General features: G+C 52.7%; 49 protein-coding genes and 1 tRNA gene (1 of these 50 running past the window's edge). 40 read left to right on the forward strand and 10 right to left on the reverse strand.

Annotation, left to right across the window (positions count from 1 at the left end; translation table 11 throughout):
• Positions 1-367 precede the first annotated feature (367 nt).
• Positions 368-922 (reverse strand): 30S ribosomal protein S20, encoded by a 555-nt coding sequence (gene rpsT, locus NFR57_RS00005; RefSeq protein ID WP_251181780.1) that lies wholly within the window; start codon positions 920-922, stop codon positions 368-370.
• Between the two features lie 202 nt (positions 923-1,124).
• Here rpsT and gpr point away from each other — a divergent pair, with 202 nt between their 5' ends.
• Both gpr and murI read left to right on the forward strand, forming a co-directional pair.
• Positions 1,125-1,898 carry a GPR endopeptidase gene (gene gpr / locus NFR57_RS00010; protein ID WP_251181781.1) on the forward strand — a complete coding sequence of 258 codons (774 nt, stop codon included), beginning with the start codon at positions 1,125-1,127 and terminating at the stop codon, positions 1,896-1,898.
• Between the two features lie 64 nt (positions 1,899-1,962).
• On the forward strand, positions 1,963-2,688 hold the full coding sequence (gene murI, locus NFR57_RS00015) for a glutamate racemase (protein WP_251181782.1): 726 nt from the start codon (positions 1,963-1,965) through the stop codon (positions 2,686-2,688).
• Between the two features lie 105 nt (positions 2,689-2,793).
• Here the strand turns inward: murI and NFR57_RS00020 are convergent, their stop codons facing one another.
• From NFR57_RS00020 to NFR57_RS00030, 3 genes are all read right to left on the reverse strand, one after another.
• Positions 2,794-4,014 (reverse strand): cofactor-independent phosphoglycerate mutase, encoded by a 1,221-nt coding sequence (locus NFR57_RS00020; RefSeq protein ID WP_251181783.1) that lies wholly within the window; start codon positions 4,012-4,014, stop codon positions 2,794-2,796.
• A 116-nt stretch (positions 4,015-4,130) separates the two neighbouring features.
• Positions 4,131-5,957, reverse strand: coding sequence for a glutamine--fructose-6-phosphate transaminase (isomerizing) (gene glmS / locus NFR57_RS00025; RefSeq protein ID WP_251181784.1), 1,827 nt, complete (start codon positions 5,955-5,957; stop codon positions 4,131-4,133).
• A 10-nt stretch (positions 5,958-5,967) separates the two neighbouring features.
• Positions 5,968-6,681: a COG2426 family protein gene (locus NFR57_RS00030; RefSeq protein WP_251181785.1), complete on the reverse strand. Its 714-nt coding sequence runs from the start codon at positions 6,679-6,681 to the stop codon at positions 5,968-5,970.
• A gap of 183 nt (positions 6,682-6,864) precedes the next feature.
• Between NFR57_RS00030 and NFR57_RS00035 the strand changes: the two genes are divergently transcribed.
• From NFR57_RS00035 to NFR57_RS00075, 9 genes are all read left to right on the forward strand, one after another.
• Positions 6,865-8,148 (forward strand): phosphohexomutase domain-containing protein, encoded by a 1,284-nt coding sequence (locus tag NFR57_RS00035; protein WP_251181786.1) that lies wholly within the window; start codon positions 6,865-6,867, stop codon positions 8,146-8,148.
• A gap of 98 nt (positions 8,149-8,246) precedes the next feature.
• Positions 8,247-10,328: a nucleoside-diphosphate sugar epimerase/dehydratase gene (locus NFR57_RS00040; protein ID WP_251181787.1), complete on the forward strand. Its 2,082-nt coding sequence runs from the start codon at positions 8,247-8,249 to the stop codon at positions 10,326-10,328.
• 86 nt (positions 10,329-10,414) lie between these two features.
• Complete coding sequence (locus NFR57_RS00045) at positions 10,415-11,200, forward strand: undecaprenyl-diphosphate phosphatase (RefSeq protein WP_251181788.1); 786 nt, start codon at positions 10,415-10,417, stop codon at positions 11,198-11,200.
• A 106-nt stretch (positions 11,201-11,306) separates the two neighbouring features.
• A complete protein-coding gene (locus tag NFR57_RS00050; RefSeq protein ID WP_251181789.1) occupies positions 11,307-12,395 on the forward strand; it encodes a D-alanine--D-alanine ligase family protein in 1,089 nt (362 codons plus the stop codon).
• A gap of 264 nt (positions 12,396-12,659) precedes the next feature.
• Positions 12,660-14,072 (forward strand): spore germination protein, encoded by a 1,413-nt coding sequence (locus NFR57_RS00055; protein ID WP_251181790.1) that lies wholly within the window; start codon positions 12,660-12,662, stop codon positions 14,070-14,072.
• A 63-nt stretch (positions 14,073-14,135) separates the two neighbouring features.
• Complete coding sequence (locus NFR57_RS00060) at positions 14,136-15,326, forward strand: GerAB/ArcD/ProY family transporter (protein WP_251181791.1); 1,191 nt, start codon at positions 14,136-14,138, stop codon at positions 15,324-15,326.
• Positions 15,323-16,516: a Ger(x)C family spore germination C-terminal domain-containing protein gene (locus NFR57_RS00065; RefSeq protein WP_251181792.1), complete on the forward strand. Its 1,194-nt coding sequence runs from the start codon at positions 15,323-15,325 to the stop codon at positions 16,514-16,516. The genes NFR57_RS00060 and NFR57_RS00065 overlap by 4 nt, the downstream gene beginning before the upstream one ends.
• Before the next feature lie 114 nt (positions 16,517-16,630).
• Complete coding sequence (gene rpsU, locus NFR57_RS00070) at positions 16,631-16,804, forward strand: 30S ribosomal protein S21 (RefSeq protein ID WP_251181793.1); 174 nt, start codon at positions 16,631-16,633, stop codon at positions 16,802-16,804.
• A 614-nt stretch (positions 16,805-17,418) separates the two neighbouring features.
• Entirely contained in the window at positions 17,419-17,745 is a 327-nt protein-coding gene (locus NFR57_RS00075; RefSeq protein ID WP_251181794.1) for a sporulation initiation factor Spo0A C-terminal domain-containing protein, read from the forward strand.
• A gap of 74 nt (positions 17,746-17,819) precedes the next feature.
• Here the strand turns inward: NFR57_RS00075 and argH are convergent, their stop codons facing one another.
• Both argH and NFR57_RS00085 read right to left on the reverse strand, forming a co-directional pair.
• On the reverse strand, positions 17,820-19,193 hold the full coding sequence (argH, locus tag NFR57_RS00080) for an argininosuccinate lyase (protein WP_251181795.1): 1,374 nt from the start codon (positions 19,191-19,193) through the stop codon (positions 17,820-17,822).
• A gap of 481 nt (positions 19,194-19,674) precedes the next feature.
• Positions 19,675-20,883: an argininosuccinate synthase gene (locus tag NFR57_RS00085; RefSeq protein WP_251181796.1), complete on the reverse strand. Its 1,209-nt coding sequence runs from the start codon at positions 20,881-20,883 to the stop codon at positions 19,675-19,677.
• Positions 20,884-21,261: 378 nt separating this feature from the next.
• Between NFR57_RS00085 and NFR57_RS00090 the strand changes: the two genes are divergently transcribed.
• Together NFR57_RS00090 and NFR57_RS00095 are read left to right on the forward strand one after the other, a co-directional pair.
• Positions 21,262-24,651, forward strand: a complete 3,390-nt coding sequence (locus NFR57_RS00090) for a leucine-rich repeat protein (protein ID WP_251181797.1) — start codon at positions 21,262-21,264, stop codon at positions 24,649-24,651.
• A gap of 35 nt (positions 24,652-24,686) precedes the next feature.
• Positions 24,687-26,795, forward strand: a complete 2,109-nt coding sequence (locus NFR57_RS00095) for an InlB B-repeat-containing protein (protein WP_251181798.1) — start codon at positions 24,687-24,689, stop codon at positions 26,793-26,795.
• Between the two features lie 68 nt (positions 26,796-26,863).
• Here NFR57_RS00095 and NFR57_RS00100 read toward each other — a convergent pair whose 3' ends face one another.
• A complete protein-coding gene (locus NFR57_RS00100; RefSeq protein WP_251181799.1) occupies positions 26,864-28,231 on the reverse strand; it encodes a PTS sugar transporter subunit IIC in 1,368 nt (455 codons plus the stop codon).
• A 289-nt stretch (positions 28,232-28,520) separates the two neighbouring features.
• Between NFR57_RS00100 and rpsO the strand changes: the two genes are divergently transcribed.
• From rpsO to thrS, 27 genes are all read left to right on the forward strand, one after another.
• Positions 28,521-28,784: a 30S ribosomal protein S15 gene (gene rpsO, locus NFR57_RS00105; RefSeq protein ID WP_251181800.1), complete on the forward strand. Its 264-nt coding sequence runs from the start codon at positions 28,521-28,523 to the stop codon at positions 28,782-28,784.
• 210 nt (positions 28,785-28,994) lie between these two features.
• Positions 28,995-31,226 carry a polyribonucleotide nucleotidyltransferase gene (locus NFR57_RS00110; protein WP_251181801.1) on the forward strand — a complete coding sequence of 744 codons (2,232 nt, stop codon included), beginning with the start codon at positions 28,995-28,997 and terminating at the stop codon, positions 31,224-31,226.
• 53 nt (positions 31,227-31,279) lie between these two features.
• On the forward strand, positions 31,280-32,005 hold the full coding sequence (locus NFR57_RS00115; protein ID WP_251181802.1) for a polysaccharide deacetylase family protein: 726 nt from the start codon (positions 31,280-31,282) through the stop codon (positions 32,003-32,005).
• A 104-nt stretch (positions 32,006-32,109) separates the two neighbouring features.
• Positions 32,110-33,366, forward strand: a complete 1,257-nt coding sequence (locus tag NFR57_RS00120; RefSeq protein ID WP_251181803.1) for a M16 family metallopeptidase — start codon at positions 32,110-32,112, stop codon at positions 33,364-33,366.
• A gap of 17 nt (positions 33,367-33,383) precedes the next feature.
• Complete coding sequence (locus NFR57_RS00125) at positions 33,384-33,785, forward strand: dUTPase (RefSeq protein WP_251181804.1); 402 nt, start codon at positions 33,384-33,386, stop codon at positions 33,783-33,785.
• Between the two features lie 297 nt (positions 33,786-34,082).
• Positions 34,083-37,382, forward strand: a complete 3,300-nt coding sequence (locus tag NFR57_RS00130) for a DNA translocase FtsK (RefSeq protein WP_251181805.1) — start codon at positions 34,083-34,085, stop codon at positions 37,380-37,382.
• Positions 37,383-37,453: 71 nt separating this feature from the next.
• On the forward strand, positions 37,454-38,806 hold the full coding sequence (gene rimO / locus NFR57_RS00135) for a 30S ribosomal protein S12 methylthiotransferase RimO (RefSeq protein ID WP_251181806.1): 1,353 nt from the start codon (positions 37,454-37,456) through the stop codon (positions 38,804-38,806).
• Positions 38,784-39,374 (forward strand): CDP-diacylglycerol--glycerol-3-phosphate 3-phosphatidyltransferase, encoded by a 591-nt coding sequence (gene pgsA / locus NFR57_RS00140; protein WP_251181807.1) that lies wholly within the window; start codon positions 38,784-38,786, stop codon positions 39,372-39,374. The genes rimO and pgsA overlap by 23 nt, the downstream gene beginning before the upstream one ends.
• On the forward strand, positions 39,375-40,490 hold the full coding sequence (locus NFR57_RS00145; protein WP_251181808.1) for a CinA family protein: 1,116 nt from the start codon (positions 39,375-39,377) through the stop codon (positions 40,488-40,490).
• A gap of 12 nt (positions 40,491-40,502) precedes the next feature.
• Positions 40,503-41,588, forward strand: coding sequence for a recombinase RecA (gene recA, locus NFR57_RS00150; protein WP_275557158.1), 1,086 nt, complete (start codon positions 40,503-40,505; stop codon positions 41,586-41,588).
• Positions 41,589-41,611: 23 nt separating this feature from the next.
• The gene (gene ruvA / locus NFR57_RS00155; RefSeq protein ID WP_251181809.1) at positions 41,612-42,190 is read left to right on the forward strand and encodes a Holliday junction branch migration protein RuvA; all 579 of its coding nucleotides are present in this window, start codon (positions 41,612-41,614) and stop codon (positions 42,188-42,190) included.
• Between the two features lie 9 nt (positions 42,191-42,199).
• Complete coding sequence (gene ruvB, locus NFR57_RS00160) at positions 42,200-43,246, forward strand: Holliday junction branch migration DNA helicase RuvB (RefSeq protein ID WP_251181810.1); 1,047 nt, start codon at positions 42,200-42,202, stop codon at positions 43,244-43,246.
• Positions 43,239-44,261 (forward strand): tRNA preQ1(34) S-adenosylmethionine ribosyltransferase-isomerase QueA, encoded by a 1,023-nt coding sequence (queA, locus tag NFR57_RS00165; protein WP_251181811.1) that lies wholly within the window; start codon positions 43,239-43,241, stop codon positions 44,259-44,261. The genes ruvB and queA overlap by 8 nt, the downstream gene beginning before the upstream one ends.
• 275 nt (positions 44,262-44,536) lie before the next feature.
• Positions 44,537-44,803 carry a type II toxin-antitoxin system RelB/DinJ family antitoxin gene (locus tag NFR57_RS00170; RefSeq protein ID WP_251181812.1) on the forward strand — a complete coding sequence of 89 codons (267 nt, stop codon included), beginning with the start codon at positions 44,537-44,539 and terminating at the stop codon, positions 44,801-44,803.
• On the forward strand, positions 44,796-45,074 hold the full coding sequence (locus NFR57_RS00175; RefSeq protein WP_251181813.1) for a type II toxin-antitoxin system RelE/ParE family toxin: 279 nt from the start codon (positions 44,796-44,798) through the stop codon (positions 45,072-45,074). The genes NFR57_RS00170 and NFR57_RS00175 overlap by 8 nt, the downstream gene beginning before the upstream one ends.
• A 131-nt stretch (positions 45,075-45,205) precedes the next feature.
• Entirely contained in the window at positions 45,206-46,363 is a 1,158-nt protein-coding gene (tgt, locus tag NFR57_RS00180; RefSeq protein WP_251181814.1) for a tRNA guanosine(34) transglycosylase Tgt, read from the forward strand.
• Positions 46,353-47,021 (forward strand): M48 family metallopeptidase, encoded by a 669-nt coding sequence (locus NFR57_RS00185; RefSeq protein ID WP_251181815.1) that lies wholly within the window; start codon positions 46,353-46,355, stop codon positions 47,019-47,021. The genes tgt and NFR57_RS00185 overlap by 11 nt, the downstream gene beginning before the upstream one ends.
• Positions 47,022-47,034: 13 nt before the next feature.
• The gene (gene ruvC / locus NFR57_RS00190; protein ID WP_251181816.1) at positions 47,035-47,526 is read left to right on the forward strand and encodes a crossover junction endodeoxyribonuclease RuvC; all 492 of its coding nucleotides are present in this window, start codon (positions 47,035-47,037) and stop codon (positions 47,524-47,526) included.
• 15 nt (positions 47,527-47,541) lie between these two features.
• Complete coding sequence (gene asnA, locus NFR57_RS00195) at positions 47,542-48,552, forward strand: aspartate--ammonia ligase (RefSeq protein WP_251181817.1); 1,011 nt, start codon at positions 47,542-47,544, stop codon at positions 48,550-48,552.
• A 64-nt stretch (positions 48,553-48,616) separates the two neighbouring features.
• Positions 48,617-49,753 (forward strand): aldo/keto reductase, encoded by a 1,137-nt coding sequence (locus NFR57_RS00200; RefSeq protein ID WP_251181818.1) that lies wholly within the window; start codon positions 48,617-48,619, stop codon positions 49,751-49,753.
• 12 nt (positions 49,754-49,765) lie between these two features.
• Positions 49,766-50,347 carry an ECF transporter S component gene (locus NFR57_RS00205; protein ID WP_251181819.1) on the forward strand — a complete coding sequence of 194 codons (582 nt, stop codon included), beginning with the start codon at positions 49,766-49,768 and terminating at the stop codon, positions 50,345-50,347.
• Positions 50,344-50,790: a DUF1893 domain-containing protein gene (locus NFR57_RS00210; protein ID WP_251181820.1), complete on the forward strand. Its 447-nt coding sequence runs from the start codon at positions 50,344-50,346 to the stop codon at positions 50,788-50,790. Before NFR57_RS00205 ends, NFR57_RS00210 begins: the two co-directional genes overlap by 4 nt.
• 155 nt (positions 50,791-50,945) lie before the next feature.
• Positions 50,946-51,021 (forward strand) — tRNA-Trp (locus tag NFR57_RS00215).
• Between the two features lie 92 nt (positions 51,022-51,113).
• Entirely contained in the window at positions 51,114-51,548 is a 435-nt protein-coding gene (rnhA, locus tag NFR57_RS00220; RefSeq protein ID WP_251181821.1) for a ribonuclease HI, read from the forward strand.
• A 22-nt stretch (positions 51,549-51,570) separates the two neighbouring features.
• Entirely contained in the window at positions 51,571-52,176 is a 606-nt protein-coding gene (locus NFR57_RS00225; protein WP_251181822.1) for an HD domain-containing protein, read from the forward strand.
• Positions 52,177-52,239: 63 nt separating this feature from the next.
• The gene (locus NFR57_RS00230) at positions 52,240-53,097 is read left to right on the forward strand and encodes a TVP38/TMEM64 family protein (protein WP_251181823.1); all 858 of its coding nucleotides are present in this window, start codon (positions 52,240-52,242) and stop codon (positions 53,095-53,097) included.
• A gap of 340 nt (positions 53,098-53,437) precedes the next feature.
• Positions 53,438-55,372, forward strand: a complete 1,935-nt coding sequence (thrS, locus tag NFR57_RS00235; RefSeq protein ID WP_251181824.1) for a threonine--tRNA ligase — start codon at positions 53,438-53,440, stop codon at positions 55,370-55,372.
• A 77-nt stretch (positions 55,373-55,449) separates the two neighbouring features.
• Here thrS and NFR57_RS00240 read toward each other — a convergent pair whose 3' ends face one another.
• The 3 genes in view from NFR57_RS00240 to NFR57_RS00250 are tightly spaced (at most 25 nt apart) and all read right to left on the reverse strand, a layout consistent with a single transcriptional unit that may run on beyond the window.
• Positions 55,450-55,872 carry a hypothetical protein gene (locus NFR57_RS00240; protein ID WP_251181825.1) on the reverse strand — a complete coding sequence of 141 codons (423 nt, stop codon included), beginning with the start codon at positions 55,870-55,872 and terminating at the stop codon, positions 55,450-55,452.
• Between the two features lie 25 nt (positions 55,873-55,897).
• On the reverse strand, positions 55,898-56,983 hold the full coding sequence (locus tag NFR57_RS00245; protein ID WP_251181826.1) for a tyrosine-type recombinase/integrase: 1,086 nt from the start codon (positions 56,981-56,983) through the stop codon (positions 55,898-55,900).
• Positions 56,984-56,986: 3 nt separating this feature from the next.
• Positions 56,987-57,671, reverse strand: partial view of a PadR family transcriptional regulator gene (locus NFR57_RS00250; RefSeq protein WP_251181827.1) — the end only. The gene runs 1,010 nt beyond the window's last position; only the last 685 of its 1,695 coding nucleotides appear in the window; the start codon falls outside the window, past its right edge — the gene reads right to left on this strand; it ends in the stop codon at positions 56,987-56,989.

A 57,671-nucleotide genomic window follows, 5' to 3' on the forward strand; every position in this document is an offset into this window, starting at 1 on the left:
ACAATAACAAGTGCGGCTACGCCTTGATTTCTCCGCTACGTTCGCTTACGCTCACTTCGGTCGAAATGATGGGGAAACGGCGCGGTCAATTCGGTCGAAATGATGGGGGAACGGCACGTGCGCTTTGTATAACATATAAACATCTTTTATCATAAGAGTAAAAGCCCCAACCACCCATCATTCCGAGCCTGTCGAGGAATTAAGGCGAACCGCCGCAGAGTTCGGCGGAACAATAACAAGTGCGGCTACGCCTTGATTTCTCCGCTACGTTCGCTTACGCTCACTTCGGTCGAAATGATGGGGAAAATAGCAAGAGAAAACCGCCTCGAAAAAATCGGGGCGGTAATTGTTTGAAATAATTTCCAAATTATTCGGCTTTGGGCGCTTCTTCGACGGGCGCTTCGGCGGGTTTTTCTTCCGCTTTCTTGGTCGTCTTTTTGGGCGCTTTTTCCTTAACGGGCTTTTCGGCTTTGGCGGGCTTTTCTTCCGCTTTTTCCTTTACCGCTTTTTTCTTTTTCTGCTCGACTTTTTCCGCTTCCTTTTCGAGCTGTTTGGCGCGGAATTCGGCGCGAGCCGCTTCGCGCGCTTCTTTGGCGGCGCGAGCTTTTTCGGCGGCGATGGTCTTGTTGTCCTTTTTGACGACAACGGTAACTTTGCCGCTCTTAATGTCGCTCAAACGCTTGGAAATAGCCGACTTTTTGTTGGCGGCGGCGTTTTTGTGCATGATGCCCGCAGTAACACCCTTGTCGATAATGGACACGGTGATGGGAAGCAGGCGTTCCGCTTCTTCGATGTTGGCGGTGTCGATAGCTTTATTGAACGCTTTGATTGCGTTGTTGACTCTGGAACGGTCGGCGCGGTTGCGCGCGTTCTTCTTTTTGGTAATCAGTACGCGTTTTTTCGCGGATTTGATGTTGGGCACGATATTACTCCTTTTATCGCTTTTTTTTGTTTTGCCTGATTATCACTGCCGCAGACATAAAATAGAGGGTTTTTGCCGACGGATATGCGCGTGATTAACCTATAGCGTTTAATTGCAATTCGTATTATAGCATACAAAATAAACTTTTGCAACTGTTTGTCGCAATGCGTTTAAATTTTTTTCTTTTACAAACAATAATTTTATGAGGCAAAACGCGGGATATACGGATATGGCGGTGGAGTTTTACAGGCACAAGCACGTGCGCGACGACGGTCTTATCCGCTATTACGAAGTGGACGTGGACGGCAAGCTGTCCAAAAAACTGGGCAAGCCGTGCGGCAAATACGCAACGCTCGAAACGCCCGCCGTACTGTCGGGCAGGACGGAGGAATACGGCAGGGTGTCGGACGCGCTCGGCGCGTGCTTAAAAGGCTATCTTAAAGACTGCGACAAAATTCTCGCGGTGGGGTTGGGCAATCCCGATCTTACGGCGGACGCGCTGGGCGACAGGGTGTTTAAACGCTTGACCGTTACGCGTCATCTCAACGACAAAAAATATTTATGCGCGCTCACGCCAAATGTGCTTGGCATGACGGGCATAGAGAGCTACGATATTATTTCCGCCGTAGCCGACCGCATAAAGCCCGACGCGGTGCTCGTTATAGACGCGCTCACCGCCGCCGCGCCGAGCCGCATAGCCTCGGCTTTTCAGGTGACTGACAGCGGTATAACCCCGGGGAGCGGAGTGGAAAATCACAGGCGCAGGCTGGACGAAAAATCGCTCGGGTTCAGGGTAGTGTCCGTGGGTGTGCCGCTCGTTGTGTATTCGTCCACGATCGCGCGCGAGTTCTGTTCCGCCGCGGAGGGCGGCGCGGGCGATATGATAGTAACGCCCAAGGACGTGGATATACTCGTCGAGGACTGCGCGAAAATTATATCGGGCGCGATAAACGGCGCGTTCGCCGTCGGGGCATGAGAACAGTATGAAATTTCGGCGGAAGCGGTAACGCTTTTGCCGCGCGCGGCATAAATACAATGTTATGCGTGCAAATCCGATAGGCGTGTTTGACAGCGGCGTGGGCGGACTGAACGTACTGCGCAAGTGCGCGGAGCTTATGCCCGACGAAAAGTTTATTTATCTTGCGGACGAAGCCCGTATGCCTTACGGCGTGAAGCCCGCCGCCGAAATTCGGCTCGCCGCGTTGCAGAGCGCGGAGCGGCTGTTTTCCATGAATTGCAAAGCGCTCGTCGTGGCGTGCAACACCGCGACCGTCACCGCGATAGACGATATTCGCGCGCTGTTTTCCGCGCGCCCCGTCATAGGACTGGAACCCGCGGTAAAACCGTGTTATCGGGAATTGGGCAAATCGGGCAAAGCCGTTGCGCTCGTCACCGCCGCTACATACAATTCCGCAAAGTTCGCGCGGCTCGTCGATAATTGCGACGGCAAGATTATCCCGCTTGCCGTGCCCGAGCTTGCAAAGCTGATAGAAGATCACACCGACGATATTCGCGCAATCGCGCCGTTTGTGCGCGACGTACTCGCGCCGTACAAAAACGCCGAGGCGGTTATCCTCGGCTGTTCGCATTATACATACATCGCGGATTTGATACGCGAGGCTTACGACGGCGATGTCAAAATTTACGACGGCGCGACGGGCGCGGCGGAGCGCTTGCGTTATTGCCTCGCTATTTCGGATTTGACCGCGCCTATCGGCGTGGGCGGCGGCATACGGTTCTATTCCACTTATGTCCGCGATGTGTAACAATGATGTGCGATATATAGACTATAAGATGTGCGATATATAGACTATAAAAGGATATAAAAGTCGCGCACCGTAAACAAGCCGATGCGCGACGCGTTATATAAGTTATATTTGTTTGTTTCCGAATAAAACCTGTATTACTTCGTAACCGTTTTCCAAGTACACGCCCGATTGCGCGGCGGATTTTTCGGTAAAGCGTTGCGCACCGCCGTTAATTGCGCGCTCGCTGTCGTAGATCAAAAACGGCACGGGTTCTTTGGTGTGCGTGCGCACGGACAGCGGCGTTGCGTGGTCGGGCATGACCGATATTGCAAAATGCGCGCCGCTATCTTTTAGATAGGCTAACAGCGGTTTTAAAACGCGTTCGTCGATGCGCTCTATTGCGGTAATCTTGCCGCCGCGGTCGCCCTGATGCCCGCACTCGTCGGGTCCTTCGAGGTGGACGAAACAGTAATCGCACTCGGCGAGCGCGCGTTTTGCCTCTTCGGTTTTGGCTTGATAATCTGTGTCAACCGTGCCTGTCGCAGTGGGAATATCGATTACGTTCATGCCGCCCGCTTTGCCTATGCCTTTTACCAAATCCACAGCCGAAATTACGGTTGCGGTTTTTCCGAATTTTGTCGCAAAGTCGGTAAGCTCGGGCTTTGATCCTTCGCCCCAAAACCACACCGAGTCGGCGGGATTTTTGCCGCTGTTTACGCGCGCAACATTGACGGGGTGTGTTTTAAGTATTTGTGCGGAACGCTCGATTATGCGCGTAAAAATTTCGCTCTTGCCGTTCTTGGGCAAGCTGTTTTTTACGGGCTTGCCCGTAATGTCGTGCGGCGGAGTAAATTCCGTTCCGCTCAACCCCGCGCCGCGTATGACGGCGGCGTGGCGGTAGCTTACGCCCGAATACAGTTCCGCGCCGTATTCGCCGAACAGCGGTTGCAACGCGCAAATAAGTTGCGCCGCTTCCTCTGTCGAAATTTCGCCAGCCGAATAGTCTATCATGGTTCGGTCGGACAGTTCGCGCTCGTCCGACAGCGTTACAAGGTTTACTCGCAACGTAGCGTCGGCAGGATCGAGCCGTATGCCCATAGACAACGCTTCGAGCGGGGATCTGCCGGTATAGCAGTCGCGCGGGTCGTAACCGAGCGCGGCAAGGTTGCAAACGTCCGAACCCGCTTTCATGCCGTCGGGCACGGTTTTGACAAGTCCGATAACGCCCGAATTGCACAGCATGTCCATAGTAGGCTTGCGCGCTTCGTCCATGGGCGTAAGCCCGCGCTCGTCGGGGTAATCCGCCATGCCGTCGCACAAAATCGTAAGGTATTTCTTTTTCATGGTTAGTTCCTATGCCCGCAAGCCGCGGGTCGAAAGCAGGGTAGCCGAATATGCAGACCGAAACCCGCGCGCGAAATAGGTTGACCGCAGTACGCTTTTTTCGCGGGCGCGGTTTGTTATTCCACGGTGACCGACTTTGCGAGGTTGCGCGGTTTGTCTATGTCGCACCCGCGCGCGGCGGCTACGTAATAGGCGAACACCTGCAAAACGACCGCAGTCAGTATGGGCGTGAGATCATCGTCGCAGTCGGGAATAAGGAGCAAGCCGTCCGAGTTTTCGCGTATTTGTTCGTTCTTGGGCGAGGCGACGGAAAGCACCGTGCCGCCGCGCGACTGCACCGCTTTTATATTGGACAGCATTTTGGAATACAACGCCGACTGCGTGACGAGCGCGAGCGTGATTGTGCCGTTTTCTATTAGCGAAATCGTGCCGTGTTTAAGCTCGCCCGCGGCGTAAGCCTCGGCGTGGATATACGAAATTTCTTTTAGTTTGAGCGCGCCTTCGAGCGAGGCGGCGTAGTCCGTGCCGCGCCCGATAAAAAACACGCACTTATGCGCGGCGTATTCGTCGGCGTAATTTTTAATCTGCTCGATGTCGGCGAGCGCGCGGGTGATTTTGTCGGGAAGCTCGGTGAGTTCTTTAAGCATTTCCGAATAGCGCGCATCCGAAACGGTGTGTTTTATCTTGGCGATTTTAAGCCCCACGAGGTAGAGCGCGGCGACCTGCGTCGTGTAACCTTTGGTCGTCGCCACGGCAATTTCGGGTCCTGCGTAGGTATACAGTACGTCGTCCGCCTCGCGCGCAATCGCGCTTTCGACGACGTTGACTATCGCTATCGTGTGCGACCCGCGTTTTTTGGCGAGTCGAAGCGCGGCGAGGGTGTCCGCCGTTTCGCCGCTCTGACTGATAATAACGGTGAGAGTGCGGTTGTCGGTAATGGGGTCGGAGTAAACGTATTCGCTCGCAAGCTCGCAATTAACGCGTATGCGGCAATATTTTTCGATAAACGCTTTGCCGACTATACCCGCGTGGTACGCAGAGCCGCAACCGACGATGTCTATTTTTTCTATCCTGTTGACATTCTTTGCGTCGAACGCTATTTTGTCGAGAACAATTTGATTGCCCTTAACGCGCGGACGCACCGTCGCGGTGATCGCGCGGGGCTGTTCGTAAATTTCTTTCAGCATGAAATGCGGATAGCCGCCCTTTTCGGCTTGGGAAATATCCCAGTCCACGCGGTAGGGCGTTTTTTTCAACGGCTTGCCGTCACCGTCGTAAAATGTGACCGCGTGCGCGGTGAGCTTGGCTATTTCGCCGTCGCCGAGCTGAACAAAGTCGTGCGTATGTTCGAGCGCGGCGGCAAAATCGGACGCGATAAAGTTTTCGTTTGCGCCCAGACCCACTACGAGCGGATTGTCCTTGCGGATAGCGTAAATGACGTCGGGGTAGTCCGCGCACAGTATGCCCACGGCGTAAGACCCGCTTATGCGGCGCATTACGGTGAGTATGGCGTCCAGTTCGTCGCCTTCGTAATAATATTGCAAAAGCTGGGCGATAACCTCGCTGTCGGTATCGCTCGCAAACTTGACGCCCTGCGCGATAAGCTCCGCTTTAAGCTCGGCAAAGTTTTCGATTATGCCGTTGTGCACGACGGCGAACATGCCGTTTTGCGACACGTGCGGGTGCGAGTTTACGTCGCTCGGCACGCCGTGCGTCGCCCAGCGCGTGTGTCCTATGCCCACCGTTCCGTGCGGGGTTTTGCCGCCGTTTGTTTTTTCGTCGAGAGCTTTAATCTTGCCCACGGCTTTCACGACGCTAATCGCACCGCCGTCGGTAACGGCTATGCCGCTCGAATCGTATCCGCGATATTCGAGGCGTTCCAGCCCTTTAAGCAGTATGGGCGCGGCTTGCTTGCCGCCCGAGTAACCTATAATTCCGCACATAGATAGCTCCTTATTGCAAAGACGAATCGGAATTGTCGTTGTCGGCGTTCGCGCCGTTTTGCGCGTCGCTCGGCTTGTAGATTATAAGTTTAATTATTAAAAACAGTACGACGAGCACCGCTATAATAAAAAACGCCAAAGTGATCCACGTCACGTAATCTTTAAACAGATAGGTTATAAGCGTAATTATGCCGCACGCGACCGCGTTGCCCGCAATCACGCCGATGAGCGATTTGACAAAGCCTATTTTCAGTATGGACGCGACAGCGCTGCCCGTCCATACGCCCGTAAGCGGCAGGGGAACGGCGACGAACAACGCCACGCCGCCCATCTTTTTTACGTCGCTTTTGGTGACGGCAAACTTTTTGTTTTTGCCGCCGACTTCGCCGGGGGTTTGCTCGACTTGCGGGCTGTCTTTAAGCGAGCGCGATTTCTTTTCGAACTTGTCGTACAAAAACTTGCCGAGCTTGGAAAACAGCTTGGTGCGCGACAGCGCGTTGATTATAGGTATAAACACTATAAGCAGTATCGGCGCGATAAGCGACGATCCCAAAAAGGCATAGCCGAACGCTTCGAGCGGCGACAGCCCCATGCCCGCGCTCATGCCGAACGGTATGGCAAACCGCGCTTCGGCGATAGGTATAATTGACAGCAGTATTACGGCAAGCGGCGCGCCCAGCGCGTTGTTCATGGCGTTGCCTATACTTTCGATAAATGCGTCCATACCGATATATTATAAGCAATAATCGGCGTTTATGTCAACAAAATCGCCGCACTGCGGCTTTATAAGCGGTTAAATCCAAAAAAATTTAACTATAATATTGACAATATCCGCAAAATATAATATACTTTTAATGTCAAAAATTCATATAATAATATCCGTAGCGTTGGGAGGCGTACAATACTCATGGGTAAATATTTCGGAACGGACGGTATCAGGGGCAAATACGGCGACAATTTGGACGCAGATCTTGCGTACAAAGTGGGGCTTGCGATAGTCGCTTACTTCGGAAAAGGTCAAGTGGTCGTCGGCAGAGATACGCGCGTATCCGGACCTGAAATTCAAGAGTCGCTGGTCAGCGGACTGAAACGCGGCGGCGCGGAAGTTCTTACCGTAGGAATATTGCCCACGCCCGCAATCGCGCGCATGGCAATCAAGTACAACGCGCTGTGCGGCATAGTAATTTCCGCATCGCACAACCCGCCCGAATACAACGGGATTAAAATATTCGACGGCAACGGCGTAAAGTTGAGCGAGGAGCAAGAGGGCAGTATCGAATATTATATCGACAACCCCACCGAAATGCGCGCCGTCGGGTCGGTGTGCGAAATTGCCGACGCGCAAAAACAGTATATAGACTATCTTGTGGAAACGGTCGATTACGACATGACGGGCGCAAAGGTGTGGCTCGACTGCGGTTACGGCGCGGCTTCGACCGTGGCGAAACAGGCGTTCGAGCGGCTGGGCGCGTCGGTGGAAATAGAAAACTTTAAACTTCGCGGCGAAAAGATTAACTGCGGGTGCGGCGCGCTTCACCCCGATTACGTGCTTCACTCCATGGTCGGAACGGACTACAAACTCGGTTTTGCTTATGACGGCGACGCGGATCGGCTCTCGTTCGTATTCGACGGCAAGGTCATGGACGGCGATTCGGTGCTGTACAATATCGGCAGGGAAATGCAGTTAAAAGACGACGTGGTCGTGGGAACAATCCTTTCCAACACCGCGCTCGAACGCAGACTGGAAAAGGACGGACGCAGACTTGTTCGCACGCCCGTCGGCGACAAGTACATTTGCGATCTTATGTTCAAAAAAGGTTACAACCTCGGCGGCGAGCAGAGCGGGCATTATATAGTATACCCGCAGGCGACTACGGGCGACGGCATTATGTCGAGCATGATTCTCACGAAAACGCTGTACAAAAACGGCAAGCTCGGCGAATTTATGGAGTTAAACCTTTTCCCGCAAAAAGCTATCGCCGAATACGCCGATCAGTCCATAATGTACGAAAAGGAAATGATAGGGCTAATCGAGGACTACACGGCTCGGCTTGCGGGCATAGGCAGACTTATAGTGCGCATGTCGGGCACGGAACCCAAAGTGCGCGTAATGTGCGAGTGCGAGGACGCGCGCAAGATAGACGAAGTGCTTGCAGTATTCAAAAAATATATAAATACTCGAAAATCGTAATTTCCGCCGCATAACTGAACAAACTAATGACGTTGCGGGTTTGACAAAATAACGCAAACGTGTTATCATAACAGCGCAAACGGCTGAAACGAGGAATAATGGCAAAGCAAACGAAAAAAAACGCCGACGGGCGGACGGAGCGCAAGCCCCGAGGAATAAAAAACAAAGCCAACAATATGCGGGCTTTATCGTTGCGTTACCGCGGCGTTATTTTGACTTTTATACTCGATATAGGTTTCTGCCTCGCGTCGTTCTGGGCGGCTCGCGCGGCTATGTTCAAAGAGGTGGCGTTTCCCGTAAACTACACCAACTTTGAAATTCCCATAATGATAATAATGACGGCTATACCCGTCTGTCTTTTGGCGTTGTTTAACTGTTACAACGTAATGTGGAAGTTTGCGGGACGCATAGAATTTATTAAGTTTGTCGGATCGTATATCGTTTCCGTCGTCATTTTATTTATAATAAAAGCCATACTCGACGCGTCGTTCAACGTTCAGCTTTGGGGTACGCAGATAGTAATATATATCGTGTTTGCGCTTGTGCTAACCTCTATTCCGCGTTTTTCCAGTCTTATCGTCGGGTATGTCAAGCACGTCAGGCGCGGCAACCTGTCGTCGGGCGCAAGCGAACCGCCCAAGCGCACTATCATTTACGGCGCGGGCAACGTCGGGTCGGTACTAAACAACAGATTTATAATCAATCCCGACGAAGGGTATTTGCCCGTCGCGTTTATCGACGACGATAACGACAAGCACGGGCGTTCGATAGGCGGCAACCCCGTCGCGGGCGGACTGGACGACGTCGAAGCCATCTTCGAGCATTTTGAGCCGGACGTGTTTGTCATAGCGATAACCGACCTCACGAAATCCCAGCTTCGTACCATATACGAACGCTTGTCCAAATTCAATATCCCCATAAAAATGCTTCCGCCTATAAGCGACGCGCAGGGTATAGCCACAACGTCGCTCACTCTGCACGACATAAAAATTGAATCGTTGCTCGGCAGGGACGAATTTAAAGTGCGGCAGGAACTTGTGGACATGTCTGTAAAGGACAAGGTCGTCATGGTTACGGGCGGCGCGGGCAGCATAGGTTCGGAGCTTTGCCGTCAGGCGCTCAATTTCGGCTGTAAACATCTTGTCATTTTCGATCAGCACGAAAACGGCATGTTCAATATCGACCAAGAGTTTGTCAAAAAATACGACCCGTCGCGGTACTCGCTTATAATGGGTACGGTGCGCGAAGCGGACAAGCTGGCGGCGGTGCTCGAAAAGTTCAAGCCCGAAACGCTGTTCCACGCCGCGGCGTACAAGCATGTTCCCATGATGGAAATCGCGCCGACGGAAGCGGTAAAGAACAATGTGTTCGGCACGAAAAACGTAATAGAACAGTGCCAAAAAGCGGGAGTCAAGCGGTTCGTACTCGTATCTACCGACAAAGCGGTCAACCCCGCCAACGTCATGGGTGCGAGCAAACGCCTTGCGGAAATGCTTGTGCAAACCCGCGCGTCGCAGGGTAAAATGCAAATGGCGGCGGTGCGGTTCGGCAACGTGTTGGGATCGTCGGGATCGGTTATTCCCACGTTTTTAAAGCAGATTCGCGACGGCGGACCCGTGACCGTTACCGACCGAAACATCAAGCGTTATTTTATGACCATACCGGAAGCGGTGCGGCTTGTCCTGCAAACAGGCGCGCTCGCGTCGAGCGGCGAGGTGTTTGTTTTGGACATGGGCGATCCTGTGTACATCTACGACCTTGCGTGCAATCTAATTCGGTTAAACGGCTATGTTCCCAATAAGGACATACAGATAAAAATTTCGGGCTTGCGCCCCGGCGAAAAGCTGTTCGAAGAATTGCGTTACGATAAAGAAAAAGTGGATAAAACCATGCACGAAGGAATTTTCGTAACCAAGCTCGAAAAGATAGACAAAAAGAAATTCGACGCCGATCTCGCCGAGCTTAAAGCGATAGCGGAACGCGAGGACGAGGCGGGCATAGAGAAAAAGGTGTTCGACATAGTGCCGCGCGCCGCGCGTGAGCAGGCTATTAAGGAACGCGAATCGAGCATGCGCGCCGCGGCGGCGGAAGCCAAAATGACGGAAACGGAACAAGCCGAAACGGTTGAGCAAGGCGAGCGCACCGCGCCGACATCGGGCGAAACGCAAGCGGTTGCGTAAAACCGAATATAAAAAACGTTACGGCGCGCATAATCGCGCCCGCGCCGTAATATAGATTAGACGGCACGAGGAGGCGTATATTGAATATGGTTTGGTGGCAAGCCATGATTTTGGGGCTTGTTCAAGGATTTACCGAATTTTTACCTGTGTCGTCGAGCGGACACTTGATACTTGTTCGCGAGTTGATGGGGCTAAATAACGGCGTAAACGCACAGTTCAACCTTATGTTCGACATAATGGCGCATATGGGCACGCTTATCGCCGTCGTAATCGTATTGTTCAAACCTATTCTCGACCTGTTTAAAAAGCCGTTTAAGCGGCTCGCTATGCTTGTTGTTGCGAGTATTCCCGCGGTCATTGTCGGGTTTACTTGCAAGGATTATATAGAACAGTATTTTTCCACGGCAAAATATCTTTGCTTCTTTTTCCTGTTCACCGCGGTGATAATGCTTGTTAGCGAGTTTTTGGCAAAACGCAACAAATCGCCGCAAGAGCTCGGCTGGGGCGGCGCGGTAGCCATGGGCGTAATGCAGGGCGTCGGCGTGTTTCCGGGCGTGTCGCGGTCCGGTTCGACCATATTCGGCGGCACGGTTGCCGGCACGGACTCCAAACAGGTCGCAACGTTTTCGTTCTTAATGAGTATTCCCATAATACTCGGGTCGCTGTTTTTGAGCGTACTGGACGCGGCGCAAGCGGGCGCAATGGCGCAAATAGACTGGTTCAGCATATTTATCGGCGCGGCGTCGGCGTTTGCGTCGGGGTATTTTGCGGTGCGGGTTATGCTCAAACTCATAGCAAAAGCCAACTTTAAATGGTTTTCGCTGTACTTGGTCGCCGTCGCCGTCGGCTGTTTCTTCGGATATTTTCTGTAATAAAAATTCGGCGGGCTGTTCTAAACCCGCAATCGACGACGTACAATAAAAATAACGTACAATCAAATAATTCACATTATGCGCGCGGCAATCATATAAAACAAATATGATTGCTGTATTTTTCGGTGGTAGGTCGTGCGAGCACGACATTAGCGTGATAACGGGCTTGCAGGCTATGTCGGCATGCTCCAAAAAATGCGTCGGCGTGTATATCGACGGCGACGGAACGTGGTGGGCGGCGGACGCAAAGCGATTTTCGAGCGTGAACGCCGTAAAGAGCATGAAGTTCGACGGCAAGCGCGTACATATAAGACCGAGCGAACCGTATCTGTATCAAAAGAACAAACGCGAGTACAAGATAGACGTTGCATTGCTTTGTATGCACGGTATGCTCGGCGAGGACGGCACGTTGCAGGGCATGATGGAAATGTGCGGCATACCGTACACGGGCAGCGGCGTTGCCGCTTCGGCTATCGGTATGAACAAACTCCGATCGAAAGTCGTGTTCGAGCGCGCGGGACTTAACGTCTTGCCGTATATATCGGTAAACAAGACCGAATATTCCGCCGACCCGTCGGTCGCGGTCAAAGGCGTAAACGAAATTACGGGCTATCCCGTAATCGTCAAGCCGTGTAACCTCGGCAGTTCCATAGGCATAAGCATGGCGCACAATCAGACCGAACTGTTTGCGGCGCTCCGCGTTGCGTTCGAGTGGGACGACGTCGCGGTCGTGGAAAAGGCGCTCGAAAATTTTACAGAAGTCAACTGCGCCGTGCTGGGCGACGGGGAGTTCGACGGCGAACTGACCGTGTCGGACACCGAACAGCCCGTCGGCTGGAAAAACTTTTTGACGTTTACGGATAAATACGCGGGCGACGTAAAAGCCACGCGACACAAAATCCCCGCCGAAGTCGGCGAGGAAGTAAACGCGGTTGTGCGCGAGCATGCGGAACGCGCGTTCCGCGCCGTCGGGTGCGGCGGCGTTGCGCGCGTGGATTTTCTCGTCAAGGACGGGCAAGTGTACGTCAACGAAATAAACACAATCCCCGGGTCGTTGTCGTGCGCGCTGTTCAAAAGCGACATGACTTTTTCCAAACTGATTGACAGGCTTATAGACTGCGCCGTGCGCCGCAAGCGGCGGTTTGACGAACTTAAACGCACGTATACGCCGTTAAGCCCGATAATAGGCAAGTGAGTGTGAAAAGGCTTTAACCGTATGCGGCGGGTCGCCTTGATTTCTCGACAAGCTCGAAATGATGGGTGATTTGGCTTTACACGCCTATTATTTCGATCGAAGTGCGCGTGCCTTTTTCCCATCATTTCGACCGTATCGCGCCTCGCGCGCGTAGCGGAGAAATCAAGCCGACAGCCGCATAAAGAAAAGTCAATACACCGCCGCAATTTCGTGTTTATACACCGTTCCCGTATAATAGCGCGTTGCGTTCCGCAAAATATCGGTATGGAAAACGTCGAGCGAATTTTGGGCGAGTTTGCCACGCCGAATAACGTAGTTACGCACGAATTTAAGTGCGGAAAGCTGTTGGGCGCGGTTATAGTTAATCCCGACCTATCCGACGCGAGCGTGCCTCGCGCGGTTATTTACGCGTTGGAAAACTGCGCACAAAAGCTGGACTCGCTCGACGATTTCGACAGGTACGCTCTGCTCGAATACGACATAAAAATTTCCTCGAACGTGCAGGACTGTATAAACAAACTTCTAAACGGCGATATGCTGTTGTGCGTGGAGGGCGACGCGCGGTATGCGGTAATCAACGCGCGTTCATACACGACGCGCGCCATTATGGAGCCTCCGACCGAAACGGTCATGCGCGGTCCGCGCGAGGGGTTTATCGAAGATTTAAAAACCAATCTCTCGCTGTTGGAGCGTCGGCTCAAAACGCCCGACCTCGCAATAGACCGCATGGAAATAGGCAGGCGCACAAAGACCAACGTCGCGGTGTGCTATCTTAATTCTGTCGCGGCGCCGCAGGTCGTGCAAAAAATAAAAAGTCGACTCAAAAAGATAGACATCGACGGCATTGTTGACAGTCACTATCTTGTGCCGTACCTCGAAGAAAAGCCGTACTCGGTTTTTACGCAGACGGGTATCAGCGAAAAGCCGGACGTGGTCGCCGCCAAACTGCTCGAAGGGCGCGTTGCGCTCGTAGTGGACGGGTCGCCCATGGTGTTGACCGTGCCGTTTGTGCTGATAGAGGAATTTCAATCGGGCGAGGACTACTATCAGCGCGCGCCTTACAGCACGTTCGTGCGCATACTGCGGTACTTGGGTCTGATTTTGGCGACGCTGTTGCCCGCGCTGTACGTAGCAATGCAAAACTTCCACTACACGCTTATCCCCGTTCGGTTTATGATAACATTGATGACGGCAATAAAGGGGTTGCCGTTGTCGCCGCTTGCCGAAACGCTGTTTGTTCTGTTGCTGTTTGAAATCATACGCGAAGCGAGCGTGCGCATGCCGCGCGCCGTGGGCATGGCGATGAGCATTGTGGGCGCGCTCGTGCTGGGCGAAACGGCTGTGAACGCGGGAATAATCAGCTCGCCCGCGGTAATGATAACGGCGTTGAGTTCCATTGCGCTGTTCACCGTGCCCAATCTTATAGGACCTATGAGCATACTGCGCTTGGCGTTTACGCTAATCGGCGGACTGTGCGGGCTGTTCGGGCTTATACTCGCCGTGCTGTTCGCACTGCATTACGTCTGTTCGCTCAACGCTTACGATTCGCCGTATCTCGCGCCGTTCGCGCCGCTCGTGTATTCCGACTTTAAGGACGCGATAGAACGCGGTCCGCTCACGACAATGAAAAAGCGACCCAAAAGCATACCCAATCAAAACCCGACCCGACAAATATAATACCGTAAACGCGCGCGCTGTTTTGTGCCGCTACGGCAACCGACGCGCGGTCGGCTACATATTATGAACGCACAAAGCACGGGAAAAGTTAATAACAAGATAGGCGCGGGCGAATCGGCGCAGGACGCGGGCAGCACCAACACCGCCGAGAGCAAACAGGCGACAAGCCGACAGCTGATTGCGATTATATTTATACTCGCAATAGCTACGAAGATGTTTCTACTGCCAATCTTTCTAATACGCACGACGGGACGCGACGCGTATATAGCAATGGCGATAGGCGGAGGCATAGACCTTGTTGCGCTTGGCGTTATGATAGCGGCAATGTACCTTTCGCGCGAGGTCGATTTTTTCACGCTGTTGAGTTCGACTATCGGCAAGGTCGGAGCCAAAATCGCGGTCGCGCTTATAGGGTTGTTTTTGTTCTTCAAACTCAACACCGCGGTCGCGGAAATTTTGGCGTTTTACGGCAACAACGTACTCAACGGGTTTAACGTATCGCTCATGACAATCGTGCTGTTGGTGTTCTTTGCGGCTGTGGGCGTGCATACGCTTCGCGCGCTATGTCGGCTTAACGAATTGCTTGTGCCGCTTATCGTCGCGTGCCTGACAGTGCTTGCGGTAATAGTGATACTGACGGGATTCGACCTTGCCAATATTTTTCCGTCGTTACAAAACCCCGAGAGCTTTACCGACGGGCTTATGCGCCATGCGGCGTGGATAGGCGATTTTACGCCGCTCGTGCTGTTTATGGGACGAACCAAACTTAAAAAGAGCACGGGCGCGTTCGCCGCGGGCGCGGGCGCGATAGGCACAGCCGTCGCGGTGTTTTTTACCATGATAATGAGCGCGGCGTTCGGCAATGTGCCTATGCTCGCCGACAGCACGACCAACCTGTCCAACATTTTGCAGTTTTCCATAGGCAATGTTTACGGCAGAATAGACATGTTTTCATCGATACTGTGGAGCATATCCGTATTTATCGAAGCCGCGCTGTTCTTTTATGCGACATGCCGGTGCGTCGCGTTCGTGATAGGCAAAAACGCGCACTTTTGGATTTCTCTCGCTGTGACGGTGCTTGTATATATCGCGCAGGTGTTTGCGCTTGCGGACAGGACCTTGTTCTCGCTTGCGGTAACGTCGTTGCCGACGTCCGCCGTAATCTTTGCGTTCACGATTGCCGTGCCGACGCTTGCCGTAACGTGCGCGCTCGTACAACGCAACAAACGCAATCGGGCGGAGCGTGATTCATGACGACCAAGAAAAAACTTATCGTGTATAAAATATTGCTGTTTGCTTTTGCTTTTCTCGTCGCGTTCATGCCGTCTACGGTGTCGCGCAGTCGGGAGGTAAACAGCAGGGTTATCGTCGAGATTATCGGCGTGGACGGCGGCGAGAGCGTAAGCATTACGGCGCAGTACGTCATGCCGACGGAGGCGCAAGGATCGACAAGCAAAGACACCGTCACCGTCGAAGCGGACACGCTCGCCGAGGCAGTGGAAGCGCTTAATACCGCGCTCGGCAGGCGCGCGGAGCTGGGGCACTGCTCCATGGTAATTGTAGGCAAGGACGCGAGCGCGGATCTTTTGGGCGAGCTGATGTCGTCTACCGACGTCACGGCGGACGTGTACTTGTCGGCTGCGGAGGACAAGGCGAGCGATCTTGTGGGCGACCTGACTGCGTTCATGAAAAAGACGGGCGCGACCGACGCGGACTTTATCGCTTACGGCGCGCAAAAAGCGCACGTTGCGACTAACACGTTGTTGGGTTTTCTGTCCGACCTCGGAAGCGCGTCCGAAAGCGCGTATATTCCGCTCGTGGAAATGATACAAAGCGAGGACGCGGGTCAAGGCGGCGGCGCGTCGTCGGGCGGCGAACAGGGCGGTTCCGGCGGTTCGGGCAGTTCGGGCGGCGGCGAGAGTAAAGGCGGCGGCGCGGGCGAAGCGCAACCGACGGGCATGAAAGTGGAGCGGCTCGCGCTGTACAACAAGGACGGACGCGCGGGGATTTTGGACAATACTGCGGCGCGCGGCGTGGCGTGGGTGAGCGCGCCTGTCGAAAAAGGCATAGTCGCCGCCGACGTGGAGTTTGACGGCGAGGATATAAAAAACGTGACGGGGCGATTGCTCAAAAAGTACGTCAATATCAAAGTCAAGCCGTATTCGGCGACGGTCAAACTCAAAGCGTATATCGAGCCGAACGGCGACAAGTTCAACGCGCTCGACGCGGACAAGTCGGGCGCGGCTAAAAAGGCGGTGCGCGACGGGTTTGCCAAGGCGATAAAAGAGGAAATGGAATCGGCGTACCGAACCGCGAGTGACATGGAGTGCGACCCGCTGTTTATAGGCAGACAGTTTTACCGCTTTATGCCGAAGTTTTTCAGTCAATCGTATCTGCCCGCCAACGTGAACGTCGAGTTCGTAGTCGAAGTGATTTTAAGATAAATCGAAGTAATAATATTGTCGTAAAGGCGTGTAAAAAACGCTTGACAAACGGCGGAAAATGTTATAAACTGAACAGGTTAAATCGGAGTTCTCGGAACGAAGGAGGTGTGAACAATGGCAGTAATCCGCGTAGGCGAAAACGAATCGCTCGACAGCGCGCTCAAACGTTTTAAGCGCAAATGTCAAAAGGATAACATTTTGGGCGATATGCGCAAAAAGGAGTACTATGAAAAACCCTCCGTTAAGCGCAAGAAAAAGAAGGAAGCCGCCCGTAAACGTTTTCGTTAAGCTCGTATGCATCGGCATATACGGCGTCAGCCATCGCGTCGCCCTCGGTCATTTACGTCTGTGTAAACTCCCGTCGTGCGCCGCTCGGACTTCCTTGTCTATGCCGCGCCTCCGCGCTTAACGCGCTTGATTGTTTGTTAAAGCAAAAGCGCAGCTATCGCTTATCGATGCTTAATCGCATCTTTCAAGCAATAGCGCAACGCTTGCTTTATACGTTTTATCGAACGGCTGACAGTGCTCCGACTCAAAGTAAAAGGAATTTACCGCGACAAGATTCGCGGCATAAATTTATTTTCGCGGCGTCTACCGAAAATCGGGCGCCGCTTTTCTATTGCGCCGACCACAACATATATTACCTTAATCGCGCCGCAGACAACAGCATGTTGCGGTGCATAAAAGGTCTTAAATGTTTACAAAAATATCATACTGAAACGGGTTGACAACGGTCGAAAAATGCGGTTTAATTGTATTACTTCACTTTTACGGCCGTTTGCGAGCATTTTCGCAAGGGCGCACAAGACGGGAATAAACGTTGCGTTAAGCCGCATTTATTTGCCGTCTGCGCGCGGCGGGCGGCGCGCTTTGCGGTCGAGATCATTTTAGGAGGTCATATTATGAAACGGCATGATTTTATTGTCGGCACTATGGTCAAGACGGGGTTTCGCACCTCGCTAAAAGGGTTCAATCAGTTTTGCATGTGCGTGGAGCTGTATTCCGACGATCGCAACGCCACGATCGAAAGCATATACAGACGCGTCGCGCTCGACTGCAACTGCACCAAAAGTTCGGTAGAAAAAAACTTGCGCAGGCTTATAGAAAGTTCGAGCGCAAGCTCCGCCATAGGCAGGCTTTTCGGTATGGATTTTAAAGACACGGGCAATAAGGAAATTCTGTCCATGTTCTCCAACTATATAGCTTTGCAAAGCGAACAATACGCATAGCTGGGCGCAAAAAAGCGCCCGACGCGTCGGACGCTTTTGTACGTGACTGTAAATAACCGAGTTGTTGCGCGGCGTTACAGCCTGTCGCACTCGGCGCGCAACGTTGCTATTTGTCTGTCGAGTTCGCTCGGCGCGCACCCGCCTATAACGTTGCGGCGCGCGATCGCGCTTTGCGGTTGGACGGCAGTCAATATTCCGCCGTCGAACAGCGGACTGAATTGCTTATATTCTTCGACGGTCATGTTTTGCAAAGTTTTGCCGTTTTCGACGCAGTACAGTACAATCCTGCCCGTAACTTCGTGCGCCGAACGGAAGGGCAAGCCGCGGCTTGCAAGATAGTCCGCGCACTCGGTCGCGCACGAATATCCGCCTGCGGCGGCGGCGTTGAGCGCGGCGCGGTTGAACCCGACTTTATTTATAAACGCCGTAAATACGCGTAACGACAGTTCCAAAGTCGCGTCCGCGTCGAACAGCGGTTCTTTGTCCTCTTGCATATCTTTGTTGTAGGCGAGCGGCAGACCTTTCATTACGGTAAGCATGGTAACAAGGTCGCCGACGACCCGCCCGCTTTTCCCGCGTAACAGTTCGTTTACGTCGGGATTTTTCTTTTGCGGCATGATGGACGAACCCGTGCTGTATTCGTCGGGCAGGGCAATGAACCCGAACTCCTCGCCCGACCAATACACAAACTCCTCGTTGATGCGCGACAGGTGCAACATTGTTTGCGCCGCGCACGACAGATATTCAATCGCAAAGTCGCGGTCGCTCACGCCGTCGAGCGAGTTTTGAGTAACGCCGTCAAAGCCCAACAGCTTCGCCGTGTATTCGCGGTCGATAGGGAACGTGGTCGAGGCGCACGCGCCGCTCCCGAGCGGCAAAACGTTTACGCGCTTGCGGCAGTCCTTAAACCTGTCGGCGTCGCGCACAAACATGTTGGCATACGCGCACAGATAATGTCCGAGCGTCGTGGGTTGAGCTTTTTGCATGTGCGTGTATGCGGGCATGGCGGTTAGTTTTTCCGCGTCCGCCTTGTCCGTGAGCGCGCGCGCAAGCGATTTCAGCAGGGCGACGGTTTTGTCGATACAGTCGCGCAAATACAGCCTGATGTCGGTCGCGACTTGATCGTTGCGACTGCGCGCCGTGTGCAGTTTTTTGCCGACGTCGCCCGCGCGCCGCACCAACTCGTTTTCTACGAACGAATGAATATCCTCCGCGCCGACTATTTCCAGCTTGCCGCCGTCTATATCCGCAAGAATTCCGTCGAGCGCGGCGCAAATCGCGTCGCGTTCTTTCGCGTCGATTATGCCGCATTTGCCGAGCATTTTGCAGTGCGCAACCGAACCCGCAATGTCCTGACGGTACATCGTTCGGTCAAACGCCAACGAGTCGTTAAACAACTCCGCTATTTCGTTGAGTTCGGCAGTAAACCTGCCCGACCATAGTTTCATAAATAGATCCTTTAAAGTGCGGCTGACGCCTTGATTTCTCCGCTTCGCTCGCTATGCTCGCTACGGTCGAAATGATGAGAGAAAGGGTTTGGCGCGTCTTTGTGTGCTATGTCGTATAATAGGAGTGTAAAGCCCAAACCCCCATCATTCCGAGCTTGTCGAGGAATCCAGGCGAACCGCCGCAGAGTGGACAAGCCGTTACGCTTGTCATGTTAACGTAACGCAATTATTCGGGAGCAAACACAATAAACGGTCAAAGCCCACACACGGCAGAAATCCAAGCTGTGCTTGGTGCGGCTTACGCCTTGATTTCTCCTCCAATCAAAGATTGGATTTCTTTCGTGTGTTTACTGAAATTGCCGATTGAGTTTTCACCCGATTAAGTGCATGCGTAAAGTCATGGCACTTCAGTCGAAATGATGGGGAAAAAGACATTGCAATTAACGCTTAAAATTCACATGCGTAAAGTTTTCTTGCCGACTTATTTTTTATTCTTTTCGAGCATTTTGGCGCGCACTTTAAGCGGCAAGCCGAAAAGATTGATAAAGCCCGCCGAGTCCTTTTGGTCATAGACCTCGTCCGCGCCGAACGTGGCAATATCCTCGTCGTACAGCGAGTAGGGCGAAGTCATGCCCGCGGGCGTAATCTTGCCCTTAAACAGTTTGAGTTTTACATTGCCCGTGACATACTCCTGCGTGCTGTCCACGAATGCGGACAACGCTTCGCGGAGCGGGGTGTACCACTTGCCGTCGTAAACAAGGTCGGCGAATTTGAGCGCGACGTGTTCTTTAAAATGCGCGGTGTCGCGGTCGAGCGTAATTTCTTCGAGGTTTTTGTGCGCGGCGTAAAGTATGGAGCCTGCGGGGTTTTCGTAAACGCCGCGCGACTTCATGCCGACAAGCCTGTTTTCTACCATGTCGTCCACGCCCACGCCGTGGCGCGCGCCTATTTCGTTAAGCGTTTCTATGAGCGCGACGGGCGCGAGCTTTTTGCCGTTTACGGCGACAGGCACGCCCTTGACCCAATCGATAGAAACGTATTCGGGCGCGTCGGGCGTATCCTTAACGGGCTTGCTGATAAGCAGCATTTCGTCTTTGGGCGCGTTGGCGGGGTCTTCGAGGTCGCTGCCCTCGTGCGAGAGGTGCCAAAGATTGCGGTCCATGGAATAGTTATGCGCCTTTGTAACGGGCACGTCCAGCCCGTGCGCAACGGCGTAATCGATTTCCTCGTCGCGCGACTTGATGTCCCAAATCCGCCACGGCGCAATTATTTTCATATCGGGCGCGAGCGCCTTGATAGACAGCTCGAACCGCACTTGGTCGTTGCCTTTGCCCGTGCAACCGTGACAAATAGCGTCCGCCTTTTCCTTCTTGGCAATTTCGACCAAGCGTTTGGCGATAACGGGACGCGCGAATGACGTGCCCAAAAGATACTTGCCCTCGTACACCGCGCCCGCCTTAATGGTGGGGAAAATGCAATCGGTGACAAACTCCTCGGTTAAATCCTCGATGTAAAGTTTTTCCGCGCCGCTCTTTGCCGCTTTTTCTTTGAGCGGCGCAAGCTCCTCGCCTTGACCGACGTCGGCGGCGACGGCGATAACTTCGCAGTCGTAATTCTCTTTGAGCCACGGGATAATTATGGTCGTGTCCAGACCGCCCGAATAAGCCAAAACAACTTTCATTTTTGCCATGATATGTACTTCTCCTTAAAAAGTAAGTTTACGCGAATATTATACATCATTATAAGTCAAATAGCAATCAAAACCGCGCGCATTGCCGATATATCGCGCGGAAAATACCGAGCAAAATTGCGCGCGTCCGCTCGCCCGTGCTGTGCATAACTAAAAGCCCGCGCCGCCGCCGTTATACGGCTAAACCCTTGCCGAACCGCCTTTTGGGATAAAAAATACAGGCTTAAAAGCGCGCGCAAAGGCGCGTTCGCTTGACAAGGGGGGGGGGGGGTATGGTACAATAACACAATTATAGATAACGTGTCTGTAATTTTTTAAACTGTTTTTGTTCGGGAAAAACCGCCCGAACGCATTGCGTTACACGGTTTGCGAGGTATTATGAAAAACAAGCGAACGCATGGAATTTACATAACAATTTCCGCGGCGGCGGCAATAGCCGTTGCGGGCGCGCTGTTGACTGCGTGCGGCGACGACAAGCCGCCCGCCCAAACTCCCGATAAATATTCGGTAGCGTACAGTCTTGACGGCGGCGTCGGCACGTTGCCGACCGAAACGGACAAAGCTGCGGGCGAAAAGTTTAGCCTTGCGGCGGCGACGGGCTTGACCAAAGAGGACTACACGTTCGACGGCTGGCACGACGGAGCGGTAAAGTACGACGCGGGCGCGGAATACACAATGCCCGCGCACAGCGTGACTTTCACGGCGCAGTGGAAACCCGACGAGGGTAGCGACCCGTCCGACGTCGAGTTTAAAATTGTTTACGAATATAACCTCGGCGAAGTGCCGCACGGCGGAACGGTCAAACCGTCAACGGGCGCGTCGGGCAGTTCCGTAACGGTCAAGGACGGCAGGGCGTTCAACCCGCGCGGCTATAAGTTTGTCGGCTGGTCAACAAAGCCCGACGGCATTGTGTCGCTTACGGGTACAAAAGAGGACGGACAGTATCTCGCGGGCGAAACAATCGTAATGGGCGAAAGCGATATTACGCTGTACGCGCAGTGGGCTGTTGAATATACTGACGCGCGCGAAGCGTCGGCGGATAAAATTTGCGTATACAAACCGTTAATCGGCAAGGGCTTGGGCGCGGCTATATTGGTGCGCAGCGGCAAAGCGGACAAACTCGGCTTTGTCGAAAGCTCGGAAAGCACGCAATCGGGCTATGACGAGTTCGAGTTCTTTTTCGACGAAAGCGAGGGCGGCAACCTTGTAGGCAGACTGTACGCCGATAATACTTATGCCGCTATCGACGGCACCCAAGGCGTGTACTTGCAGTACGACTATGTTTATAAGGACAACGGACGGTACGTGCTTGCAACCGACGGTTACGGCTTTGCCACAATTTCGGAAATTGTCGGCAGTCAAACCGCAGTTCGGTTCAGCGGTTATTACGAATACGACAGGCAGTACGGCGATTATACATACGTTTTTAAAAACGAGGAAACCAACGCGACGGGTCAAGGCTATTTCACGATAGAAAAGACCGAGGTAAGCGGCACGTCGTTCGACGGTCGGTTCCGCTTGCAGGGCGAGGAAAGCGGGTCGTACCTGCTGTACGACAACGGCGAGCTGTTAAACTACCGCTTGGATGCCAACGGTTACGGTTTTGCTAAAATCTATGCCTACGACTCCGTTTCGCAAACTACCGAGCTTGTCGCCTCGGGCACATACTGCGGCACGGAAAATTACGACGGCTTTTTGGGCGAGTGGGAGTTTACCCCGACAACGGGCGACGGCTTTAAGTTTATACTCAACGTGTTGTATGTCGGTACCGACGTCGTGCCCGTGTATGTGGAATACAACCCCGACTATGCGCGCACGTTCACCGCGGAAAGCGGCGATGGCACGCTTGTGCTCGACGGGTATATCGGCGCTACGTACACGACGGGCGGCGCGAAGTATGACGGCAATGTCACGGTCGGCGAAAACCTTATAACGTTTGTTCCGTATGAGGACGACGGCGAGGGCGGCGCGACCGCGGGCGCGGCTATGTACTTTAACGTCAACTGGGAAAACAACACGTTTAAAGTCAATACGACGGGCTTCGTTATTGACAGCACGACGCTCATAGACTACAAGGGAACTTCCAAAATAATAGAAATTCCCGACGAAGTAACCGAAATCGCCGACGGCGCGTGCAACTACGTAAATACCGACGTGTCGCTCGTGTCGGTAACTATTCCCGCGAGCGTGACGGCAATAGGCAAGCTCGCGTTCCAAAACCAATATACATTGCGCCGCGCGGTGTTCCTGTCGCCGACGCCTATAAATATCGACTTTTCCAACGAAGCCAACCCGTTCCGCTGGGGCGCGGGCGACATGACAATCGTTGTGCCGGAAGGCAGTCAGAACGCTTACAAAGCGGCGTGGACTAACTGCCCGTTCGCCATAAAAGGCAGTGTGGAAGTTACAAAGCTACCCGAGTTCGAAATTGTGGACGGCGTGCTTGTTCGCTACAATAAACAGCCCGACACGGCGGAACTTTTGGACATTGTTATTCCCGCAGAAGTGACGGAAATTTCCGCAAAAGCGTTCCGCGGCTTTGAATTTGTGCGAAGCGTAAATTTGACCAACGTCGAAAAAGTAGGCGACGGCGCGTTCGAGAGCTGCGTAAACCTCGAAACAGTCGTTATGAACAAAGTGAAAGTGTTGGCGGACGGCGCGTTCTCCAACTGCTACAAACTCGGTTCGACCGCGAACGGAGTTATAGAATTGCCCGCAATCGTCACGGTGGGCGCAAACGCGTTCCAAAGCTGTATCGCGTTAAAACTCGTCAAGTTCGGCGCGAGCCTTGCGGAAATAGGCGACATGGCGTTCCGTGAGTGCCATATTTTTGAAAACGAACCCGCGCTGTTTATAGAACTGGACGGCGTAACTCCGCCGAGCATGGGCGAAAAAGTTTCTACCGGCAATATTTCGTTCAGAATAAAAGTCAAAAATATCGACGTCGCAATTGCTTGTTTCGAGGCGGCGGGCTGGAATTCGTATTGCAGACACCTGTATATCGAATCGGGCGCGGAAAGAGGCAAGTACATGTGCGGCGCGGAGCTTTTGGACATCGACGGCAGAGCGACGTTCCAATCGACGTACTTGATGATGTACAAGATTGACGGCGCAAAAATAACGTTCTACGAATACGACGCGTCAATAGGCGACTACTCGACGTATGAGGGCACGATAGAAAACGACGTTATTTCGGTCAACTTCTACAATGCGGATTACGAGTTCCGCAAGGTCAACGGCGTTGTTACGTATACAACCGCGGACGGCAAATATACGCTCAAATGCGACCCGCTCGCGCTGTTGCCCGAAAGTTACGAAAACAATCAGGGCGAAGCGACGGTAGAGTTTAACGGCGTAAACGTCAAAATGACTGTAAACGGTTTCGGCACGAAAAAGATACTCGACTTTACGGACAGCGACGGAAAACGTTACGACATAACGATAACGTTCGACGGCAATACGCTTGTCGTCAAAAAATCGCCCGCGGAAATATTTATTCGGAATATAACCGCCGCCGACGGAAGCGTTATCAACCTGCATTACAGAGGAACGCTTGTGTACGTGTTCGGCGAACTCAAAATAAACGTCGGCACGGAAACCGAGCCCAAATATATCGTTTGGAGCGATCTCGGCGCAATAGCCTTGTTCTCGGCGGACGACGAAAACGTGTTCACTTTCAGCGTGCGCTATCTCAATGTCAAGTACACCGTGACCGTAACGCTCAACGCCGAGCGGACGACGTTCGAGTATACGTATACGGCGCAATAATTTATCAAAAAACAACCCATTAAAAGGAGAATTTTATGAACAAAAAACTGTTTAAGACGGTAGCGGCGATTACGTCCGTGCTCGCGCTCGGTTCGGCGGTTGTCGCTTGCAACGACGGCAATACTCCCGCAGGCCCCTCGGAGCCCGTAAAGTACGCCGTATCTTACGCGCTTAACGGCGGCGCAGGAACATTGCCGACCGAAACGGACAAAAAAGAGGGCGAAAAGTTTACGCTTGCGTCGGCGACGGGCTTGTCCAAAGAGAATTACACGTTTGACGGCTGGCACGACGGAACGACCAAGTATGCGGCGGGCGCGGAATACACAATGCCCGCGCATGCCGTAACCTTTACCGCGCAGTGGAAAGAGAACGAGGGTAAAGTCGAATTTAAAGTTACTTACAGCCTTAACGGCGGCGTGGGAACGTTGCCGACCGAAACCAACAAAAAAGAGGGCGAAAAGTTTACGCTTGCGTCGGCGACGGGCTTGTCCAAAGAGGACTACACGTTCGACGGCTGGCACGACGGAGCGGTTAAGTACGACGCGGGCGCGCAATACACAATGCCCGCGCACGACGTGACCTTGACCGCGGTGTGGAAAGCGGGCAAGCCGTCTATCGGCAATACCGTCGAGTTCGAGGGTGAGTGTGAAGTGCCGCCCGTACACCAAGGATTGACGCAGTTCGACGGCGGAGTGGTGGTCGGTCTTAAATTAGACGGTAGTACGGGAAAGGCGTATTACAAACTACAAGGCGCAGACTGGGTTGACGGTAAGTGGTTTAATAATAATACTAATTCCATGCATAAACCCGACGTTTACGGATCCGATGCGTATTATTACGAAATTAAGATAGGCACTGTTGCGCATTATGTTCTTGTTAAGTCTGATCTGTCAAAGTTATACCTATGCGACCGCGACGACGAGCTTATGGCAAACGGCGAGTTTACAATGGTCAACATAAACAATCCCGATAAGCCGGTCGATCCCGATAATCCCGAACAGCCCGTAACAAAATACACCGTTACTTATGTAAAGCCGTCGGGCGTAGAGGGGACTGTGCCCGCAGTCGTCGAGGTAGAGGAGAACGGCAAGCATACGCTTTTGGCAAGCCCGTTTACCAAAACAGGTTGGACGTTCTACAAGTGGCAAGTGAACGACGAAATAAACCTGCGCAAAGCTAATACGCAATATACTATAACTAAAAATACAACCGTCACGCCTGTGTTCCAAAAAACATATAGCGGCGAAATAATGGAATACGATGAAGATAAGGATGATTATGTCCCTAAACAATACACGATTATATTAGCCGATAACGACAACGCTTATCTTAAAGGCGGCATGTCCGATTCACTTTGGGGCGGATATACGCGCAACGGCAACAGAGTTGTTATAGACAGCAACAGCATGGGCGAGCTTTACCTCGATATTAACGACACTAACGGAACGTTCAAGGTGGTAACGCTCGACGTCTTGCAGGGTTTTGAATTTACGGCAAAAGACGGAACTACAAAACTTACTTTCGACGGAGAGGGACATGCAAAACTCGGCAATACGGACTGCACTTATACGTGGGACGAAAACGCGGGGCTGACCATTAACTTGTCTGTCGGCGGAAATACCGTTCCCGTTAAGTTGGAGGGAACATATCCTAATTTTGTTATCAACGTCACGATAACCGTTGGCGGAACAGATTATATTTTCGGCGACGGCGGCAACATTGAACCCGAAGAACCGCTCGAAGGCAAACTCTATGATTTTGCGGGCGAGGGATCTGCAAATGCCGTTAAGTACGGTTATGCAAGCGCAGCCGATGCGGAAGCCGCAAACCAAGTATTGACAGTGCAGAATACTTTTGGCGCCGAACATAAATTTTATAACGCTTCTGTGTATTTCGTTCCGAAAAATAATAACAAGCTAATGATATACATTTACAGAACAGCGACATTAAATGTTGCCAATCCCCAAATAAACGGATCGCCAATCAACGACCCCGATATTGATAATCAGGTTGTTGTTATAACGAGTGGCAGTTACGGCGAGTCTTTTAAAATCAGTTTCAGAGTTGTTGACGGAAAGCGCACAATGACTATTAAATACGGTGATCAGTCCGTTACATGGGTAGAAATGACTGTGGCAGAGTAAAGCAAAGCAAACAAAAAGGTTGTCGGTTGACAACCTTTTTTCGTGCAAGATGTTTGTTATTATTCTTTTTAAATTTTCATATCGCCGAATTTAATCCATTTCTTTTTGCGCATTATTTCGGACACTCCTAACGCTACGGCGGCGGGCACTATTATATAACACACAAGCACGGCTATAAGCACATACCACCACGATATGCCGTTCGTTACGGAAGTCGTAAACGTGTTTATTACTCCGACCAGCCCCGCCGTGCCCATGCCCGAACCCGTCGCGTCGCACATTATTTTAAACGCCGCGGAAGCGAGCGGACCCGCCACTGCGGACGCGGCTACCGCGGGTATCAGTATTCTCGGGTTTTTGCCGAGGTTCGGTATTTGCAACATGCTTGTGCCTATGCCTTGCGACACAAGCCCGCCCCAACGGTTTTCGCGGAAGCTCGCCACCGCAAACCCCACCATATGCGCGCAACATCCCGCGCATGCCGCCGCCGCGCCTATTTGCGCGTTGTATGTAAGTTGCGGCGTGTTTATAAGCGACGAGTTGAATATCATTACGCCGAACGCCGCGCTCGAAGTGGGCAGGGTGAGCAGTAAGCCCATAATCACGGCGACGAGTATGCCGAACGAAACGGGCTCCCAGCCTATCGCCAAAGACACGCCTTTGCCGAGCAGTGCGAACAGTATGCCGAACGGTATGCCGAGCGCGATCGCGCCGATCGTGCCCGTAAATATCGCCGTAAGCGGCACGACTATTATATCGACGGGAGTTTTGCCCTCTACGCGTCGCGTTATTTCTATCGCCGTCACCGCCGCGACAAACGCGCCCACGGGGTCGCCTATGCCTATCGACGGGGTTTTGCTCGCGCCGTATACGTGTATTCCCGACAGCGCGAAAATGTTTGTTATGTTTGCGCCGACCATGCCCGCGACCGCCGCGGAAAACGCGGTCAGTTTGTTGGCTTTAAGGCTGTGCGCAATGCCCACGCCTATGCCCGCGCCCATTATCGACTTCGCCACCGAACCTATGTAAAACAGCAGATCGCCGAACGCGTTTTTGCCCGCTTTGTTGATTAAAAATCCGACTTCGCCGATTATCGTTCCTATTATCAGCGTGCAAAACAGTCCGAGCGCCATACCGGAAAACGCTTCTATAAAATACCTGTGCGCAAAGTATTTAAGCCATTGTTTTGCCGTGCGCTTTTCCTTTACCGCTTGCGCTTGTTCCGTTCGATCGGCTTGCGCGGTTTCGTTCTGCTCGGGTTCGCTCGCGTTAAGCTCCGCCGCGGCGTTCAGCTGTTGTTCGACGTTTTGCGGCGTTTCGTCGGCGGGGTTAACTTGCGCGCCTGTCGCAAGTTCGTCCGTATCGCGCTGTTGAGCTTGCGCGGTGGCGTCCGCGCTTATCTCCGCGGCGCTTTGTGCTTCTTTTTTGTTTTTCATGTGTTTGCTCCCGTGCAAAACAACTTATTTGCTACAAGTATAGCACCGCGCGGCGGCGGGTGTCAATCATATCCCCGTCGATTGAAAAATGTTTTGCCGTTTATCGCGGGCGCGGCGGCGGTCGGGAGGGGAAACGGAAGTAATAATGTTAGTTGTCGTCTTTTGTGCGGAAATCGTTTGACAAAGCGGAAAACTATATGATATAATTTTTTACGTACCTTATTCTCGGTATTACGCTCTCCACGTACTACGGAAGTTTAAGGCGAATAAATTTTGTCGGAGGATAAAAATGGACAAACAGGTAAAGGCGGAAATCATCGCCAAGTACGCAACTCACGAAGGCGACACGGGAAGCCCCGAAGTGCAAATCGCGCTTTTGACGTGGCGAATCAATCACTTGACCGAACATCTTAAAGTTCACGCCAAGGATCATCATTCGCGCCGCGGACTTCTGCAAATGGTAGGTAGCCGCCGCAGTCAGCTCAACTATCTTAAAGATATAGACATCGAGCGTTACCGCAGTCTTGTAGCAAAACTCGAACTGCGCAAATAATCACAAACCGCCGTGATAATGCCTCACGCGGTCTTGCTATCGTTTGCGGCGCTAAACGCGTTGCTTGCCCTGCCGTCGGACAAGGGTATCCGCGGCGACAAGTTCTGTTTATCGCTTAAAGATGTTACGGCAATACCGCATACAGCGTTATAGGCGGTTTTTCATAATTACGCATTCAATCGGTTATCAATTTAGGAGAAATATATATTTATGGATTGCAATGTTTTTAAGACCGAGATCGGCGGCAGAGAAGTAACCGTCGAAACGGGCAAGTATGCGGGTCAGGCTAACGGCTCGTGTATCATTAGGTGCGGCGACACCGTCGTTATGACCAACGTAACAATGGCGGACGCGCCGCGCCCCGGCATGGACTATTTCCCGCTCGGCGTGGACTTCGAGGAAAAGCTGTACGCTATCGGCAAAATTCCCGGCAGTTTCAAGCGTCGCGAGGGCAGAGGCAGCGACAAGGCGATTTTGACGTCGCGGCTTATCGACCGCCCCATACGCCCGCTGTTCCCCAAAGGCTTGTTTAACGACGTGTCGGTCGTCGCGACCGCGCTGTCGGTGGACACCAATATCCCGCCCGAAGTTTTCGGTATGCTCGGCAGTTCTATCGCGCTTTCCATTTCGGATATTCCGTTTATGGGACCTACCGGCTCGGTAGTCGTCGGTTGCGTTGACGGCAAGTATATAATCAACCCCGACAACGAACAGCGCGCCAAGAGCAACATGCACGTATACGTTTCGGGCACGAAAGACGCTATTATGATGGTCGAAGCGGGCGCGAGCGAGGTTTCCGAGGAAGAAATGCTCGGCGGTATTATGTTCGCGCACGAGGAGATCAAAAAACAGGTTAAGTTCATTAACGACATTGTCGCAAAGGTCGGCAAGCCCAAGCTCGAAATGGAACTGTACCATATCGGCGAGGACGTTGATAAAGCCGTCCGCAAGTACGCCGACAAAAAACTCGACAAAGCGCTCGACACGTTCGACCGCGCGGAACGTCAAGCCAATCAGGACGAAGTTCAAGCGGACGTCATGGAACACTTTAAAGAGGAGTTTGAGGGACGCGAGCGCGAAATAGGCGATTCGCTGTACTACTTGACCAAAGAGAAAGTGCGCGAAAAGATTTTGTCCAAGGGCATTCGTCCCGACGGGCGCAAGACCACGGACATCCGCGATATTTGGTGCGAAGTGGGAGTGCTCCCGCGCACGCACGGCTCGGCGGTGTTTACCCGCGGTCAGTCGCAGGCTCTTTCCATCTGTACGCTCGGCACCGCGCGCGACGCGCAAAAGCTGGACAACCTCGACGACGAGGAAACCAAGCGTTATATGCACCAGTACAACATGCCGCCTTACTCGACGGGCGAGGCAAAACCGCTTCGCGCCCCCGGTCGGCGCGAAATAGGTCACGGCGCGCTCGCGGAACGCGCGCTCGAACCCGTTATTCCGTCCGAGGACGTGTTCCCGTACACCATACGCGTCGTGTCGGAAATCCTGTCGTCCAACGGCTCCACGTCGCAAGCGAGCGTTTGCGGCTCGACGCTGTCGCTCATGGACGCGGGCGTGCCCATTAAAGCGCCCGTCGCGGGTATCGCCATGGGGCTTATCAAGGACGAGGCGAAAAATCGCCTTGCAATCCTGTCGGATATTCAGGGCTTGGAGGACTTCCTCGGCGACATGGACTTTAAGGTAGCGGGCACGGAAAAGGGCATTACCGCTATCCAAATGGACATCAAGATTAAAGGTATCGACGAAAATATCCTGCGCACCGCGCTCGAACAAGCGCGCGTCGGCAGACTGCATATCCTCGGCAAAATGCTTGCTGTTTTGGACAAGCCCCGTCCCGAGCTTTCGCAGTACGCGCCCAAGATTATCATGTTTAACATCGATCCCGAAAAGATCGGCGACGTTATCGGCAAGTCGGGCAAGACAATCAACAAGATTGTTGACGACACGGGCGTCAAGATCGACATCGAAGAGGACGGCAGAGTGTTTATTGCGGGCGTAGATCCCGTTATGACCGAAAAGGCAAAGGAGATTATCCTTTCCATCGTCAAAGACCCAGAAATCGGCGACGTGTACGAAGGTCCCGTCGTTACCGTCCGCGACGATCTGGGCGCGTTTGTAGAGCTTGCGCCCGGGCGCGACGGCATGATTCATATCGCCAAGCTCGGCAAGTTCGTCGGCAAACGGCTCGATTCGGTATCGGCTGTGCTCAAAGAGGGCGATACCGTCAAGGTTGAGGTCGTCAGTTTTACGAAGCAGGGCAAAATAGATCTTAAACTGCTCGAAAAACTTACGGGCGACCCCATCGAAAAAGCGCCCGAGGGCGAATGGCAGGAAGACCGCCCCGCGCGCGGCGAACGCCGTCCGCGTCCCGACCGCCCGTCGCGCCCTCGCCGCGACAGAGGCGAAAAAAGCGACAAAGGCGATAAATAAAAAACGATAATAAAAGCACCTCGACCGCAATATAAATAGTCGAGGTGCTTTTTATGGTAGACGCACGCAGAGCAAAATTTTTTCGCATAGTTTTGGGCAATATAATTATGTGCGCGACGGTCGCGGCGTTGCTTTCGGTAACGGTCGCCGTCGGCGGCGCAAAGTCGAGCGCGCAGAGCGGCGAGCCGTACTATGCGGGCAAGTCGGACACCAAAGTTTCGCTCATGGTCAACGTGTATTGGGGTACGGAATATATTCAACCCATGCTCGACATAATGTCGAGGTACAACGTAAAAACGACGTTCTTCGTCGGCGGATCGTGGGCGGCGGGCAATTCCGAAACGCTTAAAAAAATTCACGCCGCAGGTCACGAAATAGGCAACCACGGTTACTATCACAAGGACCACTCCAAAATAGACGGCGCGTATAATCGCAAGGAAATAGAGTCGGCGCACGACGCTGTCAAGCACGCGTTAGGCATTGATATGACGCTGTTTGCGCCGCCGTCGGGCGCGTTCTGCGCGCAAACTCTATCCGTCGCGGCGGAACTTGGATACCGCACCGTTATGTGGACGCGCGACACTATCGACTGGCGCGACCACGACGCAAATCTCATCTACAAACGCGCCGTAAAAAACATCAAGGGCGGCGACCTGATACTAATGCACCCGACCGAATGTACGCTCAACGCGCTCGAACGCATTATAACCGAGGTGTTTTCGGCGGGGTTGCATATCGCGCCCGTCAGCGAAGTTTTGGAAAGCGACGTAATACTCTGACCGAAACAACGCAGGGATCGTGCGGCGCGGGCGCGGCGCAATCGGACGAATATTGTTTTACGCGCGGCGAGCGGGCATGCTCGGCGCAAATTACAAGGAACGACATGACAGTAAAAAAATACAAAAGCGGTCTAACCGTAATAGTGGAGCGCAACGCGGCGTTGCGGTCGGTCACGGCGGGCATTATGGTGGGCGCGGGGAGCGCATACGAAACACCCGAAAACAACGGCATTTCGCACTTTATAGAACACATGCAGTTTAAAGGCACGGACAAACGCACGGCGGAAAACATCGTGTCTGAGTTCGACCGCGCAGGCTCCGTGTACAACGCATTTACGGGCAAGGAATACACTTGCTACTATTTTAAGTCTATCGACGAAAAGGTGCGCGACTGCTTTGACGTGCTTGCCGATTTATATCTTAATTCCACGTTCAACGCGGCGGAACTCGACCGCGAACGCAAGGTTATTATCGAAGAAATAAACATGAGCAAGGACGAGCCGGACGGGGTGTGTTACGACGTGCTCTATAAATCGGCGTTCGGTGCGAACTCGCTCGGCATGGAAATTTTAGGCACCAAAGACAATGTGTCGCGCTTTTGCAAAGCTGATATTCTCGATTACAAAAAGCGAAACTACATTGCGAGCAACACCGTCGTCGCGTTTGTCGGCAATATTACGGAATCCGCCGCAACGGATTTGGTGGAGGAGTATATGGGCGAGCTTACTGCCGCGCCGTATGCCGCGCCGCCCGCGCTTTTGCCGCAACCGTTTTTGTCGGGTTACGGCGAGTTTATACGCGATTACGAACAGTCGGAAATTTCAATCGCGTATCCGTCGTTTGCGCTGGGCGACGACCGTTCGGCAACGCAATCCGCGCTCGACTGCATACTCGGCAACGGCATGAGTTCGCGGTTGTTTCAGCGGTTGCGCGAAAAAATGGGGCTTGTGTACAGCGTGTACACTTCGCCGTGGCTGGGAAAGACCAACGGCATGTTCTCGGTGTGCGCCAACGTCAACGCTTGCAATATAGAGAGTTCGCTCGGCGCGATTAAAAACGAAATCGACGCGCTGTGTGCGGACGGCGTTACCGACGACGAAACCGAAAAAGCAAAAATGCAACTGAAAGTAACCGCGCTGTTCGGCAAGGAAAACCCCATGAATTACATGCTTGCGCTCATGCGGCGGCGCGTAATTCTCGGCACGGACTACAATCTTGACGAACTGCTGAAAAAGATAGAACGCATTACGTCAAACGATATAAACGCGCTTGCGCGGGAATTGTTTGCCGCGCCCGCGACCATAGCTTACGCGGGCAAAAAGCCGCCCGTCGCGGTAGATAAAGCCTATTACAACGGTTGAGGAGGTCGATTGTAACCATGGAAAAACAGATAGAAAAAGCCGCCATAAAGACGGATAAAACCGAGGACAAACTGGACGTTTTGTTCCGCATGCAAGCGGGACTGGACAGCTACATACGCGAAAAGCGCGGGCTGGATTACTCGCGCGGCGAGTGGGTTTGCAAAAAGGCTCTCGCGCTAATGGTCGAGCTGGGCGAGGTCGTGGAGGAAGCCAAGTATAAGTGGTGGAAAAACGCGACGGAAATAGACGACGCCAAACTCAAAGAGGAAATTGTGGACGTTTTGCACTTCTTTTTGGGCATGTGCATAGACAGCGGCATGACCGCCGACGAACTGTTTAATATTTATCTTGCCAAAAACAAGGAAAATTACGACCGACAAAACGGGCTGTCGCAAAAGCACGGTTACGAACTTAATTAAAAAACATGCGATTGCGGTTATTCGCGATCGCTTTTGTTTTTAAAGACGACTCGCCGCGCCGCAGAAATCGAAATTCGCGCGCGACAGGACTGTTTTGCGCGCGTTTTGCCGTGCGACTGTTCCTCCGAGCGCAATAAACGGACGGTTTCGGCATTTTCGGGAAAATTGCCGAAAAGTTTTTTCCCGTACTCGATTTTTTACCTTAAAAACCTTGAAAAGCGTGGAATTGTATGGTATAATTGATATTGCGTAGAAATATGTGCTGATTTTCTATGACTTTTTACCGAGAGGCGTATAGTGGCACAGAAGCGAAATCGGAAGAGAAAGAACGGTAATATAGGAAACCACGACGTACTGGGTATGACGCTTGTCGTTATCTCGGTGTTTTTGTTGTTGTGCATTGTTATTAAACCTGTACTCGGTGTGTTCAGCGAGGCTATTTTCGGCGTTGTGCTCGGCGTGTTCGGCATAGCGGCGTATCCCATGTTGATCGCAACAACGCTCATGGGCGTGTTTTTGCTGTTGAAGCGCGGCGTAAACGCTTCGCGCAAGACCGTTATTTGCACTGTGCTTTTGATATTTTTCGCGCTCATTATTTTACAGCTTGCCACTACGCATAAATTTTTAAAGGGCGGATTTTCCGATTATATAGACAACGTGTATTCCGCCAAGTATTCGGCGGGCGGCGTTGTTATGGGCGCAATCGCTTACGGCTTGCAAGCGCTTATTACGGAAATAGCGTGCTATGTTGTGTTCTCTGTCGCGGTGATCGCGGTCGTGCTTGTCATGACTTCCGCGTTGTCGCGTATTAAAGCGTCCGTGCGTAAACGCCGCGCCGCAAAAGCGGGCGAGGAGCAGGAAGAAATAGAAACGCCGGTGCCGTCGTTCTATCCCGACGAGGCACAACGCGTTATTACCGCCGCGCCGCGCGCGGGGTTGTTTGTCGGAACAATCGAGCGCGCCGCGCCCGAGTTCGCCGTCGAAAAAGGCAACGTCACCGACCTGCCCGTTACGACGCGTCGCGCAGTCAGCGATTATGCGCAGTCTCCCGTTATCGAACGGGAGAAAGCGCCCGACGAGGACGCGTCGCGTTCCGCAGCGCATTTCAAGCTGTACAGCGATTCGGAAGAAATCAAAAAGAAGTCCGCCGCGGAGTTCCGCAAGGCGAATAATATCGCGCCGCCCGACGAGGAGCGCGACGGCGATTTGCGCAACGAACGTCGATACGGCGAGGACATTGTCGAGCCGTTTATACGCGTCGGCAACGATGCGGCTAATATCGAAAAGCCGCGCAGAGTGGATTACGACGGCACGCCCAACAATTTGCACGCGCTGTATTTTCCGCCCGAAAAGAATATAGAGTTCAACGACGACGGTATAGAAAACGCGGACGAGCTTAACCCGCGCAAACAGACCAAGCAGTACGACGACTACGACGTCGAGCAACCGCGCGCGCCGCGCATGGGCTTTACTCCGTCGTTCGGCGTGCCCAAACGCGACGTCGTTTTGGAGCCTGTGGAAAAGATTATCGACGCGTCCGCGCCGCTTTACGAACAGCGCGCGGAAGAGCCCGTTAAGTCGGTTGACGAACGGTTTATGCAAGCGGTAGAGGAGGAGCGCAAGACCCCGCCGCTCGAAACGGAACGCTTTAAGCCCGAGGATATAATCGACGCTTACGAAGTGCGCGGCAGGTTTACTCCCGCGCAGGACGACGAGTTTGCGTTCTCGGACGACGACAGGGACGACATACTCGACGGAAGCAATCCGTCGCAGGCAGAACCCGCGCCGCGCCCCGTTTTCGGCAGACCCGATCCCGCGGAAAAAACGGTTATATCGGAGGATATACTCGACGGCTCGCTGTCGCTTTCCATTTCGGACGCGCCCGCCATCGATTTGTCCGAAACGCACGACAACGTAAGCGATATTATTAACGGCGACGATTTGTCGGGCATGTATATTTCGGCGGACGACGACGCGCCCGTTGCGCCATCACCCAAGGCGGTCAAACGTCAAAAGAGCAACGCGCCGCTCGAAAACCAAATCACTATAGACGCCGTTCTCAAAGAAAAGGCGGAAGAATCCGTTGTCGCGACGCAGGTCAGACAGTACAAAAAGTACAACTATGCGCCGCCGCCGATCGACCTTTTAAAGATTTACGAAAAAGTGGATTCGTCTGAGGACGAACTGCAAATGAACGCGCAGATCTTGGAAGACGTCGTCTCGCGCTTTTTAAAGACGCAAGTAAAGGTTATAAATATCGTACCCGGTCCGCAGATTACGCAGTACGAGCTGGACGTTCCGTCAGGTACGTCGGTCAAGAGCATCGAATCGCGTTCGGCGGACATTGCTTACGAGCTTGCGGCGGTCAGCGGCATACGCGTCGAAGCACCTATCCCCGGCAAGCGCGCCGTCGGCATAGAAGTGCCCAACAAGTACAAGTCCATTGTCGGTCTGCGCGAAATCGTCGATTCGACAACGTTTACAAAACCCAAATCGCCGCTTGTGTTTTCGGTGGGTAAGGATATAGGCGGATCGCTTATAGTATGCGACCTCGAAAAGGTGCCGCACTTATTGATAGCGGGACAAACCGGCAGCGGTAAGAGCGCGGGGCTTAACAGTCTTATAGTAAGTCTTTTGTACAAGTCCAGTCCCGAGGATTTGCGGTTTATACTCATAGACCCCAAACGCGTGGAGTTCAGCAAATTCCGCGGCATGCCGCACTTGCTATTTGAAAAGACCATTACCGAGCCGAACGAGGCGCTTAACGCGCTTAAATGGGCGGCGAACGAAATGGACAGACGCTTTATCGTCATGCAGAAATGCGCATGCAGTAAGCTGTCCGAATACAACAACCAGCCCGACGTTCTCAACGGCAAAATAAACAAGCTCCCGCATATCGTCATAATAATCGACGAGCTTGCCAACCTTATGCAGTCGGCGGTTTCGGGCGAAATTGAAAGCAAAATCAGCTCGATAGCCGCGCTTGCTCGCGCCGCGGGCATACACTTGATAGTGGCGACGCAGCGTCCGTCGGCGGACGTTATTACGGGCACGATAAAAGCCAACCTCACGAGCCGTATTGCGTTTAAGGTTCCCGACGCGACAAACTCGCGCATTATAATCGACGAGGTGGGCGCGGAAGCGCTTGCGGGTGACGGCGATATGCTGTTCTATCCGCAGGATTACTACGCGGCAAAACGCGTACAGGGTTCGTTTGTCAGCGGCGAGGAAGTGTTGGCGGTCGTCAGCTATCTCAAAGAGCATTACGAGTGCGACTTCGACGAGGAAGCTCAAAAGTTCGTCTGCGGCGCAGAGGACGGATCGGGCAGAGGCGGCGCGGACGGCGAGGGCGGCGGCAACAATATCGACCCGCTTGCCCCGCGCATTATGGCGCACGCAATCAAGAGCAAGCAGATTTCCACGTCGGTTATTCAGCGCAGGTTTTCAATCGGGTACGCCCGTGCCGCGCGCATAATCGACAGTATGGAGGACTGCGGGTATATAGGACCGAGCACGGGCAACAGCAAGCCGCGCGACGTTATTATGACGGCGGAACAGTACCGCGAAACGTTCGGTCACGACGTGGACGACAATTAACGCGCTTGCGCGCGGACAGCGCGCGTCGCGAATGAACTATCAATTTATACGATTGGAGCAAAACTATTTAGATGAAAAACGTTGCCGTAATATCACTTGGGTGTGATAAAAACAGAATAGACACCGAGCACATGCTGTACAAACTGGCGTGCGCGGGTTACGCTGTGAGCGACGTTGAAAACGCCGAGGTTATTATCGTCAATACTTGCGCGTTTATAGAGAGCGCGCGCGAGGAGAGTATCGATAATATTTTGCAATGCGCTCGGCTCAAAACGACGGGCAAGTGCGAAAAACTTATCGTTACGGGCTGTCTGCCGCAAAAGCACCGCGAGGAACTGAAAGACGCTCTGCCCGAAGTCGACGGTTTTTTGGGCGCGTTCGAGTACGATAAAATAGCAGAACTGATTGCGGACGGGAACGGCGCGGAAGCCGCGGCGACCGCCAATAGTTCGGCGGCGGACGGCTGTTCGGAATTTTGCGCCGCAGAAAACTGCGGGCGTATTCTTACTACTTTTCCGCACGTTGCATATTTGAAAATAGCGGAGGGGTGCAACAACAAATGCACGTTTTGCACCATACCGTCCATACGCGGCGCATACCGTTCGCGCCCCGTTGCGGACATAGTGCGCGAGGCGCGCGGGCTTGTTGCCGACGGAGTGAAGGAACTTATTTTGGTAGCGCAGGACGTTACGCGGTACGGCGAGGATATAGGCGCGTCGATAGTCGAACTGCTTACTCAACTGGAAACGACGGGCGCGGACGTTATACGTTTGCTGTATTGCTATCCCGAACGGGTGACGGACGAACTTATCGACAAAATAGCTACGTCGCCCAAGATCGCCAAGTATATAGATATTCCCGTTCAGCACAGTTCGGATAAAATATTGAAACTGATGAACAGAAAGACGACGGGCGCGGCGGTCGAAGCGTTGATAAACAAACTGCACGCGCGCGGCATTGTAGTGCGTACCACGCTCATGGTCGGGTTCCCCGGGGAAACGCAAAAGGAGTTCGACGAGCTTTGCGAGTTTGTAAATCGCGCCAAGCCCGAATATGCGGGAGTGTTTGCGTATTCCAAAGAGGACGGCACGCCCGCGGCGTGGTTGCCCATGCATGTGCGCAAGGCGGATAAAATAAAGCGCGTGCGCGCGCTCGGCAAGATTTGCACGGAAGTAACGCGCGAGTTCAATAAGTCGATCGTCGGCAAAAAGATAAAAGTGCTTTACGAAGACGTCGATTTCGACAAAAATATGTTCGTCGGGCGCGCGGAGTTCCACACCCCCGAAGTGGACGGTTTGGTATACTTTACGGGCGCGCAAGCGGACGTGGGCAAGTTTTACGAAGTGGAAATTACAAAGAGCGACAATTACGATTTGTACGGCAAATGTACGGAGGTGCATAATGAAGATGAATTTACCGAATAAGCTGACTATATTTCGCATACTGATGATACCCGTGTTTATAGTGCTGTTCTTCGTCGAGTTCGAGGGGCACACGCTCGCCGCCGCGCTTGTTTACGTCGTGGCGTGCTTTACAGATTTTTTCGACGGCTATATTGCGCGCAAACAAAACCTTGTTACCAACTTCGGTAAGTTTGTCGATCCGATAGCGGACAAAATGATTATAGCTTGCTCGCTTATCGCTATCTGCGTTACCGAGCCTATCGTCGCGCCCGCGCACGTTTACAAAATTCTCGTCGCCGTGTTTACCATGCTCATACTTTCGCGCGAACTTATGATAAGCGTGTTCCGCACGGTCGCCGCAGACAAGGGCGTTGTGCTCGCCGCCGACATGATAGGCAAGTTTAAAACGCTTGTGCAAATGATGGCGTTGTTTGCGCTGTTGCCCGTTGCGGACTTTGTAGTGTGGAACGAGCTTGCGGGCATAGTGTTCTATTACGGCGGGTTTATACTGCTTTCTATCGCAACGCTGTTGACCGTTATATCGGGCGTGCATTATATCGTGAAAAACAGGTCTGTTTTGGAGGGATAAATGAAGGTCGGGTTTTTATCGGTAGAACGGCAGACGGTTGACGTGCGCGAAGCGAAAATCGCGCTGTTCGACAGCGGACACAGCGCGGAAATGTTTATGACGGTCGAGCCCGAAAATATCGATTGGGCGCTTGTGCAAATGCGCACGGTGTGCGACGCCATCGTCGTGGACGGCAATACTTCCGCGTTTTACGATACTTATAAAGACACGCTGTCGTCCCGTCCCGATCATTTCGAGCTGGACGAAAAACTGCACAGCGTCGCGCGCGAGGTCACGCCCGAATTTTTGACGGATAAGTTTATACCGCTGCTCAATAAAAAAGTAAAAAAGCGTTATGCCGTTATGGTTTTCAAAACTTACGGCAAGTCGGTTGCGGAACTCAAAACATTGCTTAAAGACTACACGTCCAAAAAGAGCAAAGTGCAGATAGCGTTCTTTCCCGAATTTTTGGAGTGTGAGGTGCACGCGCGCTGTTCGACAAATATCGCGCAGGACGAAATGAACGTTATTTCCGCGCGGCTGGATAGCTTGCTCGGCGGTTGCACGTATTCTTACGAGCGCGTCGGCATTGCGGAGCGCGTCGCGCAAATGCTCAAAGAAGAAGGACTTAAAATCAAGATCGCCGAATCGTTTACGGGCGGCGCGCTGGGGTCTGCGTTTACTTCCATAGCGGGCGCGAGCGAATATCTTGTCGAGGACGTCGTCACTTACACCGTCGGATCGAAGCATAAGCGTTTGGGCGTGCCGCTCGAAGTAATAGCCGAAAAGGGCGTTGTCAGCGGCGACACCGCTTACGGCATGGCGGTAGGACTTATGTCGAGCGGCGATTGCGATATTGCCGTCGCCACGACGGGCAATGCGGGTCCGTCGGCGCAGGGCGGAGCGGTCGGACTGTGCTTTATCGCGCTCGGCATTACGAGCGAAAAGAGCATAGCCGTCATTAAATATTCGTTCGACGGCGATCGCGATTACAACATAAAAAGCGGGGTTAAAAACGCGCTGTTCCTCATGTACGAAAGTCTTGTCGGATACCGCGCGCAACAAAGCAAACTCCGTCAGGCGCAGGCGCAAGAGCGCGCGCAACAACAGTCAACGTTAATAAACGGGCAACCGTAAAAGAGGTATAAAATGGATAAGAAGGAAAAATTTAAGGTTTACAATACCGACATGTCGCAAGCGGAAAAGGAAAAAGCGCTTGCCGATACGATAGCTCAAATCGAAAAGACTTACGGCAAAGGCTCGATTATGCGCATGACCGACTCGGTCGCGACGCAGATCGACGCTATCCCCACGGGCTGTTTGTCGCTTGACCTTGCGCTCGGTATAGGCGGATTGCCGCGCGGCAGAATAGTCGAAGTTTACGGTCCCGAGTCGAGCGGTAAAACCACACTCGCGCTTCACGTCATTGCCGAAACGCAAAAGACGGGTGGCATGGTCGCATTTATCGACGCGGAGCACGCGCTCGACCCCGTGTACGCGCAACACCTCGGAATAGATCTCTCGCGTCTGTACATATGCCAACCCGACAACGGCGAGCAGGCGCTCGACATTGCCGAAGCGTTGGTGCGTTCGAGCGCAATGGACGTCGTTGTTATCGACTCCGTCGCCGCGCTCACGCCGCAAGCGGAAATCAACGGCGAAATAGGCGAAAGTCACGTCGGCTTGCAAGCTCGGCTCATGTCGCAGGCCCTGCGCAAGATCGCGGGCGTGTGCAACAAGACAAAAACTTGCATTATATTTATCAACCAGCTCCGCGAAAAAATCGGCGTTATGTACGGTAATCCCGAAGTCACCCCCGGCGGCAAAGCGCTTAAATTTTACGCGAGCGTCCGCCTCGACGTGCGCAAAGGCGAGGCTATTAAGGACGGCGGCAACGTCGTGGGCAGCCGCACCAAAGTAAAGGTCGTTAAAAACAAACTCGCGCCGCCGTTCAAAACGGTCGAGTTCGACTTGATTTTCGGCAAGGGCATATCCAACGAGGGCGTTGTGCTCGACATGGCTATCGATCAAGGGCTTATCGTCAAAAGCGGGTCGTGGTTCTCGTATAAGGACGAGCGGCTCGGTCAGGGCAGAGAAACCGTCAAGCAGATTATTCTTTCCCGTCCCGAAGTCATGGAAGAACTGGAAACCAAAATCCGCGAGCTTGTTTCGCAAAAGGGCGGCTTGCCGTTTGAAGAGGGCGAAACCGAGGAAACGGACGGCGACGCCGAATAGTATTTAATTAAGGAACTGTAAACGTGTTCGATTACATTTCGGGTAAAGTAGCCGCGGTCGGCGAAAACCGCGTGGTGATAGATTGCGGCGGAGTGGGGTTTGCGCTCACTGCGTCCGCTTTCACTTGTGCGGATTGCAGTCGGAAAACGGAAGTAAAAATGCCGGCATACCTTGCCGTGCGCGAGGACGCTTTGGAGCTTTACGGGTTTGCAAGCGAGCGCGAACGCGACTTATTTTTGATGTTGATCAACGTTTCGGGCGTCGGTCCCAAACTCGCTGTCGCCGTGCTCGGCGGCATGCCGCAGGACAGACTTACAGCGGCGATTGCGGCGGGCGACGTTGCGGCGCTTTCGTCCATTAAGGGCGTGGGCAAAAAGACCGCGGAACGCATTGCTCTGGAACTCAAAAGCAAGATTGCGGACGTGTTCGGCGCGGCGGTGGGCGGCGACGTGGGTCAAGCAATACAGCTTGCCGACGAGGACGCTGTGCTCGCGCTTGTCAGCCTCGGTTACGAGCGCAAGGAGGCGGAAGCCGCCGTGCGCAAGGTTGCCAAGCCCGATATGACGACCGAACAGTTGATTCGCGCCGTGCTTCGCGGGTAGCGGTGAATAATGAACGATAAACGTTTTATTGCCAATAGAGAGCTTATTACCGACGACGGCGATATTTCGTTGCGTCCCACGACGTTCGACGATTATATCGGTCAAGACAAAGTAAAAGCCAATCTTAAAGTGTACGTAGCGGCGAGCAAAGCGCGCGGCGAAGCGCTCGACCACGTTTTGCTGTACGGTCCGCCGGGGCTGGGCAAAACGACGCTCGCGCATATTATCGCTTCGGAACTGGGCGTGGAGATTAAAGTCACGAGCGGCCCCGGGATAGAGCGCGCCGCAAACCTCGCTTCGCTGTTGACAAACATGCAAGAGCGCGACGTGCTGTTCCTCGACGAAATCCACAGGCTCAACCACTCGATTGAAGAAGTGCTATATCCCGCAATGGAGGATTTTGCGCTCGACATTTCGACGGGCAAGGGCGCGGGCGCAACGTCGTTGCGGCTCAATCTCAATAAGTTTACGCTTATAGGCGCGACGACGCGCGCGGGCATGCTTACCGGTCCGTTGCGCGACAGGTTCGGCGTTATTTGCAGGCTCGAACCGTACACGGCGGAAGACCTTGTGCGCATAGTCAAGCGGTCGGCAAGGCTGTTGAAAATATCCATTGCCGACGACGCCGCGCTCGAACTCGCGTCGCGGTCGCGCGGCACACCGCGTATCGCCAACCGTTTGTTAAAACGCGTGCGCGATTTTGCACAGGTGTACAACGACGGAATTATCAGTTTGCCCATAACCGTCAAAGCGCTCAACGATATGGAAATAGACCCGCTCGGACTGGATTATAACGATATTAAGTTGCTGTCCGCGCTTGTCGATAAGTTCGACGGCGGTCCGACGGGATTGGATACGCTTGCGGCGGCGATAAACGAGGACGCGGGCACGATAGAGGACGTTATAGAACCGTATCTTATTCAGCTCGGATTTATAGCGCGCACGCCGCGCGGCAGAATTGCGCTCAAAGCGGCGTTCAAGCATTTGGGCGTCGCGCCGTCGAGCAAGGCGGCGGAACAGCTATCGTTTTTCGGTGCGGACGGTAAAAATGAATAAAAGCGATTTTTATTACGACCTGCCCAAAGAGCAGATAGCTCAAACCCCCGTCGAGCCGCGCGACAGCGCGCGGCTTTTGGTATATGACCGAAAAACGGACGCCGTTACGCACAGGCATTTTTACGATTTGCCCAATCTTTTGCGTGCGGACGACTTGCTTGTCGTCAACAACACCAAAGTTTTGCCCGCGCGCGTGACAGGCGTAAAGGTCGATACGGGCGCGCAGATTTCGTTCCTGCTTCATAAACGCGTCGATAAAAATACGTGGGAAACGCTTTGCCGTCCCGCAAAGCGCGCCAAGGTCGGAACGGTTTTGCGGTTTGCGCCCGACATGACGGGCGTAGTCACGGCGGAGGGCGAGGAAGGCGCGCGCACGCTTCGGTTCGAGTACGACGGAGTGTTCGAGGAAATACTAAACCGCATAGGCGAAGTTCCTCTGCCGCATTATATCCATAAGCAGTTGAAAAGTATCGACCGTTATCAAACGGTGTACGCGGATAAGGTCGGGTCGTCCGCCGCGCCGACGGCGGGTTTGCACTTTACCGAACGGCTGATATCGGAGCTTAAACAAAAAGGTATAGAGTTTGCCGAAGTGCTGTTGCACGTAGGGTTGGGCACGTTTTTGCCAGTCAAGACCGACGACGTGGAAAACCATAAAATGCACAGCGAATATTACTGCGTTACCGACGGCGCGGCGGCGCAAATAAACGCCGCAAAAGCCGCGGGCAGACGCGTTATAGCCGTGGGTACTACATCCGTGCGCGTGCTCGAATCGAGTTCGACCGACGACGGAATTGTGCATGCGGGTAGCGGCGATACGAGCATATTCATATATCCGCCGTATAAATTCAAAGCAGTGGACGGGCTGATTACAAATTTTCACTTGCCCGAATCCACGCTCATCATGCTTGTAAGCGCGCTTATCGGCAGAGAAAAAACGCTCGATCTATATAATACCGCCGTGGCAGAGGGGTATAGATTTTTTTCATTCGGCGACGCCTGTTTCTTCCAATAAGCGTCGCAATAGTTCGTCAGCCGTCGCGCCGCCCTCGGTCATGTAGGTGGGTCTACACTCCCGTCGCACCCTCGTAACTGTTGCCCGTCTTGATCGCATCTTCGCACTCACACGGGCAAAGTAGACGCAAACTCCTTACGATCTTGTCGCTTGGACTTCGTTTCTGTCATCTATGGCATTGTTTGTTTGGCTTTTAACATAATATGCGCACGATATATTGACATGTTGCGTATAATATGTTAAAATAGCGTTGAAAAATAAAAGGAGACACTAATATGGCTAAAATTTCCACTAATATAAGCATTGACGCCGATGTAAAAAAACAAGCGCAGGAATTGTTTGCAGATTTGGGGCTTGATTTGTCCACGGCTATAAATATTTATTTGAAAAAAGCTATATCGGAACAGGGTATACCTTTTGACGTTTCGCGTGAAGCGCCTAATTCCGTAACGGTAAAGGCTATCGCGGATGCTGTAAACGACAATGACGTTTACGGACCGTTTGATAGCGTGGAAGCTCTTATGGAGTCTTTAAATGCTTAAAATCGAATATCAAGGGCAGTTTAAAAAAGATTTTAAACTTGCCGTTAAAAGAGGTTTCGACGTCGGCGAGTTGCAAAAGGTTATATCGATTCTTGTTAGCGAGCAACCTTTGCCCGAAAAGTATCGCGACCACGCTTTGACTAACTCAAAAGAATACATAAACGTGCGCGAATGCCATATCCAGCCCGATTGGTTGCTTATCTATAAAATATATAAAGACAGCTTGATTTTAAAGCTAATCAGGACAGGCTCGCACTCGGATTTGATTTAATCGGTTTCACGCAAAAATGCAGGCGCAGTATTGTTTATGTTGTTACGGAAATTTAATCGCACGGTAATTATATGCGTTATGCGCCTTGACTACAATCTTAATCCCGACTAATGTTAATAAATAGGTATAAAATGTCGCAATCTAATTTTTCATTTAAAGAAATACATATATGCAAACAGACCGGCGCGCGCGTCGGCGAGTTTACAACGCCGCACGGCGTTATCAAAACGCCCGTGTTTATGCCCGTCGGCACGCAAGCGACCGTTAAGACGCTTGCGCCGTATGAAGTGGAGGAGTTGGGCGCGCAGATTATTCTGTCCAACACTTATCATTTGTACATGCGCCCGGGCGAGGAAATAGTTCGGCATAACGGCGGACTGCACGATTTTATGAACTGGCACAAGCCTATTCTCACCGACAGCGGCGGTTTTCAGGTGTTTTCGCTTTCGCGGCTCAACAAGATTACCGACGACGGCGTGGAGTTCAATTCGCACCTCGACGGGTCGCGGCATTATTTTACGCCCGAAAAGTCTATCGATATACAGAACGCGTTGGGCGCGGATATTATTATGGCGTTTGATGAGTGCAGTGCCGCGGGGTGCGATAAAGAGTATTCCGCGCACGCGCTCGACCGCACTTTAAAATGGCTCGACCGTTGCAAGGCGCACCACAAAAACGACAAGCAGATGTTGTTCCCGATAATTCAGGGCAATATGTACGAGGACTTGCGCGTAAAAGCCGCGCGGGAAACTATCCCGTATGCGGACTGCGGCATTGCCGTCGGCGGATTGTCCGTCGGCGAGTCCAAGTCCGTCATGTATAAAATGCTCGACGCGCTTCGCCCCGAATACCCGCGCAACATGCCGCGATATTTAATGGGTGTGGGCAGTCCCGACTGCCTTGCGGAAGGCGTTCTGCGCGGGATTGATATGTTCGATTGCGTGTTGCCCACGCGCACGGCGCGCAACGGGTTGGCGTTTACGAGCGAAGGCAAGCTGACGGTGCGCAACGCCGTTTACAAGGAGGATTTGCGCCCGCTCGATCCCGATTGCGATTGCTATGCTTGCAAAAACTTTTCGCGGAGTTATTTGCGCCATCTTGTGAACACCGGTGAAACGCTGGGCGCGCGGCTCATTTCGTATCACAATCTTTACTACCTTACGCGGCTTATGGAAAAAATCCGCGCCGCTATTCTTTCGGACAGTTACGGCGATTTTATGGCGGAGTTCCGCGCGCGCAAGGAGTACACGGACAACGTCAAACCGACGGATTTGTGCGATGCAATATAAACTGATACGCAGTAAGCGCAAAACGCTTACCATTTGCATTAAGGACGGCGAAGTGATTGTCAAGTCGCCGCCGCGCATTTCCGTCGAGCATATCGAAAAATTTTTAGAAGAAAAATCGGAGTGGGTTAGTAAAAAACTTGCCGAGCATGCGCGCAAAACGTCCGTGCTTTCCGCCGTTATTTCGGGCGATTGCGTTATGTATCACGGTCGGCAATGCGCCGTCGTTCCGTCCGAAAAACACAAGAGGATAGCCGTTGCGGACGGAGAGCTGTTGCTTCCGATAAAATACGCGACGGACAAGTCTGCCGCCTTACGCGCGATTACGGCGTGGTTTAAACGCATTGCCGCGTCTGAACTCGAAGCGGCGTTGACGGAAACGTCGGCAAAAACAGGGTTAAAGTACAAGTCTTTCGCGCTGACAAACGCTCGAACAAAATGGGGCAGTTGCGACGGCGATTGCGATATACGACTTAATTGGCGGCTTGTCATGCTCGACTCGAACTTGATTGATTACGTGCTGATTCACGAGCTTGCGCACACCGTCCACCATAATCACGGCGCGGAATTTTGGGCGCTGGTCAAGAGCTTTGCGCCCGATTACGCGGCGACGAAAAAGCGGTTAAAAACTTACTCGGTTTTGACTACGCTTTACAGATAGGAGTTACTGTGCTATGCGCATTTTGGGAATAGACCCCGGGTACGCCACGGTCGGCTACGGCATAATAGAAAACGACAACGGCAAGTTCCGCCCGCTCGATTACGGCGCGGTGGAAACGCCCGCGAATCTTGCCACGCCCGAACGGTTGATAATGATAGAAAACGGGATTACCGAGCTTGTCAAGTCCGTCGAGCCCGACGAAATAGCGGTGGAGGAGTTGTTTTTTAACACCAATATCACGACGGGAATCAAGGTCGCACAGGCGCGCGGCGTTATACTTTTATCGTGCGCCAAGCTGTGCGATAAGCTGTTCGAGTACACGCCGTTGCAGATAAAATCCACCGTTACGGGCAACGGCACGGCGAGCAAAACACAGGTGCAATTTATGGTGCGGTCGCTTTTGCGACTTAAAGAAACGCCCAAGCCCGACGACGCGGCGGACGCGTTGGCGGCGGCGATCTGTCATGCGCTGTGCGCGCAGGGCGTTAAGCGCGGGCTTAAATAAAACGGGGTAACGGCTATGCAAAACGGTGTAATTATTCCCGACGGGTACAAGTCGGTGTTGAGCCTGCGCGAAACGCAACAGGCTATAAAGTACATTAAGGACGTGTTTCAGCAGACGCTCGCGTCTTTTCTCGTTCTCGACAGAGTTACCGCGCCGCTCATCGTTCCCGCTAACAGCGGTATAAACGACGATCTTAACGGCGTGGAACGCAAGGTCGATTTTTCGATTGCCGCCGTCGGTTGCGACGCGGAAATCGTGCAGTCGCTCGCCAAGTGGAAACGGCTGGCGCTGTACCGTTACGGTTACGGCGCGGGCGAGGGCATTTATACCGATATGAACGCGGTGCGTCGCGACGACGCCGTCGATAATATTCATTCCGTTTTCGTAGATCAGTGGGATTGGGAAAAGGTGATTACGCGTGAGGACAGGACGGTCGAATATCTTAAAGATACGGTGTGCTCGATTGTCAAAGCCGTGGTTTATGCCAACAGAAAAGTGCGGTTGCGCTATCCCAAACTCGATATTCATATTGCGGAAAAACCGTATTTTATTACGGCGGAGGAGTTGCGGGCGGCTTATCCCGATTTGCCGCCTAAAGCGCGCGAGCGCGAAATTTGCAGGGCGCACGGCACTGTTTTTATTATAGGCATAGGCGACAGGCTGTCCGACGGGAACAAGCACGACAACCGCGCGCCCGATTACGACGATTGGAGTTTGAACGGCGATTTGCTTATATGGAACGGCGTGCTTGACGACGCGCTGGAAATTTCATCTATGGGCGTGCGAGCGGACGCGGCGGCGCTTCGCAGACAGTTGACGGAGTGCGGCGCGACGGACAGATACAAGCACGAATATCACAGACTGATAGACCAAAGCGTTTTGCCGTACACGATAGGCGGCGGCATAGGTCAGTCGCGCCTGTGCATGCTTATGCTCGGCAAAGCGCACATAGGCGAAGTTCAAGCGTCTATTTGGTCGGAACAAACGCTTGCCGAGTGTCGGGCGCGCGGCGTGGAATTGCTGTGATACGGCTTGACAATCGCGACGGAATACAGTATAATACCGAAAATTATTCGGATCGGGAGGAAGTATGATTTACAAGCAGTTTAAGGATATTAAACTTTCCGCGCTCGGTTTCGGCACTATGCGGTTGCCGGTTAAAAACGGCGTGTATTCCGATATTGACGAAGTCGCGGCGGGCGAAATGTTTGATTACGCAATCAGTCACGGCGTCAATTATTTCGACACGGCTTGGGGCTATCACGACGGCGAGTCGGAGCGGGTCGTGGGCAGGTTGCTCTCAAAGTATCCGCGCGACAAGTTTTATCTTGCGAGCAAGTTCCCCGGATACGACCTTGCCAACATGGACAAGGTAGAGAGTATTTTCGAGGCGCAACTCGAAAAGTGCAAAACCGATTACTTCGATTTTTATCTTTTCCATAACGTCTGCGAAATGAACGTCGACTCGTACCTCGACGAAAAGTTCGGCATTTTCGAGTATCTAAAAAAGCAAAAGGAAAACGGGCGGATAAAGCACCTCGGTTTTTCGGCGCACGGCGATTTGGCTTGCATGCGCAAGTTCCTCGAAAAGTACGGCGAGTATATGGAGTTTGGACAGCTCCAAATAAACTACATAGATTGGACGTTCCAGAACGCGCGGGAAAAAGTCGAACTGCTTAACGGTTACGGCATACCCGTGTGGGTCATGGAGCCTTTGCGCGGCGGCAAGCTCGCGCGGCTCGCGGACGAATACGAAAGCAAACTCAAAGCGGCGCGACCGAGCGAGCCTATACCCGCTTGGGCGTTTAGATTTTTGCAGTCGTTGCCCGAAGTGACTGTAACGCTGTCGGGCATGTCCGACTTCGATCAAGTCAAAGCTAATATCGCCACGTTTGAAGAATATAAGCCGCTAAATGCGGAGGAGTTGAAAACGCTTGCGGAAATAGTCGACAGCATGCTCGGCAAGACGGCGTTGCCCTGTACCGCATGCCGCTATTGCACGAGTCACTGCCCGCAGGGGCTGAATATCCCCGACCTTATCAAACTTTACAACGAACATAGGTTTACGGGCGGCGGATTTATCGCGCCCATGGTGCTCAATACAATTCCCGACGACAAGCGACCTTCGGCGTGCGTCGGTTGCGGCAGTTGCGAAAACGTTTGCCCGCAGAACATCAAAGTTTCGGAAATGATGAAAGACTTTACGTCGAGGCTTAAAAACAATTAAGGAGAGTGTATTATGATTGATTGCGCGCTTAATGCTAAAAACGCGGGAGCAAAACTCAAACTTACGGTTAAGTCGATTGTTTCGTTGGGCGTTGTCGCGCTTGCCGTAATATTGCCGCAAATTTTTCACGCCGTGCTCGGCGCGGCGGGCGGTGTTAGATGGTTGCCCATGTATTTGCCCGTTATGATAGGCGGGTGCTTGCTCGGCGTTTCGTGGGGCGCGGGCGTCGGCGCGCTGTCGCCGTTGATTTCGTTTGCGTTCACTGCGCTGTTCGGCAATGCCATGCCTGCGGCGGCGCGACTTCCGTACATGATGGCGGAACTTGCCGTGTTCGGCGCGGTTTGCGGACTGTTTGCACGGCGCATATACCTTAATTCGTTGTTTGTTCTTCCCGCGGTATTGCTGTCTGCGGTAGTCGGGCGCGCGGCGTTTTTGACGCTCGCCGCGATATTTCAATCGGTTTCGACCGTTACGGCGGCTTCGGCTTGGGCTCAAATCCGCGCGGGGCTTGTCGGTTTATCTATGCAATGCGCGGTCGCCGCGCTTACGGTTGCCGTAATTGCGGTTGCGCTTAAAAAGAACGACAGGACATGAGTACATGTAAAAACGGCGCGGCGAATAACGCGCTTGCGATTATGCCGACGCTCGACGACGGCGGATATACATGCGTTCTGTCCGACGGAAAAAATACCGTCACGAGTAAAGAGCGCGGCGTTGCGCCGCTGTTGCAAATGATTGAGGGCGGCGGCGATTATCGCGGTTATTTTGCGGCGGATAAAGTGGTGGGCGCGGCGGCGGCTCTGCTTTATGCGTATATGGGCGTTGCGCAGCTGTGCGCGCACGTCATGAGCGAGCGCGCGGCGCAGGTATGCGAACTGCACGGCATTGCTTACCGTTGCGATATGATTGTGCCGCATATCATCAACCGCAAAGGCGACGGCGTTTGTCCTATGGAACAAGCGGTTGCGCAAACGGACGACCCGCGCGCCGCTGTATCGATTATAGCAGATAAACTTAAAGCTATGAGCGCGACGTGAGCGTGCGGCGCGATTTGCGGACGTAAATACGAATAATGCGTGATACAAGATTATTGAGTGCGAGCTATTGGGCGGGGAATTTGCGTTTTTAATTTTTACAAACTGCGCGCAAATAATTGACTTTGTCCGATTAAAATGATAATATATAGTTGCATAGGGGCGTAGCTCAGTTGGTAGAGTCGCGGTCTCCAAAACCGTTGGTCGCGTGTTCGAGTCGCGTCGCCCCTGCCATAATCCCACTCTGACGGGTGGGTATTTTTTTTGACGGCGGCGCGCACTCCGCTATGAGGCGGACAGCCAAAAAATAATTAAAGGTAACGTTTATGAAAACGGTAGAAATTTATACCGACGGCGCGTGTAGCGGCAACCCCGGCAAGGGCGGGTGGTGCGCGATACTCATGTACGGCGGCAAAGAGAAAATACTGTCGGGCGGCGACCCCGACACAACCAACAACCGCATGGAGGTTTACGCCGCCGTCGCGGGGCTGTCCGCGCTCAAAGAGCGGTGCGCGGTCAATCTGTATTCCGATTCGGCGTATCTTGTAAACGCGGTCGAGCAACGTTGGCTGGACGGTTGGCGCGCGCGCGGCTGGGTTACGGCGGGCAATCAGCCCGTAAAAAACAAGGATTTATGGCTGTCGCTGTGCGAGTGTTTGCAACGGCACGAGGTTACTTTTATCAAGGTTAAAGGGCATGCCGACAACGAGTATAACAATCTTTGCGACAAGTATGCCCGCGCGGAAATAGGCAAGCTGTAAACGTTTTTGATCGGAGTGTATTATGATGACGGTAGAACGCGCCGAGCGCGAAATTGAAATTGCCGAGGGCATGACAAAGGGGTTGTGGGCGCCGCACAGCCGCGTGACCGCAGTCAATGCGCGCATAATCGCCGAGAACTGCGGCATGGACGGGGATAAGGCGTACATACTGGGTTTGCTTCACGACATAGGTCGGCGCAAAGGGTCGTGGGGCGTCGATCATATTTTCGACGGTTACGAGTATATGACGGGGCTGGGCGAACATGAGATAGCACGCATATCCATGACTCATTCTTATCCCGAAATTCCTAATTCCGGCGAATATATTGCGGCGGTCAAATGCTCGGACGAGCGCAGGGCGTTTTTAAAGAGTTATCTCGACGGCATAGTGTACGACGATTACGACAGGCTGATACAGCTTTGCGATTCCATATCTTTGCCGACGGGCGCGTGTATAATAGAAAAACGGCTTGTGGACGTTGCACTTCGGCACGGCATGAAAGAATTTTCGGTAGATAAGTGGAAGTCGTTTATGCGCATTAAAAAGAAGTTCGACGATATGTGCGGTTGTAATATTTATACGCTGTTGCCCAATATCGTGGAAAATTCGTTTGAAAACTTGATATAGAATATCAATCGCATAATACGAAATCGTTGCTTTATATTTGCGATTTTTACATATAATATTTATGTGAAAGCGCAGACCAAAACGGCGCTCGCCAAAGCGGGGGTCGGAATTATGTGCGCGGTTATGACCGCGCTGTGCGGATTGTTTATGTACGACCGCAGTAAAATAATGTACTATACCGCCGTCGTTTTGTTTGCGATAGCCGCGGTCGCGTATTGCGCGCTCGACGGCGAAAAGTATCCGCACGCCTCGCGCACGGTGCTTGTCGGCGCGATATTGACGGCGATCGTGGTCGGCTGTTATATAATTTACGTGACGACGGGGCTGTCCGACAGGTTCAACGACTTCGACGCGCTCAAACAGTTCATACTGGACAGCGGGTTTTGGGGCGCGCTTGTTTTTATAGGACTGACGGTGTTTCAAGTTGTGGTTTTGCCCATACCCGAAGCGGTAACTATTTTGCTGGGCGTGGCGATTTACGGCGCGACGTGGAGTTTCGTTCTGTCGGTTATCGGCACGGTAATAGGCTCGCTTATTTCGTTCATGCTCGGCAAGGTGTTCGGGCGCAAGCTGTGCAACTGGATGTTCGGTGCGGACAACACCGAAAAGTACGCGCGGATTTTGAGCGAAAAGGGCAAGTTTTTGTTTATAATCATGCTGTTGTTTCCCGCGTTTCCCGACGACATGCTGTGCATGATAGCGGGGATTACTTCGATGTCGTATGCGTATTTTACCGTTATTTGCCTTGTGACGCGACCCGTAATGATAGGATTGACGGCGTACCTCGGCAGCGGCGCGATACCGTTTTCGGGCTGGGGAATACCCGTGTGGATTGCGCTTGTGTGCCTTATGTTTGCGGCGTTCGTTGTTATAAGCGGACTGCGCAAGAGCATAGAAAGCAGAAAGCCCAAGCGCAGATAGTATTATGCGGGCGGATAATATATTTTATCGTCGCGATTAAATTCGCTTGACAAGCGCGGTGCGATAGTGCTAAACTGTGATAAATGAATATTCCGTTGCGGACAAGTAGCCGCGTTCGTGATTTACAGAGAGCAAGGGGTTGCTGGAACCTTGTATGATCGACGCCAAGCGAAACCACCGCGTTTGTACGGAACCGCTTGCGGTAGCAAGACAACGAGGCGCAGTTTTTTGCGCGAAGTAAGGTGGAACCACGGTTGCAAGCCGTCCTTATGTTTTAAGGGCGGTTTTATTTTTTGTCAACTCCGCTCGGTAAAAAAAAGTTATCGGAGGTCGAAAGACTATGAAAATTACGTTAAAGGACGGAAATTCCGTCGAGGTCGAAAGCGGTATCACCGCGGAACAGGTCGCAAAAAACATAAGCGATAATCTTTTGCGCGCCGCGCTGTGTGCGCGCGTCAACGGCGAGCTTGTCGATTTAAAAACGCCGCTGACAAGCGATTGCACGCTCGAAATAGTTACGTACAAAGACGAGGACGGACGCGAAGTGTACCGCCATACCGCGTCGCACATACTCGCGCAGGCGATTAAAAACGTTTATCCCGCGGCGCAACTCGCAATCGGTCCCGCGACGGCGACGGGGTTTTATTACGACGTCGATCTGCCGTTTGCCATTACAATGGACGATCTCGAAGCGGTCGAGAACGAAATGAACGAAATTATTGCCGCCGATTTGCCGATTGAACGCGAGGTCGTCACGCGTAAAGCCGCGCTTGCGAAAATGCAAGGGTTCGGCGAGTCGTATAAAATGCAACTCATAGAGGAATTGCCTGCGCGCAGTAAAATAACTTTTTACCGTCAGGGCAATTTCGTCGATCTTTGTCGCGGTCCGCACTTGCCGAGCACGGGCAAGGTCAAGCACATAAAACTTGTTCAGCTCGCGGGCGCGTACTGGAAGGGCGACGAGCACAATAAAATGTTGACGCGCATTTACGGCGTTGCGTTCGAGAAAAAATCGGAAGTCGAGGAGTACCTTTCCAAGCTCGCCGAAGCCAAAAAGCGCGATCACAACAAGCTCGGTCGGGATATGGGCTTGTTCATGACCGAAGAGCGCGTGGGGCAAGGTTTGCCGCTGTTCATGCCCAAGGGCGCGAAGATGATGCAGACAATGCAACGGTTTGTCGAGGACGAGGAAGAACGGCGCGGCTACATGCTCACAAAAACGCCGTACATGGCAAAGAGCGATCTTTACAAGTTGAGCGGGCATTGGGATCACTACCGCGACGGCATGTTCATTATAGGCGACGAGGTTATGGACGACGAGGTGCTTGCGCTTCGACCCATGACCTGTCCGTTCCAGTACATGATTTATAAAAACGGGCTGAAAAGCTACCGCGATTTGCCCTGCCGCTATGCGGAAACGAGCACGCTTTACCGCAAAGAGGCGAGCGGCGAGATGCACGGTCTTATCCGCGTAAGGCAGTTTACGCTTGCCGACGGGCATATAATCTGTACGCCCGAACAGCTTGAAAACGAATTTAAAGGCTGTTTGGATTTGTGCGAATTTATGCTCAATACGTTCGGACTGCGCGACGATATATTCTATCGGTTCTCGCGCTGGGATCCAAAGGACAAAGAGAAGTATATTAACGAGCCGAAGAAGTGGAAGGAAGCCGAGGACACCATGAAACATATCCTCGACGACCTCGGCGTGGAGTACGTGGAAGGAATAGGCGAGGCGGCGTTTTACGGTCCGAAGCTCGATATTCAGTCGCGCAACGTTTACGGCAAAGTCGATACCCTGCTTACCATACAGGTCGATATGTTCCTTGCCGAACGTTTCGATATGACTTACGTTGACGAAAACGGCGAAAAGAAAACGCCCTACATTATTCATCGCAGTTCGATAGGCTGTTACGAGCGCACGCTCGCTCTGCTTATAGAAAAGTTCGGCGGCGCGTTCCCGTTATGGCTGTCGCCCGAACAAGTGCGCGTGCTGTCGCTTACCGAGCGCACCGCAGACAAGTGCATAGAAATTACCGAGTGGCTTAAAAAGCGCGGCGTGCTCGCTACTGCGGACAACCGCAACGAAAAAATCGGTTACAAGATACGCGAAGCGCAGGTCGATAAAGTGCCGTACATGCTCATTATCGGCGACAAGGAAGCGGCGCAGAACGTCGTGTCCGTCCGTCACCGCAACGACGATCTCGGCGCAATGAGCTTTGACGAGTTCTATTCCAAGATACGCGAGGAAATAGACACCAAGGCGATTAACTGATAGCGTAAAATCTTTATGCAATATAAGAGGCTCGAAGCGTCGAGCCTTTTATGTTGCTGTGGTAAAAAAGTTGTGCGTTAGTTTAAGTCGAACTTATTGTAATTGACGAGACGCAAGTATAAAAACGCCGTGCCCAAAAACATGACGATGTCGGCGGCATCTTTGTATGGCGGCATGATAAGCGACTGTACGCAGTCTGCGGCGCTTTGAGAATATGTTGCGTTAAAAATTTCGTCCGCGGGCGCGGGCAGATTTTTAAGCGCGCGGATGATTGCCGACGACACAGCGTTTTCCGATTTTTGTTCGATTTCTCCGATCGCGCGGCACGCGTCGCGGAAAGTGACGGAACCGTCGGACGTGAGAATTACGGCGTTTTTAAAACGCCTGTACGCGCGTTCGCTCCTGTCGAGTTTAAAGCAGGCGAGGTACAGGTCCGCAAGGTAGTTTATTTCCGCGTCGTTCAATAGTTGCGCGGCTCTTGTTGCCGTAGGTTTTTTCATGCGCGAGCGTTGCTTCCGTGCGGCGTTATTCTTTGTCGTCCTGCGCGTCGTCGTCGCGATCGCGCAACTTGACTTTGTTGACTACGTCGCGGCGGATTTCGTCGCTCATTGCGGCGTAATGCTTGCGCGTCGTGTTCACGTCTTTGTGTCCGAGTACGTCCGCAACGACAAATATATCGTGCGTTTCGTGATACAGGTTAGTGCCGTATGTACTGCGCAGTTTATGCGGCGTTATCTTTTTAAACGGGGTAGTGACCTTGGCGTATTTTTTAACCATCATTTCGACGGCGCGCGGCGTTATGCGCCCGCCCTTATTGGATATAAACAGCGCGTCGCGGTCGTACACGCGTTTGCCGAACGGCGTTTGTTCGCTTACTTGATCGTCCAGCCATTTCAAATAATTGTCGAGAGCTTGCGCCACTTCGTCCGAAAAATACAGAACAGACGTGTTGCCGCCTTTGCGCGTGACAATAAAGCTGTTGTCGGAAAAGTTTATGTCTTTGCGGTTAAGCCCCACGCACTCGCTAATGCGTATGCCCGTACCCAAAAACAGCGACAGCATAGCCTCGTCGCGTATGGCGGTTTTGTCGTGAAAACTTTTTTGCCTGCCCAAAAGATTATCGCCGTTTTCCGCTTCGTCGAGAATTTCGACCACTTCGTTCACGTCCAGCCTAACTATCGGTTTTAGGTGGATTTTGGGCGAATCGACCTTGGTCATAACGTCGCTGTCCAGCTTTTCTTTTTTGTAGAAGTATTTAAACATGGAGCGCAACGACGATACCTTGCGTTCCTTGGCGTGTTCCTTACAAGCGTACTTTTTGCCGCCGATTGTGTACGACGACAGGTAGTCTATAAACGCCTCGACGTCGGTCGGCGTGACTTGCGCGAGATCGGATATAGTAAGCTCGCACATCTGTTTTGTTTTGAATTTTTTGCGCGTCAAATAATCGCAAAAGACTCGAATATCGCGCAGATACCCGAGCCTTGTAAGCGGCATTGTCCGCATAGCTATACCGACGTTGAATTCCCGAACAAAGTCGGGCAGGGCGCATAAAATATCGTCTATTTCCGCGAGCGTCTTTTCGTTTCTTTGGTCGAAGTACGAATTCACGTTTTACTCCACCGCGTAACGTTCCGACTTTAACAACGACATGTATATCACTTCGCTTAACGGAATAAACAGCGCGTATGCGAGCGGGATTATAAGCGAGGGGATATATGCTTGCGAAAATCCGACGGGCATGCCCCAAATAAGGTTAAGACAGTAAACCACGACCGCGACTTGCAACATTATTATACAGCGTATAATGGTGGAAAAGCGGAAGTTGACGTTTATCCTGTTCTTTTTGTCGGGGTTGGCGGCGAACCGTCCGACCGCCGTTATGAACATTATTATAGGCAACAGCCCCGCGCCGACGTATAACAAGTAGTCGTAACGCATGCGCATGCCCAGCCCCAAATAAAAGGTGAGAAACAGCGTAAGCCCTATTATAAACATGGCGGCGCACATTATAGTGTAGTGCGTCATCATAAGCCTGTTGCCGTAATAGTAGTACTTGTGCGCGTACTGCTTTGCCGAATCGTTGTGGTTGCGCACGGTCACTTCGTTGCCCATACTGCGCGCCGTTTGCGTGACCTTGATAAAACGCTTTTCTTCGGGGTTTTCGCGCACTGCCGATCCGACCGCGGCTTGCTCCTGCGCGCGATTGTCGTATGCGTCGGTTTTTACGTCGGGCGGCGCGACCTCGAACCGTTCCACGAGGTCGGACAGAACCGTTTTGTACGCTTTGCGCGCCTCG

Source organism: Anaerocaecibacter muris (assembly GCF_943192945.1).
Lineage (GTDB): Bacteria > Bacillota > Clostridia > Christensenellales > Pumilibacteraceae > Anaerocaecibacter > Anaerocaecibacter muris.

Coding starts and splice junctions, on each gene's coding strand:
- NFR57_RS00040 (WP_251181787.1), top strand. CDS start 8,247: ATGGCAAAGCAAACGAAAAAAAACGCCGACGGGCGGACGGAGCGCAAG.
- NFR57_RS00100 (WP_251181799.1), bottom strand. CDS start 28,231: ATGAAAAACAAAAAAGAAGCACAAAGCGCCGCGGAGATAAGCGCGGAC.
- NFR57_RS00060 (WP_251181791.1), top strand. CDS start 14,136: ATGAACGCACAAAGCACGGGAAAAGTTAATAACAAGATAGGCGCGGGC.
- queA (WP_251181811.1), top strand. CDS start 43,239: ATGAATAAAAGCGATTTTTATTACGACCTGCCCAAAGAGCAGATAGCT.
- rimO (WP_251181806.1), top strand. CDS start 37,454: ATGAAAAACGTTGCCGTAATATCACTTGGGTGTGATAAAAACAGAATA.
- NFR57_RS00095 (WP_251181798.1), top strand. CDS start 24,687: ATGAACAAAAAACTGTTTAAGACGGTAGCGGCGATTACGTCCGTGCTC.
- NFR57_RS00035 (WP_251181786.1), top strand. CDS start 6,865: ATGGGTAAATATTTCGGAACGGACGGTATCAGGGGCAAATACGGCGAC.
- asnA (WP_251181817.1), top strand. CDS start 47,542: ATGCAAAACGGTGTAATTATTCCCGACGGGTACAAGTCGGTGTTGAGC.
- NFR57_RS00120 (WP_251181803.1), top strand. CDS start 32,110: ATGACAGTAAAAAAATACAAAAGCGGTCTAACCGTAATAGTGGAGCGC.
- NFR57_RS00225 (WP_251181822.1), top strand. CDS start 51,571: ATGATGACGGTAGAACGCGCCGAGCGCGAAATTGAAATTGCCGAGGGC.
- NFR57_RS00185 (WP_251181815.1), top strand. CDS start 46,353: ATGCAATATAAACTGATACGCAGTAAGCGCAAAACGCTTACCATTTGC.
- murI (WP_251181782.1), top strand. CDS start 1,963: ATGCGTGCAAATCCGATAGGCGTGTTTGACAGCGGCGTGGGCGGACTG.
- recA (WP_275557158.1), top strand. CDS start 40,503: ATGGATAAGAAGGAAAAATTTAAGGTTTACAATACCGACATGTCGCAA.
- NFR57_RS00145 (WP_251181808.1), top strand. CDS start 39,375: ATGAAGGTCGGGTTTTTATCGGTAGAACGGCAGACGGTTGACGTGCGC.
- NFR57_RS00240 (WP_251181825.1), bottom strand. CDS start 55,872: ATGAAAAAACCTACGGCAACAAGAGCCGCGCAACTATTGAACGACGCG.
- NFR57_RS00125 (WP_251181804.1), top strand. CDS start 33,384: ATGGAAAAACAGATAGAAAAAGCCGCCATAAAGACGGATAAAACCGAG.
- NFR57_RS00055 (WP_251181790.1), top strand. CDS start 12,660: ATGGAAAACGTCGAGCGAATTTTGGGCGAGTTTGCCACGCCGAATAAC.
- NFR57_RS00050 (WP_251181789.1), top strand. CDS start 11,307: ATGATTGCTGTATTTTTCGGTGGTAGGTCGTGCGAGCACGACATTAGC.
- rpsO (WP_251181800.1), top strand. CDS start 28,521: ATGGACAAACAGGTAAAGGCGGAAATCATCGCCAAGTACGCAACTCAC.
- rnhA (WP_251181821.1), top strand. CDS start 51,114: ATGAAAACGGTAGAAATTTATACCGACGGCGCGTGTAGCGGCAACCCC.
- NFR57_RS00075 (WP_251181794.1), top strand. CDS start 17,419: ATGAAACGGCATGATTTTATTGTCGGCACTATGGTCAAGACGGGGTTT.
- NFR57_RS00110 (WP_251181801.1), top strand. CDS start 28,995: ATGGATTGCAATGTTTTTAAGACCGAGATCGGCGGCAGAGAAGTAACC.
- glmS (WP_251181784.1), bottom strand. CDS start 5,957: ATGTGCGGAATTATAGGTTACTCGGGCGGCAAGCAAGCCGCGCCCATA.
- NFR57_RS00210 (WP_251181820.1), top strand. CDS start 50,344: ATGAGTACATGTAAAAACGGCGCGGCGAATAACGCGCTTGCGATTATG.
- rpsU (WP_251181793.1), top strand. CDS start 16,631: ATGGCAGTAATCCGCGTAGGCGAAAACGAATCGCTCGACAGCGCGCTC.
- argH (WP_251181795.1), bottom strand. CDS start 19,193: ATGAAACTATGGTCGGGCAGGTTTACTGCCGAACTCAACGAAATAGCG.
- pgsA (WP_251181807.1), top strand. CDS start 38,784: ATGAAGATGAATTTACCGAATAAGCTGACTATATTTCGCATACTGATG.
- gpr (WP_251181781.1), top strand. CDS start 1,125: ATGAGGCAAAACGCGGGATATACGGATATGGCGGTGGAGTTTTACAGG.
- NFR57_RS00175 (WP_251181813.1), top strand. CDS start 44,796: ATGCTTAAAATCGAATATCAAGGGCAGTTTAAAAAAGATTTTAAACTT.
- NFR57_RS00200 (WP_251181818.1), top strand. CDS start 48,617: ATGATTTACAAGCAGTTTAAGGATATTAAACTTTCCGCGCTCGGTTTC.
- NFR57_RS00045 (WP_251181788.1), top strand. CDS start 10,415: ATGGTTTGGTGGCAAGCCATGATTTTGGGGCTTGTTCAAGGATTTACC.
- NFR57_RS00030 (WP_251181785.1), bottom strand. CDS start 6,681: ATGGACGCATTTATCGAAAGTATAGGCAACGCCATGAACAACGCGCTG.
- tgt (WP_251181814.1), top strand. CDS start 45,206: ATGTCGCAATCTAATTTTTCATTTAAAGAAATACATATATGCAAACAG.
- ruvC (WP_251181816.1), top strand. CDS start 47,035: ATGCGCATTTTGGGAATAGACCCCGGGTACGCCACGGTCGGCTACGGC.
- NFR57_RS00205 (WP_251181819.1), top strand. CDS start 49,766: ATGATTGATTGCGCGCTTAATGCTAAAAACGCGGGAGCAAAACTCAAA.
- NFR57_RS00085 (WP_251181796.1), bottom strand. CDS start 20,883: ATGGCAAAAATGAAAGTTGTTTTGGCTTATTCGGGCGGTCTGGACACG.
- NFR57_RS00170 (WP_251181812.1), top strand. CDS start 44,537: ATGGCTAAAATTTCCACTAATATAAGCATTGACGCCGATGTAAAAAAA.
- NFR57_RS00065 (WP_251181792.1), top strand. CDS start 15,323: ATGACGACCAAGAAAAAACTTATCGTGTATAAAATATTGCTGTTTGCT.
- NFR57_RS00090 (WP_251181797.1), top strand. CDS start 21,262: ATGAAAAACAAGCGAACGCATGGAATTTACATAACAATTTCCGCGGCG.
- NFR57_RS00020 (WP_251181783.1), bottom strand. CDS start 4,014: ATGAAAAAGAAATACCTTACGATTTTGTGCGACGGCATGGCGGATTAC.
- ruvB (WP_251181810.1), top strand. CDS start 42,200: ATGAACGATAAACGTTTTATTGCCAATAGAGAGCTTATTACCGACGAC.
- thrS (WP_251181824.1), top strand. CDS start 53,438: ATGAAAATTACGTTAAAGGACGGAAATTCCGTCGAGGTCGAAAGCGGT.
- NFR57_RS00115 (WP_251181802.1), top strand. CDS start 31,280: ATGGTAGACGCACGCAGAGCAAAATTTTTTCGCATAGTTTTGGGCAAT.